41 protein-coding genes and 1 tRNA gene (2 of these 42 cut by a window edge) are annotated in these 57,671 nt (G+C 40.8%); 19 read left to right on the top strand and 23 right to left on the bottom strand.

Annotated elements, in window-relative coordinates; translation table 11 throughout:
* The 4 genes in view from CL667_04400 to CL667_04385 are tightly spaced (at most 25 nt apart) and all read left to right on the top strand, a layout consistent with a single transcriptional unit that may run on beyond the window.
* Positions 1-1,700 carry the 3' portion of a hypothetical protein gene (locus CL667_04400; protein ID MAL16933.1) on the top strand. It extends 1,387 nt beyond the left edge of the window, so the window shows 1,700 of its 3,087 coding nt (coding positions 1,388-3,087); the start codon falls outside the window, past its left edge; it ends in the stop codon at positions 1,698-1,700.
* 3 nt (positions 1,701-1,703) lie between these two features.
* Complete coding sequence (locus CL667_04395; protein MAL16932.1) at positions 1,704-5,720, top strand: hypothetical protein; 4,017 nt, start codon at positions 1,704-1,706, stop codon at positions 5,718-5,720.
* 19 nt (positions 5,721-5,739) lie between these two features.
* Positions 5,740-6,123, top strand: coding sequence for a response regulator (locus CL667_04390; protein MAL16931.1), 384 nt, complete (start codon positions 5,740-5,742; stop codon positions 6,121-6,123).
* A 25-nt stretch (positions 6,124-6,148) separates the two neighbouring features.
* Complete coding sequence (locus CL667_04385) at positions 6,149-7,315, top strand: fused response regulator/phosphatase (protein ID MAL16930.1); 1,167 nt, start codon at positions 6,149-6,151, stop codon at positions 7,313-7,315.
* 86 nt (positions 7,316-7,401) lie between these two features.
* Here the strand turns inward: CL667_04385 and CL667_04380 are convergent, their stop codons facing one another.
* Positions 7,402-10,005: a hypothetical protein gene (locus tag CL667_04380; protein MAL16929.1), complete on the bottom strand. Its 2,604-nt coding sequence runs from the start codon at positions 10,003-10,005 to the stop codon at positions 7,402-7,404.
* Between the two features lie 248 nt (positions 10,006-10,253).
* Between CL667_04380 and CL667_04375 the strand changes: the two genes are divergently transcribed.
* The 6 genes from CL667_04375 to CL667_04350 all read left to right on the top strand — a co-directional run bounded on the left by CL667_04375 (position 10,254) and on the right by CL667_04350 (position 19,551).
* Positions 10,254-11,435: a hypothetical protein gene (locus CL667_04375; GenBank protein MAL16928.1), complete on the top strand. Its 1,182-nt coding sequence runs from the start codon at positions 10,254-10,256 to the stop codon at positions 11,433-11,435.
* A 407-nt stretch (positions 11,436-11,842) separates the two neighbouring features.
* A tRNA-Arg gene (locus CL667_04370) sits at positions 11,843-11,916 on the top strand.
* Positions 11,917-12,388: 472 nt separating this feature from the next.
* The gene (locus tag CL667_04365) at positions 12,389-14,767 is read left to right on the top strand and encodes a hypothetical protein (protein MAL16927.1); all 2,379 of its coding nucleotides are present in this window, start codon (positions 12,389-12,391) and stop codon (positions 14,765-14,767) included.
* Positions 14,760-15,413: a DNA-binding response regulator gene (locus tag CL667_04360; GenBank protein MAL16926.1), complete on the top strand. Its 654-nt coding sequence runs from the start codon at positions 14,760-14,762 to the stop codon at positions 15,411-15,413. The genes CL667_04365 and CL667_04360 overlap by 8 nt, the downstream gene beginning before the upstream one ends.
* Before the next feature lie 188 nt (positions 15,414-15,601).
* Positions 15,602-15,979, top strand: a complete 378-nt coding sequence (locus CL667_04355) for a hypothetical protein (protein MAL16925.1) — start codon at positions 15,602-15,604, stop codon at positions 15,977-15,979.
* A gap of 188 nt (positions 15,980-16,167) precedes the next feature.
* The gene (locus tag CL667_04350) at positions 16,168-19,551 is read left to right on the top strand and encodes a hypothetical protein (GenBank protein ID MAL16924.1); all 3,384 of its coding nucleotides are present in this window, start codon (positions 16,168-16,170) and stop codon (positions 19,549-19,551) included.
* 213 nt (positions 19,552-19,764) lie between these two features.
* Here the strand turns inward: CL667_04350 and CL667_04345 are convergent, their stop codons facing one another.
* Both CL667_04345 and CL667_04340 read right to left on the bottom strand, forming a co-directional pair.
* A complete protein-coding gene (locus tag CL667_04345) occupies positions 19,765-20,973 on the bottom strand; it encodes a hypothetical protein (protein ID MAL16923.1) in 1,209 nt (402 codons plus the stop codon).
* Between the two features lie 70 nt (positions 20,974-21,043).
* The gene (locus CL667_04340) at positions 21,044-21,379 is read right to left on the bottom strand and encodes a hypothetical protein (GenBank protein MAL16922.1); all 336 of its coding nucleotides are present in this window, start codon (positions 21,377-21,379) and stop codon (positions 21,044-21,046) included.
* A gap of 90 nt (positions 21,380-21,469) precedes the next feature.
* Between CL667_04340 and CL667_04335 the strand changes: the two genes are divergently transcribed.
* Positions 21,470-22,087 carry a transcriptional regulator gene (locus CL667_04335; protein ID MAL16921.1) on the top strand — a complete coding sequence of 206 codons (618 nt, stop codon included), beginning with the start codon at positions 21,470-21,472 and terminating at the stop codon, positions 22,085-22,087.
* Positions 22,088-22,126: 39 nt separating this feature from the next.
* On the opposite strand, the gene CL667_04330 is transcribed toward CL667_04335, so the two are convergent.
* From CL667_04330 to CL667_04320, 3 genes are all read right to left on the bottom strand, one after another.
* The gene (locus CL667_04330; protein MAL16920.1) at positions 22,127-23,965 is read right to left on the bottom strand and encodes a hybrid sensor histidine kinase/response regulator; all 1,839 of its coding nucleotides are present in this window, start codon (positions 23,963-23,965) and stop codon (positions 22,127-22,129) included.
* A gap of 56 nt (positions 23,966-24,021) precedes the next feature.
* On the bottom strand, positions 24,022-24,450 hold the full coding sequence (locus CL667_04325) for a Fe-S metabolism protein SufE (protein MAL16919.1): 429 nt from the start codon (positions 24,448-24,450) through the stop codon (positions 24,022-24,024).
* Between the two features lie 90 nt (positions 24,451-24,540).
* On the bottom strand, positions 24,541-25,806 hold the full coding sequence (locus CL667_04320) for a PAS domain S-box protein (GenBank protein ID MAL16918.1): 1,266 nt from the start codon (positions 25,804-25,806) through the stop codon (positions 24,541-24,543).
* 120 nt (positions 25,807-25,926) lie between these two features.
* On the opposite strand from CL667_04320, the gene CL667_04315 reads away from it, so the two are divergent.
* Positions 25,927-26,736: a hypothetical protein gene (locus CL667_04315; protein ID MAL16917.1), complete on the top strand. Its 810-nt coding sequence runs from the start codon at positions 25,927-25,929 to the stop codon at positions 26,734-26,736.
* A 37-nt stretch (positions 26,737-26,773) separates the two neighbouring features.
* On the opposite strand, the gene CL667_04310 is transcribed toward CL667_04315, so the two are convergent.
* The gene (locus tag CL667_04310; GenBank protein ID MAL16916.1) at positions 26,774-27,937 is read right to left on the bottom strand and encodes an acyl-CoA dehydrogenase; all 1,164 of its coding nucleotides are present in this window, start codon (positions 27,935-27,937) and stop codon (positions 26,774-26,776) included.
* Between the two features lie 159 nt (positions 27,938-28,096).
* Here CL667_04310 and CL667_04305 point away from each other — a divergent pair, with 159 nt between their 5' ends.
* The 5 genes from CL667_04305 (at position 28,097) to CL667_04285 (ending at position 34,498) form a co-directional block, all read left to right on the top strand.
* Positions 28,097-29,512: a hypothetical protein gene (locus CL667_04305; GenBank protein MAL16915.1), complete on the top strand. Its 1,416-nt coding sequence runs from the start codon at positions 28,097-28,099 to the stop codon at positions 29,510-29,512.
* Positions 29,512-31,650, top strand: coding sequence for a methylmalonyl-CoA mutase (locus CL667_04300; GenBank protein MAL16914.1), 2,139 nt, complete (start codon positions 29,512-29,514; stop codon positions 31,648-31,650). The genes CL667_04305 and CL667_04300 overlap by 1 nt, the downstream gene beginning before the upstream one ends.
* The gene (locus tag CL667_04295) at positions 31,643-32,635 is read left to right on the top strand and encodes a methylmalonyl Co-A mutase-associated GTPase MeaB (protein ID MAL16913.1); all 993 of its coding nucleotides are present in this window, start codon (positions 31,643-31,645) and stop codon (positions 32,633-32,635) included. The genes CL667_04300 and CL667_04295 overlap by 8 nt, the downstream gene beginning before the upstream one ends.
* A gap of 149 nt (positions 32,636-32,784) precedes the next feature.
* The gene (locus CL667_04290; protein MAL16912.1) at positions 32,785-33,333 is read left to right on the top strand and encodes a transposase; all 549 of its coding nucleotides are present in this window, start codon (positions 32,785-32,787) and stop codon (positions 33,331-33,333) included.
* 178 nt (positions 33,334-33,511) lie between these two features.
* Positions 33,512-34,498, top strand: a complete 987-nt coding sequence (locus tag CL667_04285; GenBank protein MAL16911.1) for an aldo/keto reductase — start codon at positions 33,512-33,514, stop codon at positions 34,496-34,498.
* 91 nt (positions 34,499-34,589) lie between these two features.
* On the opposite strand, the gene CL667_04280 is transcribed toward CL667_04285, so the two are convergent.
* The 14 genes from CL667_04280 to CL667_04215 all read right to left on the bottom strand — a co-directional run bounded on the left by CL667_04280 (position 34,590) and on the right by CL667_04215 (position 53,263).
* Complete coding sequence (locus CL667_04280; GenBank protein MAL16910.1) at positions 34,590-35,405, bottom strand: TIGR00159 family protein; 816 nt, start codon at positions 35,403-35,405, stop codon at positions 34,590-34,592.
* Positions 35,406-35,420: 15 nt separating this feature from the next.
* A complete protein-coding gene (gene folP, locus CL667_04275; protein ID MAL16909.1) occupies positions 35,421-36,203 on the bottom strand; it encodes a dihydropteroate synthase in 783 nt (260 codons plus the stop codon).
* A gap of 113 nt (positions 36,204-36,316) precedes the next feature.
* Positions 36,317-36,652 carry a ferredoxin gene (locus tag CL667_04270; GenBank protein MAL16908.1) on the bottom strand — a complete coding sequence of 112 codons (336 nt, stop codon included), beginning with the start codon at positions 36,650-36,652 and terminating at the stop codon, positions 36,317-36,319.
* A 122-nt stretch (positions 36,653-36,774) separates the two neighbouring features.
* Entirely contained in the window at positions 36,775-38,010 is a 1,236-nt protein-coding gene (locus CL667_04265) for an alkaline phosphatase family protein (GenBank protein MAL16907.1), read from the bottom strand.
* A 12-nt stretch (positions 38,011-38,022) separates the two neighbouring features.
* Positions 38,023-39,318: a hypothetical protein gene (locus CL667_04260; protein MAL16906.1), complete on the bottom strand. Its 1,296-nt coding sequence runs from the start codon at positions 39,316-39,318 to the stop codon at positions 38,023-38,025.
* Positions 39,315-40,286: a hypothetical protein gene (locus tag CL667_04255; GenBank protein ID MAL16905.1), complete on the bottom strand. Its 972-nt coding sequence runs from the start codon at positions 40,284-40,286 to the stop codon at positions 39,315-39,317. Before CL667_04255 ends, CL667_04260 begins: the two co-directional genes overlap by 4 nt.
* Positions 40,287-40,324: 38 nt before the next feature.
* Positions 40,325-43,279, bottom strand: a complete 2,955-nt coding sequence (locus tag CL667_04250) for a TonB-dependent receptor (GenBank protein ID MAL16904.1) — start codon at positions 43,277-43,279, stop codon at positions 40,325-40,327.
* 7 nt (positions 43,280-43,286) lie between these two features.
* On the bottom strand, positions 43,287-44,807 hold the full coding sequence (locus CL667_04245) for a hypothetical protein (protein ID MAL16903.1): 1,521 nt from the start codon (positions 44,805-44,807) through the stop codon (positions 43,287-43,289).
* 70 nt (positions 44,808-44,877) lie between these two features.
* Positions 44,878-48,099: a hypothetical protein gene (locus tag CL667_04240; GenBank protein MAL16902.1), complete on the bottom strand. Its 3,222-nt coding sequence runs from the start codon at positions 48,097-48,099 to the stop codon at positions 44,878-44,880.
* Between the two features lie 21 nt (positions 48,100-48,120).
* Entirely contained in the window at positions 48,121-50,256 is a 2,136-nt protein-coding gene (locus CL667_04235; GenBank protein ID MAL16901.1) for a hypothetical protein, read from the bottom strand.
* 89 nt (positions 50,257-50,345) lie between these two features.
* Entirely contained in the window at positions 50,346-51,047 is a 702-nt protein-coding gene (locus CL667_04230; GenBank protein ID MAL16900.1) for a hypothetical protein, read from the bottom strand.
* A gap of 75 nt (positions 51,048-51,122) precedes the next feature.
* Positions 51,123-51,725 carry a glycosyltransferase gene (locus CL667_04225; protein ID MAL16899.1) on the bottom strand — a complete coding sequence of 201 codons (603 nt, stop codon included), beginning with the start codon at positions 51,723-51,725 and terminating at the stop codon, positions 51,123-51,125.
* A gap of 73 nt (positions 51,726-51,798) precedes the next feature.
* A complete protein-coding gene (locus CL667_04220) occupies positions 51,799-52,845 on the bottom strand; it encodes a radical SAM protein (GenBank protein ID MAL16898.1) in 1,047 nt (348 codons plus the stop codon).
* Between the two features lie 82 nt (positions 52,846-52,927).
* Positions 52,928-53,263, bottom strand: a complete 336-nt coding sequence (locus tag CL667_04215) for a 4-carboxymuconolactone decarboxylase (protein MAL16897.1) — start codon at positions 53,261-53,263, stop codon at positions 52,928-52,930.
* A 185-nt stretch (positions 53,264-53,448) separates the two neighbouring features.
* Between CL667_04215 and CL667_04210 the strand changes: the two genes are divergently transcribed.
* Positions 53,449-53,928 carry a hypothetical protein gene (locus CL667_04210; GenBank protein MAL16896.1) on the top strand — a complete coding sequence of 160 codons (480 nt, stop codon included), beginning with the start codon at positions 53,449-53,451 and terminating at the stop codon, positions 53,926-53,928.
* Positions 53,929-53,934: 6 nt separating this feature from the next.
* Here the strand turns inward: CL667_04210 and CL667_04205 are convergent, their stop codons facing one another.
* Both CL667_04205 and CL667_04200 read right to left on the bottom strand, forming a co-directional pair.
* Complete coding sequence (locus CL667_04205) at positions 53,935-54,753, bottom strand: MBL fold metallo-hydrolase (protein ID MAL16895.1); 819 nt, start codon at positions 54,751-54,753, stop codon at positions 53,935-53,937.
* A gap of 256 nt (positions 54,754-55,009) precedes the next feature.
* Entirely contained in the window at positions 55,010-57,082 is a 2,073-nt protein-coding gene (locus CL667_04200) for a hypothetical protein (GenBank protein ID MAL16894.1), read from the bottom strand.
* Positions 57,083-57,372: 290 nt separating this feature from the next.
* Here CL667_04200 and CL667_04195 point away from each other — a divergent pair, with 290 nt between their 5' ends.
* On the top strand, positions 57,373-57,671 hold the 5' portion of the coding sequence (locus CL667_04195) for a four helix bundle protein (protein MAL16893.1). The gene runs 61 nt beyond the window's last position; 299 of the gene's 360 nt are visible here — the first part of the coding sequence; its start codon is at positions 57,373-57,375; its stop codon lies beyond the right edge, outside the window.

The following is a 57,671-nucleotide window of genomic DNA, read 5'->3' as shown; positions in this document are numbered from 1 at the left end:
ATTACGAGTACATGATGACACTCCCTGAGGTCAGGCCGTTTTTCCAGAAGATCCTGGATGAAGGACTCTCTTTTCCGGAATGGCAGCAGTGGAATGCCGCCTATTTTACACACGGCTACCTGTTAATTATTACGCTCGAACCGTATTCGGATCAGGAGATCCTTAAACGATTTGCCAGAGTCTTTGATCAGACCTACACACGCTTTTTGGATCTGCAAAAGGCTGAGGCACAGGCGAGAGAAGCCCAGATTGAACTATCAATGGAGCGCATTAGGGCACAAGTTACATCTATGCAGGAATCTTCCGACTTGCTGGATATTGTGGTGACTATGCGGACTGAATTTGTGAATTTGGGCCACGAGGCTCACTATTTCTGGCATATGCGATGGCTGACGGATCACTATAAAAAAGCGATGACTTCGGGTGACGGTACAAAAATTGGAATGGTGATGACTCTTCCCCGCCACATTCACGGTGACATTGAGCCTGTTGCAAAATGGGAGAAAAGCGATGAATCCACTTATGTTTTAGCCATGGAGGTAGATGAGGCTGTCGATTATATAGATAAGATGATCACATTGGGGGACTTTGAAAAGGTAGATCCGCAAGCGCCCACGCTGGATGATATCCGGCACATCGGCGGACTCACATTCATCATGGCCCGTACTACGCACGGTGAAATCGGCTACAGTTTACCCGGTGTGGTTCCAAAGCCTCCAACAGACGCCCTGGATACATTAGTAAGCTTCGCTGGTGTTTTTGATCTCGCTTACAAACGTTTTGAGGATTTGAAAGCTGCCGAACAACAGGCCCTTCTGATCCGTGAAGAACGCGATCGTCTGGAGATTGCACTGAAGGAATTACATGCCACTCAGGATCAGCTTATTCAGCAGGAAAAATTAGCCTCACTTGGACAACTCACGGCCGGTATCGCCCATGAGATAAAAAACCCGCTGAACTTCGTAAATAATTTCTCGGATTTGAGTGTGGAGCTGATTGAGCAAACGAAAGAAGAGCTTTCAGCTCTTAGCGATCAGCTCTCAGCGGAGGACCGGGAGAAGGTGGATGAAGTTCTTGAAATCCTCAGTGATATTGACTCAAATCTTCGCAAAATCCACCAGCATGGCACGCGCGCTGATTCTATTGTGAAATCCATGTTAGAACACAGTCGTGGTGGTTCAGGCAAAGTAGAGGCTACTGACCTTAATTCTTTATTAAAAGAGTTTGTGACCCTGAGTTTCCATGGTATGCGGGCGGGTAAAGATCCTATCAATGTAGATCTTAAATTTGATCTCGATGAATCTATTACAGAAGTCCCACTTATCGCGGAAGATTTTAGCCGGGTGATTATCAACCTGAGTAATAATGCTTTTGATGCGATGAGGGAGAAGCTGTCAGCTGACGGTGGACAGCTTTCAGAAAATCTGGGGCAAAAATATAAGCCTAAACTGACCATCCGCACTATCAAAGAGAATCAAGCAACTTTCATAGAAATTCAGGATAATGGATTCGGAATCTCTGAAGATATAAAGGACAAGATTCTACAGCCTTTCTTCACTACCAAAAAGGGGACCGAAGGAACGGGGTTAGGACTTAGCATTACCAATGATATTATAAAAGCGCACGGTGGAAGTTTAGAGGTTACCACCAAACAAAATGAGGGTACAACCTTTACTATTAAACTGCCCACAGGTGGGTAAAAGATGACATTTCGTATTAACCATTTCCTGATAACAGGACTACTGTATCTGTTCTTCTCGTCTTCAGTTTTTGGGCAAGCTGAGCAGGAAGAAAAGCCTACCATTTTGAGCAGTGAGGCTCCTACCCTTCGTTTTGAACATATAGGGTTGCAAGAAGGCATGAATCAAGCCAGTGCAAATACCATTATGCAAGACAGCAAGGGCTTCCTTTGGATAGCTACTCAGGGTGGCTTGCATAGGTATGATGGCCATGAATTTAAAGTATATAAACAAACTCCTTTCGATACTGCTTCCATTTCCGAAAGCTGGGTATGGGGGATGGCTGAAGCATCCAATGGCGATATTTGGGTTGCTACCGAAGCGGCCGGCCTTAATCGTTTAGATCAAGCAACCGGGAAATTCACTAAGTATTTTCATGATCCCGAGGACTCTACTTCTATCTCCAGCAACAGTGCTTTTATGCCTTTTGAAGACAGCCGCGGCAACCTTTGGGTAGGCACCTTTGGCAGTGGCCTAAATAAAATGCCTGCCGGTAAAGATGGTACATTTATTCGATACGCTCATGATCATGATGACCCCACCACAATAGCAAGCAGTACCGTTTTTTGGATTAGTGAAGACCAAGAGGGTTTTATTTGGGCTGGAGGCACCAACGGTATTTCAAGAATTAATATTGATACGGAGGAAATCACCCGGTTTTTACATAATCCGGATGGTAGAGAGTTTTATGGGGCTCCGCACAACATTCTCGGTCAATATATTTCTCCTACAAAACCCGGTGCCCTTTGGCTGGCTACCGGAAATGGTTTAGTCTATCTGGATAGTAAGACCGGTGATTTTGAGCGATATCTTATTGAGCCAAATGATGGTGAAAATATAAACCCACTTAACTTCATACACGAAATTGTTCCTGATCCAGACAACCCCAATATATTATGGGTAGGTGGCCCCGGTACAGGAATTGCAAGATTTGATCGGCTTACTCAAGAATTCACCTCCTACCGCAATAACCCAAGAGATCCCAATAGCCTCAGCGATAATTTCGTTTCTTCCCTGTTTGCTGATCGCTCAGGGACTATTTGGGCAGGAACAGCTACTAAGGGACTTCAAGCATTCAACCCCGGCGCAGTTAATTTCACTCATCTAAAAAATGATCCTGATGACGACCAAACTATATCCCCGGGTATTGTTTGGGGGGTTTATGAAGACAAAAAAGGAACTCTATGGGCAGGTACTGATATCGGTGCTAGTGGGGATATTCTGACGGAATTTGATATTAATTCCGGAAATACCTCTCGCTATACATTTGACCCTGATGATTCTACTTCTATTATATTCGGATCTATAAGAGTTTTTCATGAAGGTAATAATGGGAATTTTTGGATAGGTACCAGTGGTGGGCTGAATTTGTTTAACCGAACCACTAAGAAATCTACCCGATTTCGACATCCCCCAGTTGATGGAAATCAAGGGCGAAATAGTCTTTTTGCGATCTTACCTACAGCGGCTGATCAAGATATGCTTTGGATTGGCAGTATTGGCGGCCTCGATCGTTTTAACTCAAAAACGGGAGAGTTTGAGCACATCAAACTTCCGAAAGAAGAATTAAATACAGAATTCGGTCCTGCTGTACTGAGTTTGCATCAAGACCAGGACAGCATTCTTTGGGCAGGAACCACATTGGGCTTATTACGAATAACCCCGGATGGGAATGCCACCATTGCCTCCACCTATAACCCAACCGATACTTCTACCATCAATCACAACCAGATAGCAAGTATTACCCAATTAGAGAATGAACCGGATATTCTTTGGTTAGCAACATCAGCCGGCGGATTAAATCGCTTCGACATCAACACAAAAACAGCCAAGCATTACACAGAAAAAGATGGTCTTCCCAATAACGCTCTTTATGGTTTATTGGTTGATAGTAAAAACACCCTTTGGATGAGCTCCAACAATGGCATTTCAAATTTTGATCCTGCTACCGAAACGTTCAGAAATTATGGGCTTGATGATGGACTTATGGCACTTGAATATAGCCAGAACGGCTACTTTAAGGGGAGTAATGGGGTTATGTATTTTGGGAGTGGTGAAGGCATCACGGCATTTGTACCTGAGCAACTCCATGTAAATGAAATACCGCCACAGGTAGTATTATCGGATTTTAAAATTTTCAACGAGTCTGTTATTCCCGGTCCTAATTCTCCACTTAAAAAATCGCTTAGCGAGACTAAAAAGATCACCCTACCCTACAGTCAAAATGAAGTGACTTTTGATTATGTAGCTCTCCATTTTGCCAATCCTGCCGGTAACACTTATTCCTATCAGCTGATAAATTTTGACGAAAGCTGGGTTGATGCCGGAAATAAACGATCCGCAACCTATACCAACCTGCCGGAAGGAACTTATACCTTTCATGTAAAAGCGGCGAATGCAGATGGTATCTGGAACAACGAAGGGGCTTCTATTGATCTCACCATTCTTCCACCTTGGTATCGCACCTGGTGGGCTTATGGTTTGGGATTAGGTATGTTAGGGTTTATGGCTTTCGGGGTAGACCGTCTTCAGCGAAGCCGAATTTCAAAAAAAGAACTGGAAAGGCAAACGTTACGCGAAGCTGAACTTCGTGCTGAAGCAGAAAACAAACGCCGCTCAGATACCGAACAACTAAGCCAGATTGGGCAAGCCATTACCTCTACCCTTTCTGTAGAGAAAATTATTGAGACTGTTTATGAAAATGTGAATTCCATAATGGACGCTTCCATTTTTGGCGTTGGGATTTATAATAAAGAACGAAATCGACTTGAGTTCCCGGCTACTAAAGAGAAAGGAAAAATGCTCTCACCATTCGTCAATAATCTTGATGAAGAACGGTTGGCCGTATATTGCTTCAAAAATAAAGAAGACATCATTATTGGCGACTATACGCAGGAGTATAAAAAGTATGTTAAGTCATACACCTCTCCGATTGAAGGAGAAGAATCTCTGTCTATCATTTATTTGCCGTTAATTCAGCAGGGGCGTATAATTGGCGTAATCACAACTCAAAGTTTTAACAAAGATGCCTACACCCCATATCATGTAAACTTGCTGAAAAATCTCGCCACCTATGCAGCCATCGCGTTGGATAATGCCTCTGCTTATCGAAGGCTGAATTCAACCTTGAGTGAACTTCAGTCCATGCAGCAACAGTTGGTACAGCAAGAAAAACTGGCTTCCCTGGGGCAGCTAACCGCCGGTATTGCTCATGAAATTAAGAATCCGCTTAACTTCGTGAATAATTTTTCAGAGCTAAGTGTGGAGTTGATTGAGGAAGTTAGACATGAAATTAAAGATTTAAGACCCAAGGGTAAGTCCCCCTTAGAAGGGGGAGGTTCTTCATCTGAAGATGAAGAACAGGGGGATGTAAGTAAGGTGAACGAAGCACTGGAAATCCTCAACAACATCGAAACCAACCTCAAAAAAATCCATGAACATGGTTCCCGCGCTGACAATATCGTAAAATCAATGTTAGAACACTCACGGGGCGGTTCAGGCAAAAAAGTTCCTACCAACCTTTCAGATCTTGTTAAAGAATTTGCCAACCTCTCTTTTCATGGAATGCGAGCAGGCAAAAACCCCATTAATGTAGATCTGGAATTTGATCTCGACGACGCTGTTGGTGACATCCCTCTAATCGCTGAAGACTTCAGCAGGGTAATCGTAAACTTATGCAACAATGCCTTTGATGCCATGAGGGATAAAACGAAAAGCGATGCTGATTACAAGCCGAAAATCATCTTCCGAACTAGAAAGAAGGACGGAAAAACTATGCTCGAAATTGAAGACAACGGCTCGGGAATGAGTCAGGAAGTGAAAGACAAGATTCTGCAGCCTTTCTTTACCACTAAAAAAGGAACGGAAGGTACAGGGCTGGGGCTGTCTATCACCAACGATATTATCAAAGCTCACGGTGGCACATTAGAAATCGAAACAAAAGAAGAACAGTTTACTCGCTTTAGAGTATATTTAACTTAATTAGGGAAGGGTACGAAATATGAAATTTTTAGTAGTTGATGATGAACGGGATGTAGAGATGCTATTCCGGCAGAAATTCCGCAAAGAGGTCAGACAAGGATTAATTGAATTGGAATTTGCCTTCTCCGGCAGCGAAGCTCTCGAACTTCTTGAGAGCAAACAACCCCCTGATGTAGTCTATATCTTCTCTGATATTAACATGCCGGGTATGACCGGCTTTGAGCTTCTTGAAGCCGTTAAGTCACAGTTTCCACAAATAAAGGTCAGCATGATTTCTGCCTATGGGGATGATGAAAATTATGAGAAAGCCATCAACTCTGGGGCAAAAGAGTTTTTCACTAAACCCATCAATTTTGATTCTTTAAAACAGGAGCTTCACCAACTTCTGGACGAAAATAAATAATATTAACAGTTAGGGCTACAATTCTATGCGACAGCACAAAATAATGGTGGTTGATGACGAGCCGGATCTGCAAATGCTTATTTTGCAGCGCTTCAGAAAACAAATCAAAGAAGATGTATATGATTTTTGTTTTGCTGAAAACGGGGAAGAAGCACTGGATATGCTGCAGGAGTCAAATGATATAACGCTTGTTCTGTCTGATATAAATATGCCTAAAATGGACGGGCTTACCTTTTTAGCTGAAGCTCAGAAATTGAATAACCCCGTTCTTAAAACGGTGATTGTATCTGCTTACGGCGATATGGAAAATATCCGTACCGCTATGAATAGAGGCGCTTTTGATTTTGTTACCAAACCCATCGACTTCAAAGATCTTGAGTTAACGATCAAAAAAGGACTTTCTGAGATCAAATATCTCCTTGAAGCAGGAGAACAAATGAAGACGCTTGAATCCGTACAAACGGACCTTGAGACAGCCGCTCGAATTCAGCAAAAAATGTTGCCCCAGGTATTCCCTCCCTTCCCCGATCGCAAAGAGTTTAGTATTTATGCTGAAATGCATACCGCTAAACAAGTAGGTGGAGATTTTTATGACTTTTTTATGCTGGATGAACATCGGCTTGGCTTTCTCATTGCGGATGTTTCCGGCAAAGGCGTACCTGCTTCTATTTACATGGCCGTCTCCAGAACAATGATTCGATCTCTAGCCACTCAGATTGACGACCCGGCACAATGCCTATCCACCGTAAATACCATCCTTATTCCGGAAAGTGATCTTACGACTTTTGTTACCGTATTTTATGGAGTGATGGATACCCGAACCGGAACTGTGAAATACTGCAATGGCGGGCATAATCTTCCCTACATCGTCCGAAAAGATGGAACCATAGAGGAAATCGAAAATACATCCGGACTCTTACTTGGAAAAATTGAGCCTATTGAGTTTGAAACCAAAGAGCTGACTCTTCAACCCGGAGAGAAAATCCTCATGTTTACGGATGGCGTTACCGAAGCTATGGCAGAAAATGAAGATATGTATGAAGAACCTCGCCTTGAAGCCTTCCTGAAAAAACATAGTGAAGACGATTTAAATAAACTTGTGCGCAGCCTTATTGTGGATGTACTTAAGTTTATGGGTAAAGCTGATCAATCGGATGATATCACTGTTCTATCCGTTGGGTATAACGGCTAAGAATCAGCCCATAAATATTCTATAAAAAAGAAAACCCCTTCTGTTTTAGCAGAAGGGGTTTTTAATATCAAGGATATTAATATGAATTAGTTCTGAATCATTAATCCTGCATCCAGACCTTTGTCAATCATAGCTTTTACTTCGCGAAGGTGTGCTTCGGTATAAGCATCAAAGCTATAAGGCGGGGTTAAGCGACGTGTAATACGATCGCCCAAATCCCTTAACTGAGCTCTTGCTACAGAACGTGCATCAGCAGGCATGTTTGATGGTGCATCTGTCACTATTTCTATCATTGATTCCAGGTAGGCTCGCTGTAAATCACGGCGGTTGCTGGTAATGTTTTCACCCGGAGCCGTCCACACTTCACTCCAAACTGCATTTGTAATCTGACTCATCAGTTCAGGGATAGTAATAGTGTTTTCTTCACCAAACTTAACTTCAGTATCGCGGATACGAGCTAAGCGAGTTCCGTTTAATAAAGCCTCAAGTAAACCGGACTGAACCCCTACTAAATATTGGTGAAGCGGATAATCTATTCTACCACCATAGGTGTTTGAATTACCCCAATGGCTCCATCGATCTGCTCCAAACTGTTGGTAAACTTCCTGCGGAAGATTAAACGCATCAGCTGCAAAAGCATATTCAGTAATCATATCCAAAGCTTCTTGTTGCTTAGCTTTTGGAATCGCTACAAATGGCATACGGGCATCAGGATCACCCACATGATCACGGTACTGATACTGACCACCGATGTATTTCACTGTTGGACCAAGAGCACGTACGTACTGGAAGAAGTAGGTGTTAAATAGATCGGTTGCTTCGTAATAAGGCATGTTATCACCGAGAGCAATTTCAGGTACTTCAGGAATCAGGTCTCTGAGTATTGCGGCACGACCTTTACCCCAAGCAAGCGGATCTTCACCTAAGTCATACACATTAACGAGAGGGTCAACAGCACCGGAACCACGGGCATCTTCATCTGTCCCGTAAGCATGTCCCGGCTGAGCTGCCATTCGGGCAATATCTGCTGCGTCATCATCATCCGGGGTGTAGCCATAACTGATTACCCATCGGTCATAAGAACCAACGCTTGTGTTATAGTAATGTCCATCGTTGCTTTCACCTTCAGGAGATAAGTTAACCGTTGGATAGTCCATTGCTGAGCTAAATACACCGTTTTCTGCAGTGAAGTCGGTATCATAAAGTTTATCAAGTGGAGTGTCCACAGATGAACGGAAGTTATGTCTCAGACCTAGTGTATGCCCAACTTCATGCATAGTTACCCATCTAAGTGCCTGATCGGTGAATTCTTTAGGAACGGGTTCTCCGGGTTTAAGCTGGCCGCGTGCCATTAAAATTCCTTTTACCATATCGAGCTGCATACCCATTTCTGTATAGAAAGAAGCCAGTTCATGTCTGCTGCTCATGGCTACTTCTTCTGCGCTCACGTTATATATTTCATCAATTGCAGTTCGCGGCTCAACCATTTCGCGGTATTCTTCTTTGTCGCCTAAAATCATATTAGCTTCGAAAAGAATATCAGCATCCATAATTTCTCCTGTTCTTGGATCTACTACAGAAGGACCAATTGCTCCGTATCCTGGCTGATCAGAAACATTCCAGCGTAAAGTTGCATATCGAATGTCTTCCGGCTCCATACCTTCAGGAAGCATTTCTGCCCGAATAGCATTTCTAAAACCCGCAGCTTCAAAAGCACCGGCCCATTCTTCAACCCCTTCCATCATCACTTCGCGGTATCGCTCGGGTACAGTGTGATCGATATAGTAGGTAATAGGTTTGATCGGATCACAAAGACCATCTGATCCAGCCGGGCCATCACACTCAAGTCTCCATTTGTTTACATACTTCTTAAAGAATGTGTCATCGTCATCATCAGTAAAGTCTTTATGAACCGTCATGAAATAACCGGTTCTATCATCTGCCATTCTCGGGCTCATTGGCGTTTCGGGTAAAGCCGCCATAGTATAATGGATAGATATCGGGATATAACGACTGTCGGCTACCGTTCTCGGTCCGCCAGTTTCGCTGTTATTAAAAGTAAGCTGAGCTGTTACATTTGTATTCATTGGATAGGACTTTACCGCTTTCAGGTAGCTTCTAGACTTATCAAGTGAAGCTCTCCCGGGTTGTCCCGGACGGGATGAAACAGCGAATTGTACACGCTGACCTATATTTGAAAGATCTCCTACAAACCAGTCGTATGCGTTAATTAACATGACGCCATCATCATTGGTTGTTTCCACTTTGGCAGTTTCGAGGATCGAATCACCATAGCCTAATTCTACTGAAGCAGCTTCAGGAGTACCTTCTTCCGCTACATAGCGATGAGGTTTCTGAATCAGCATGATCTTGCCTTCCTTTTTCTCAAGGCGAACCAGCAGTCCTTCAAATACGCTCAGCATGGAACCGCCGTATAATCCTGAAGCTCCAATTCCTTGTTCAATTTCAAAATTCATCAAGAAATCTTTATTAAGATCTTCTTCTGTTACGGCTAGATAGAGTCCGTCTTCCGTTTTATACAAATCAAAAAAGCCTTCAATAAGCTCAGCATCTTTTGTGAGCTCAGTAAATTTGTCCTCTTTTTCACTTTCTTTTTTATCCCCTTTCTGAGCCGTTGCCAAGGCCGGAACGAGAATAATTAAACTTAATAGCAGTAGTATTTTCTTCATAGTGTAACTTCCAGTTTGTTAAAATTGACGCCGATAGTTCAGCTAATTTACATATTTAGTTGTACCCATCAACGATCCTATATCAGAGACGAAAAGCAGTATCAATAGTTTCTACCCCAGAGGTAAATATTTTTGAAAATTAGGGAGTTTTGCTTTTCTACAATACATTGTAAATTATTTATCAAAATAACAACGGGTACATACACTTATTTTACTATTTAGGTACATCAGCAATAAAAGGGGTTATAATGAAAAAAACGTTTGCAATAGCATTATCCATTCTTTTCTTAGGCAGTACATTTATCTTTGCTCAGGATGATTCAGACATCACCTGGGAAGAATATATTCAGCAGCGGCAGCAACAATTAGCGCAAACTCAAGCCGAACAAGATTCCGCTCTCTATGCCAGTATTGCCGAGTATGAAGCATACGTTTTTCAGCAAGAACTTGAGTTCTCTCAGTTTCGGGAAGAAATGGAGCGCCAATGGGGAGACTTCAAAGAGCGAACCAAGTCCAACTGGGTTGAATATAAAAATGGTGGAAATGTTCGTTGGGATGTCGATTTCGAAGAAGGTGAAGGCACCATTGAAGTACTCGCCGATGAAAATGATACCGAAGACAGTTTAATGGCTGACATTGAGCAAAGTATCCTCGAACTCATGAGCAGCAAAGGGACCGAAACCGGAATGCCTGATGATACTACCTCAGAAGTACTCCCTGAACCTGTCCTTGCGGGACAACTTGAGGTTCCTGAAGATATGGACTCTCTTCAATATGCAGAAGAACTAGCTGAGGAAGTAGAAATTAAAGAGATACAAGGTGAAGACGGAGAAATAAGAAAAGTTGCTGTACTTAATCTTGAGCTTGTCCCCGATCACCTTAGAAAACGCGCTGAGAAATTCCGCAACGAAGTAGATACCTATGCCAAGCAGTACGAACTGGATCCAACGCTGATCCTTGCAATTATTCACACCGAATCTTTTTTCAACCCTATGGCTAAGTCTCACGCCAATGCACTTGGGTTGATGCAAATTGTACCCAGAACTGCCGGCCGGGATGTTTACAGAGTATTGAATGGTAAAGATGCCGTTCCCTCTGCTGACTACCTATTCCAGCCTGCACAGAATGTACTCTTCGGCTCTACCTACATCGATATTTTAATGAACCGCTACATGCGCGGTATTGAGGATAAAACCGTACACGAGTATTTAGTGATTTGCGCTTACAACACCGGTGCCGGGAATGTAGCCCGGGCTTATATCAACTCGACCAACTTTAATAATGCCAGGGATACCATCAACAGCATGACCGCTCAGGAAAATTACGATTACCTGTTGGAGAATCTGCCCTGGGATGAAACAAAGGGATACCTCAAAAAAGTAACCGAGCGACGAGCTCAATATCAGTCTTGGATGTCAGGCACGGAATGACCTTTGAGTTCTTCCAACCGGAATTAATTTCCGGTTAAATACTATTCATTGCAAAGGAATGTCTTTCTGAGGATGTAGCTCTTCAAAGCAAATCTCAGAATTCAGAAGATCTGCGATCAGAGAGCGCATACGTTCCTGAATATAGAATTCGGCTTCCGGATACTCTCTGAGTATTATTTCTAGCTGAATCATAATATGTCTGGATGCATTATTCATGATATTACTCCTTTTTATATGTTTGGCATTAATACTTTCATGAAATAATTAGTCCAATAATCATACCAAACCTGTTTTAAAGGGTTTTTAGCACAAACGGTATCCAAAAAACAAATTCTTTTTTCTAAGCAGTAAAAATAATTGCCCTCCAGTTTTGATCTTCTTATCTTTAGTGCTCTTGAAAATTTTATGCGCACGTAGCTCAGCTGGATAGAGCGTTTGGCTACGGACCAGAAGGTCAGGGGTTCGAATCCTCTCGTGCGTACACTAAAGCCTCACAAGTCTTTGATTTGTGAGGCTTTTTTGTTTTAGGGTGTAATTTAGGTTAAACAAATCTTCGCTCTCACTGCTTTTCAACCTTATTCAGGGGTGTTATAGTCACCAGAAGTCAACGCGCCAAAAAAAATCAAAAAACTTTGTAAGGAATTGCTTTGGGATCGCTCTAACTAAGTGGTTAAGAGAGCCAAATTGGGTTAAATCGTGGGTACAAACACAACCACCCTTGTCTTATTTAAGGCGAGGGTGGTTTTTTTATAGCACAAGTTTACAGAACCAATTCATGTAACCATCTATAAATACTCTCGCTAATCTAATCTGGCTTCTCTTATTGTATAAATTGACCCGAGTCCGGAAATACTTGAAAAGTTGTTATTTATTAGAGCCAAACCCCTTGTACTTTTGAGAAGAAAACTGTTAGTTTTTCCTGAACATGGTAACCTATACTTGCGTGATATAGAATGAGTAGATATAGAAAAATATTCCAACTTAACTCGGTTACCATTACCGTGATCTATCTCGTTTTTGCGGCACTCTGGATTTTGTTTTCAGATCAACTTCTTCTTCTCTTTGTAAAAGACGTAGACACCCTCACCAGATATTCCACCCTCAAGGGTCTGCTATTCGTATTTACAACTTCCTTGATGCTGTATTTTCTGGTTCAGTTTAGCAACAATAATATAAAAGACGCTCAAGAAGTTGTTGATAAAGCTCTGGACTCTGTAAAAATTGCAACCTGGAGTATTAATTTAAAAACCAACGAGAATTCTACTTCACCCCACCACTATAAACTCTTTGGTTTAAAAGAAAGGCCCCAAAAGTGGGACCTAAATGACTTTTATCGCATGGTTCATCCTGATGATGTAAGTGATGTGAAGAAGGCTTTCATTGAAGCAATTGAAACCAGGACTCCCTATTTAGCTGAATTTCGTATCACTTGGCCGGATGAAAGTATCCATTGGATGAAAAGTCAGGGTACTGTTCACGAAAATGAACAGGGAGAAGCAACTCATATCACAGGTGTTATTGAAGATATCACCGAAACAAAAATGCTTGAACAAGAATATGACAGGGAGAAAGAACTTTTCGAACGCATTTTTGAGCAGATTCCTGTAATGGTGGATATTTATGATCCTGAAATTAATTCCATCCGGGTTAATGAAGCCTTTGTAAATACGTTAGGCTGGTCAAATAAAGAAATTCAAGAAATTGACCTTCTTGGAGCTTGCTATCCTGATGCAAAAATGAGAGAAAAAGCTCAACAAGTTATGTCTGAAGCAGATGGGAGCTGGTATAAATTTGAAGTACAGGATAAGTTTGGCAACATGCACATACAGGAATGGTCTAATATTCAGTTATCTGATAACAGTATTATTGGTATCGGGCTTGATGTTACGGAGAGAACTGAATACCAAAAGCAGTTAAAAGAACGAAACGACTTTATTGAAACAACACTTGAAAATTTACCCATCGGTGTTGCAGTTAATTCTATTGATGCGGGTGAAACCACACTTATCAACAAGCGTTTTTCGGAAATTTATGGCTGGCCTAAGGAAACTCTTACAGATGTGAATAGCTTTTTCGAACACGTGTATCCGGATGAGAAGTACCGAAAAAATATGATTGAAATGGTTACAGCTGATCTTTCCTCAAAAAATCCGGAACGCATGAATTGGGAAGGCGTCAAGATCACTACAAAGACGGGAGAGAAAAAGATTATTAATGCAAAAAACATCCCCGTATACGACCAAAACCTCATGATTTCAACAGTGGTTGATGTTACAGAACGGGTGCACGCTGAAACACGATTAGCAGAATCTGAGCATAATTACCGCCTTCTCTTCCAGAAGAGCCCACAGCCCATGTGGATTTATAACCCTGAAAACTTTAGAATTATTGAGGTAAATAACGCAGCTGTTAAGCATTATGGCTATTCTCGAAAAGAGTTTTATGGAATGAATTTAATGGACATCAGACCTGAGGAAGATCGTGATCACGATAAAATCATTATCGATAGAGACAAGGCTAAACCTCTTTCAGAAACCGGGGAATTCAGACATCTAAAAAAATCCGGGGAAATAATCCATGTACGGGTATCAGGTGCATCCATTAATTATTTTGGAAAGAGTTACAGGTTTATATTAGTAAATGATATCACAGAACAGAAGAAAGCAGAGGAAATGGTTCTGGCCTCTATTGTTGAGGGTGAGAATAAAGAAAGAGCCCGTATAGCCCAGGAACTCCATGATGGATTAGGCCAATATCTTGCTGCGGCTAACATGAATTTTGATTCAGTAAAAAGCAGTATTGAAAATCTAACTGAGAAGAAACAGAATCAGTTTAAAACTGGCTTAAACCTTTTAAAAAATGCCATAGCTGAAACCGGGCAGATATCGAGAAATCTTATGCCTCGCGTAGTAGATGATTACGGACTTGCTCTGGCTATAGAGTCATTAGTGGATAGTTACCAAAATAGCTCTTCCATCTCTCTAGACTATTTCCACAATATTGAGGGATTAGATCTGCCCAGAGAAGTTCAATTCAACTTATACCGAATTGCACAAGAGGGACTTTCAAATGCTATTAAGTATGCGGATGCTACAAAAATAAACGTGCAACTTATAAAAGATGAGCTTGATTTGATCCTAACGATTGATGATAATGGGATAGGCTTTGACGTAAACGATGAAGACTTTAAAGTCGGTCTGGGCTTTCAAACAATAAAAACCAGAACAGGGGCATTAGGCGGGAATTTTGAACTTGATTCCAAACCAAATCGGGGAACTTTTCTAAATGTTGTAGTTCCAATCAACAACAATACAAGTAATTCAGATGGCTAATATTAAAATAGCAATAGTGGATGATCATCAGATCGTTAGAGACGGTATTAAAATACTGCTGGAAGATGAACCGGGGTTTGATATTGTCTTTGAAGCGGAGTCGGGAGATAAAGCCGTGGAACTATCAGAAGAACATGAGCCGGATTTAATAATCATGGACATCACCATGCCTATCATGAACGGGATTGAAGCCACTCAGGCCATTAAAGAAAAGTCCCCCGATATCAAGGTCCTGGCTCTTACTATGCTGACAGAAGACCAGCACATCCGGAAAATGATAAAAGCCGGTGCTTCAGGCTATATTCTAAAAAGCTCAGGCAAAGAAGAACTAATTAAGGCCATAAACTCAATTATAAATGGGAAACACTACTTCAGTGATGATGCCACACAGACTATTCTCCATCAATTAGTTGAACCTACAGTATCTAAATCTACCGAACCAAAAGATGCAAATATCACAGATCGGGAACTGGAAGTTTTAAAGCTCATCGTAAATGAGTTTACAAACCAGGAAATAGCGGATCAACTATTCGTAAGTGTAAGAACTGTTGATTCTCACCGAAGAAACCTTCTTCAAAAAACCGGAGCTAAAAATACAGCCGGATTGGTAAAGTATGCTCTGAACAATAATCTCTTTGAAAGTTAGCATCGCTAATCTCTTTTTGGTTTTCCCTTTTTATACGATCTATATCCACACTCCTTTCTTTTTACAAGCTGATCTCAGGGTAATCACCTACGTATAAACACCTATATGCAAATAGGCTATTATGCTGATTCCAAAGGCTAATCTTTCACTTACATTTGCAATAGACTCCCATAATAAGTTGAGTAGATATGCTGCAAATAGCATTCATCGGAAGGACCAATAAGACGAACGCCATCATTTCCGATTCTATATTATCAAATTTTGATGCTGAAATTCAGTTTATCAGACCTGAATTTGTTTTCTCTGAATTTCCAGAGGAAGAGCTAAAAAATAGAAATATGGTTATTGTTGATCTTAATACGTCTTCCGGCACTGGAAATGCCCCAAAAAATATCAGCCTTCTCTACCAAATAACTCAGGATATCCCCATCTTGGTCCTGGACTATAATGAGGATAGAAAATTTGTACAGCCTCTTATTGATGCCGGAGCCTCAGGCATCATCTCTACTACTCCTACTGAAATAGAAGTGATAAGCGCCATTAATGAATTACTACCAAAAAAATAATCATTTGGCCTTAGTTAAAAAATCACGGTAGGTGTTTTCACCTAGGTAGTAAATCTAGCTCCTCCGCTTTTAAACCTAATTATAGAAATACGCTTTTCACGTGATTCGCTTTGCCCAAATGATGCATAAATTCTGTTCAAGTTGGGGTCAATGGCAAAGAGAAGAGAAATTAAGTTTAGTTAAAAGAGATGAATGATAACCAAATTTTCAAAACTGTAGAATTGGACAATATCAGTTCTGCGATTCTAAATTCCTTGAATGCACAGATTGCTATTCTGGATTCAGAAGGGATAGTAGTGGCCCACAACTTGCAGTGGAAGATCTTCAGTGATGAGAATAAAGAACATTGGAACCATCCAAAACTGGATGAAAATATCCTGTCATTTCTCCAGAGACCTCTTGCCGAAGGAAATGATTTCGCATTGCGCCTTTTGCTTGGTATTAAAGAAGTACTGAATGGTGAAAAAAAGACATTTGAAACTAAATATCAGCCTTTTCTGCATAACCAAACAGCTCACTTTAATGTAAAAATTAATTCTCTGGGTTCTGATGAAGGTGCTGTTATTATTTACGAAGATATCAGTGCTGAAGTACTTAACAGAGAGTATCTTAAAGAGACAAAAGAAAAGCTTAATAAGCATTTTCAAAATAGCTTGTATGGAATTTTAACGGTCAATGAAAAAAATCAAATCATTGAAGCAAATGAAACTGCTTGTAATATTCTTGAAGCAAGTAATGAAGCTCTCCTTTTTTCTGATGTTTCATCCTACCTTTCTATAGGCTTAAGCCATGCAGAAATTCAAAAAAGAATTAACCGGCATGGAAACTCTTTAGGTGAGTTTGAAATAAAAACGGCCAACAATAAGACAGTGCCTATTGAACTAAGTGTAAGCTTATTTCGAAATATTAATGGAGAAACTGTTACCAGTTGGGCATTTAAAAACATCACAGAGCGAAAAGAAACTCAAGAAGCTTTAAAAGCCTCTGAGCAGCAATACAAGCTACAGTTCAACAACACCCTGGAAGGAACAATCATAGGCAGACCCGATGGCCAAATATTAAAGGTTAATCCGGCAGTGTGTGATATACTTGGTTATAAAGCTGAGGAGTTGGAAGGTCAACACCGAGACCTCGTATTTGACCTTAGCAACCCAATGAATGCTGAAGCTATTTCTAAAAGATCCGATAGCGGATCTTTTATCGGTGAGGTTGAATTCACACATAAAGATGGTCATAAAATACCGGTTGAAGTAAGCTCCGTAATTTTTGAGGCTGAAGATGAAACTCAAAAAACGATCATTAATATTCGGGATATATCTTCTCAAAAAGCAATTCAGCAACAATTGGTTGATGAAAAAGAATTTACCGAATCAGCCATATCAAGTTTACCCACTGCTTTTTTTGTTTTTAACCTGAAGGGTGAAATGATTCGCTGGAATCAGATGCTTGAAGAAGACTTAGGATATTCCCGGGAAGAGATAGAGCAAACTAATGTAATTGAGCTTGTATATCCCGATGATCGTCCCATTCTTCAGAATATAATGTCTGGAGAACTAGTCGGGAATAAATTGAGTGTAGAAGCCCGGTGTATTACAAAAGACGGCGGCATCGTACACTACCTTCTAAAAGGAACCAGTTTTGAGCAAAACAACGAACGCTATATTGTTGGGGGCGGGCTTAACCGCAGTGATTTCAAAGAAATTGAAAAAGAGAAATTACTAGTCTCAAGAGAACTCCAGCGAACTCAGACCTTTAATGAACTTGCTGTTAATAGCGCCAACATAGGTTTGTGGGAAGTTGATATGCAAACCGGAGAAGCTTACTACAATGACCGTTGGTATAAAATGTTAGGGTATAAAGAAGAAGAAATAGAGTTTAACAGAGCTTTCTTCTTAAGCCTTCTCCATCCAGATGACAAAGACATTCCTGATGAAGAGCTTAAGCGATACCGTAGTGCCAATGATAAATACGAGGCAGAATTTCGGGTTAAAGCTAAAAATGGAGAATATCGCTGGATAATGGCTGTTGCAGAATTTGCCAGTTTTGACGACGGTAAAGATAACTCAACCAAATTAGCCGGTTCCCATACCGACATCACAGAAAGGAAAAAAGCTGAAATTGAAGTTAAGAGAAATCAGCAACTTCTAAATCAACTGTTCTTTAATTCACCCATTGGTATTGTTTTGGTTGATGCTGACGGAAGCATCCAAAATACTAATCATAGCTTCAATAGCATTTTCGGCTATTCCAATGGAGAGTTGACAGGTAAGAGCCTGGACGACACTATCGTCCCAAAGAAAATGAACGAACAGGGTGAAAAGCTTTCCCGACTCAGTTTTACCGGCGATAGTTTCCAGACTGAAACAACCCGCATCAATAAAAATGGAGAAGAAGTTCCCGTTCTAGTTGGAGGCGTACCTGTTGAGTTTGACGGTGAAGTCATCGCAATCTATGGAATGTACGTTGACATAACTAAACGCAAAGAGCTTGAAAACAAGATTGTACATCTTCTGGAAATGGAAAAGAGAGAACGTATTCAAATGCAGGATATGTTTGAAGGATCTCCGTCAGCCATAGCCATGCTAGAGGGTAAAGATCATACTTACACTTTTGTGAACAATAAGTATAAAGAGCTGGTAAGTAGAGACGAACTCATTGGGCTTCCGGTTCTTGAAGCGATACCTGAATTAGCGAACCAAGGTTTCATTGAGCTTTTAGACAATAGCTATGAGTCAGACCAAACTCTCTATTTTAACGAAAGGGAAGTATACTTTAACAAGGGTGAAAACGGAGATTCAAAAAAACATTATCTCAATTTTGTATATAAGCCCATACATAATGATCAAGGAGAAACTTATGGGATTTTTGTTGAAGCCATTGATGTAACAGAACAAGTTGAAGCCAGAAACATCATTGAAAAGTCACTTCAAGAAAAAGACACTCTGCTAAATGAAGTACACCATCGGGTGAAAAATAACCTGGCTATTGTTTCAGGACTGGTTGATCTGGAAATCATCGAAAATTCAGATCCTAAATTTGCCAAGCATTTAAACTCTACCAGGTCTCGTATCACTGCAATAGCAAAGATTCATGAACTGCTTTACCAAAATGAAAGCCTCTCGCACGTAAGCTTTAAGAAATACATACAAAGTGTTATTGGTGAAGTAAGTAGTTTATTCAAGGAACGAGCATTTACACTAGCTGCAGACTTAGGTCTGGATGAAGTTGAGCTGAATGTAAATCAAGCTATTCCAGCGGGTATGTTGTTAAACGAGATTTTAGACTACCTAGACTACATATGCGAGAACAATTCGGGTGATGATAAAAGTGAGCTGCTTATCTCCATGACTAATAATGTTGAGTGTGTGAAAATTGAACTCAAAAATCCAGACAACAACCTGCTACCACTATATAATAGTGATGAAGACCCTAATACCGACCTTCGTAAAGAGCTTATTAAAGTACTTTTAAAACAAATACATGGAGAGGTTAAACTTAGCTCTGATCCGGAAAGCACCCTGTCAATACATTTTGCAAAAAGTGAATTAAAGGGACCTCATAGCGGACTCTAAAAATATCCAGATTACTAAATGTCAGGCAAGTTAAGCCGATAAGAATGATGCACTGAATTTTATTTGTACCCCGAAAACCCAAGGGTCGACTTCTGACAGGAGTCGGCCCTTTTTTATTTAAATATACTTCCTAAAGCCTCTCCAATCTATGATTAATGGATTCGGATTGGAGTTCAATAAAAGGCTAACAAATCTCAACTTTTGGAGCCGTCTTTAATTTTTAGAAAAGCTTTTGCGATCACACTCTGCTGCCTTTTTCAAAAGGTATTCGATATCAGGTTTTGAATTTGCCTGATCGGAAGCTACCAGATAATAGGACTTAGCTAATCCAAAATTCTCAAGACGTGCATTCATTTCGGCAATGGCAGCGGATAGTAAATACTTCTTCTCTTTAGCCAGCGAATATTCAATCTTGTCAAGATTACGCAGTCCTACTTCAGGTCCTTCCCAATAGCTTACAGCAGTTGCATAGTTTATTTGAATAATTGGTGAGCTCTTTATTTCCAGCAACATTTTATAATATCGTGAAATTAGCTGCCAGTCGGTTTCTTCAAAATTTTGAGCGGAGCAATGCACTGATGCAATTGAGGATTCTAAATGATAGTGGGATAGTCTAAAGCTTGATCTGGATTTTTCAAGATGATGAAATCCTTTACTTATCAGTCCTGCATCCCATTTGTTTCTATCCTGAGTCTTAAGGTCTACCATTTCCGAGCCCTCCTTCCGGGCTTCAAACCGAGCAATATTAAAGTATATAAGCGAGAGTAGTGCATGAACCTCTCCAGCATTAATGCCCTTAAGGTTAAGCATTAAATGAGCCAGCCTGAGTGCGGTTAAACATAGCTCATCGTTTACAATAGTATCCGAAAAACTAGTTCGATAGCCTTCATTAAAAATCAGATAAATAGCCGTCAGTACAACCTCATACTTTTCACTGATATCTTGCTTTGTAATTACAGGCAACTTTTGGTGGCGTTTTCTGACTTTATTTTTTGCCCGGAAAATTGCCTTTTTGACGGCTTCAGGAGTCAATAATAAAGCGCTCCCAATCTCAGCTGTATTCAACCCTCCCAGAATATTCAAGATTAACATAACCTGTTCCCTCGGTTTAATCTCTTGATAGCAACAGGTGAACAACATTCTAAGCTGGCTGTCAGTTATTTCATGATCCAAAAAAATCCGGTCAACTTCTTCGGCTGATGGATACGGTTCAATATCAGATTCTTTCGACTGAATCAACTGATCTCTTTTCAATACATTTATAGCCTTATTCTTGGCTACCTGCATCAACCATGCTGAAGGGTTCTCTGGCTTTCCTTTCAACGGCCAGTTTTTCATGGCGGAGATAAAAGTTTCCTGAACGATATCCTCAGCGAGTTCAGCCTTATTAAATCCAAATAGGCGAATTAATATAGCCGTCATCTTTCCCGCTTCGTTTCGAAAAAGATGATCGACTATACCTTTGGTTTTATGTGATGTTGGTTCACTCACCCTACATTTCCATGACCTCTCGAACTTCTACGCTGCCACCTAATTCTAAGGTCGGGCAATTTTTGGCCAACTCAGCTGCTTCTTCTAAACTATCAGCTTTGATGATGTAAAAGCCCCCCATCAATTCTTTTGATTCTATGTAAGGACCGTCAGTAACAATTTTACTTTTCCCTTTTATTGTTTTTGCATTCTGGAGTAAAGCCTCTCCCGAATCGTAATGATCCCCAAGCTTCTCAATCCACTTCATATGTTCACCAATTTCATTTTGCATATCTTCTGGCGACATTTCGTTGAATGAATCTTCTCGATCATACAGCAATAGCATATATTTGTTCATGATAATCTTAATTTTAAACGTTAATATTCATCAGTATGACAAATAGGATTCCCGGTTCGGGACAATTTCTTATAAAAACTTTCTCAATTAATGTACACCCCTAATTCATTTAAAGAAACAGATCCTGATATCCTCTATCCGTTTGTTAGGGAACATAATTTTGGAACGGTATTTAGCCAAACTAAGAACGGTCCGGTGGCATCCCACTTGCCGTTCTTTGTTAAAAGAGAAGAAGATATTTTAATTGCCCATTTTGCCCGTGCAAATAAGCACTGGCAACACATTACTCAGGCGGAAGAGCTACTCATTGTTTTCCAGGGAACCCACGGATATATATCACCAAGCTGGTACAAAGAAAAGAATACGGTACCTACATGGAATTACGCTGCGGTTCACATCTATGGAACTCCGGTTATAACTCACGATTTAGATGAATTACGAACCATGGTCGATTCTTTAACTCATCACCATGAACAAAGCATAGATTCTGACTGGGATTATGAGGCTGCCCATGAAAAGAGAGATCAGCTGCTAAAAGGTATAGTTGGGTTGAGTGTACATGTTAACAGGATGGAAGGTCAGTTCAAATTCAACCAGAACCGAAGTCAGAAAGACAGGGAAGGGGTTATAAAAGCTCTAGAAGAATCTGATTCAGAAAGTGATCGCAGCATGGCTGAGATCATGAAGAAAAATGAGGCTAAAAGCTGATAGTCCCAGCAGTTTACTATTCCTAAATATCTTAGAAAATTACTTCTCGATAAACTGGAAAAGCTTTTGTTCAAGATCAGCAGGGTTGAAAGGTTTGGTCACAAAGTCATTCATTCCTGACGCATATACCTTCTCACGCACTTCTTTAAGAGCAGCAGCAGTTAGCGCAATAATTGGTGTTTTTCGCTTATATGGATCATCCAGTTTACGGATGTTTTCTGAAGCTTCATATCCATCCATTTTCGGCATTTGAAGATCCATAAGAACAACGTCGTAGTTATTTTCCTTAATGGCTTCTACTGCCTCAAAGCCATTGTCTACCACTTTCATTTCTACATTCCAGCGCTCAAGGAAACGAAGCATTACTTTCTGGTTAACCAAGTTGTCTTCTGCTAGCAATACTTTTAAGCCACTTAAGCTTTTTGCAGAATCAAAATTCTCGGTAATAGCTTTTGCTTCTTCTTCCGAAGATCCTTTTTCAAAAGTAAGCTCTACATAAAACGTACTTCCTTCTCCCTCTTCACTTTCAACAGAAATTGAGCCGCCCTGTAAGTCGGTGAGTTGCTTGCTAATGGTAAGGCCTAACCCTGTTCCGCCAAATAATCTCTTTGTATTTTGACTGGCCTGAGTAAAACTCTCAAATATCGTATCCACCCGGTTTTTCTCAATGCCAATACCTGTATCTGAAATTGCAAACTGCAGCCGTACAGAATCATCAAAATCCTCAATAACATTTACCGATAACAGAACCTCTCCTTCTTCAGTAAATTTCAGAGCATTACTGTATAGGTTGTTTAATATCTGAGTTAACCGCGCGGGATCTCCAACTAAATAATTTGGAATACCATCACCAATATCTGTTTTCAGTTCAATGGACTTATTCTTAGCCGTAACCCTGAAACTCTCAACAATTACATTTACCAACTTATTGAGCTCAAACTCAATGTTCTCAAATTCTATTTTTCCTGCTTCAATTTTTGAGAAATCAAGCACATCATCGATAAGAGAAAGAAGCGTTTTTCCTGAAAAATCAAGAATGTTAATCGGCTCAATCTGATCTTTACGCGGGCTGTCTTGTTTTAAGAGGTGAGTCATCCCCAAAATCGCATTCATTGGAGTTCTGATCTCATGACTCATGGTAGCAAGAAACTCTGACTTGGCTTTTGTACTTTTTGCAAGTTCTTCTGTAGCCACTTCAAGCTGACCAATATAATTTTCCAGCTTTTCCTGTTTCAAACTCAGTTCTTGGTTCAGCTCCTGCTCTTTTTGGAGCAGCTCCAGGGTTTGATATTCTGCATCTTCTTTAAACTGAGAAAAGGTATTAAAAATGAGCCAGGTGGTAACGAAGGAGCCCGTCAAAACGCTCCAGCGAACCAAAGAGAAGCTACTTTCGGAAATGCTAATCCGCTCAAAAATGATATAATCTAAAATGAAGTAGGATAGTATGGAGAGTAAAATCCCCATATTGCGAAGGTGAACCTGTGTATTATCAAATAAAAGGATTGAAAGCCCCATAGCCGGGATAAAGAAAGCCTGAATCATTGCATCCCCGCCAAAAACGGAGCTCAATATTATAATACCTATGTCAGCGTAGGCTATAAGCAATATTTTAGCTGCTTTTTCAAACCCTTGACGTGCTAACAAAGGAATTAAAAGAAATGCGAGTGCTTCAGATAAAAAGAACCACGTTAGAGAAACAGATTCATTAATCTGAAAAGCGACTAAAAACAAAACAGACACGCCTGCGAGGAAGAACGAGACCGAGTTCAAAACAGTCATTCCGGCCTTCTTGCCAATAATTTTATCCTTAGACCTAAGGTCTTTGCCCAATGCTATATCGGAAATGCCAGTTAGAGAAAATTTTGAGCTCATATCCATGGTTGTCCCCTTTAAGGGACGAAATTAAAACAATTATATTAAGCCTTACAATTAGATTACGATAACGTTTTCTTTGCCTTAAAAGCCATGGCATAAATTTTCATTTGTTTTACCATAGACGCCAAACCATTGGCACGGGTCGGGGACAAGTGCTGAGACATCCCAATTTTATCAATGAATTCCGGCTTTTTATCGATAATCACATCGGGCTCTCTTCCTGAATAAAAACGAACCATTAATGACACAAGTCCTTTAGTAATAGCTGCATCACTATCGGCTTTAAAGATAATCTTGTCATCATCCATACTTGCTGTCAGCCAAACCTGGCTCTGGCAACCTTTAACCAGGTTATCTTCAACTCTTGCTTCTTCTGGCAGCGGATCTAATTTGTCACCAAGCTTTATGATGTACTTATACCTTTCCGGCCAATCTTGAAGTAGCTCAAATTCTTTAACAATTCTTTCTTCTGTAACCTGAATATCCATTTTTATTTTAAATATACGGTTAAACCTACTCTGCATAAAGAAAAAGCCCGCATATAGCGGGCTTTTTTAAAAATATAACTTAGTAGAAATTTAATTCTCTACTTCAAGTTCAATCATAGCAACGCTTTTAACGCTATCCACTACTTTATCATTTTTGCCGTAGCTTGGCTTAAATGACTGAATTACTGAAACGTAATTTCCATCTGCAGTTTCGTATTTGCATGAGATACTTGTTTTTTCACCATTGAATGCACCTTCTAGTGCGCGCTCAACAGCTTTAATGTCATCATCGTGAATTACACTTTTCAGGCCTTCTCCAAGAACATCATCTGGTTTGCGGCCGGTAATAGATGTGAAATTATCAGAAACGAATTTACAGCCTGTGTTGCCTTCCGAATCAACTACAAAGCGCAGGGTAAATTCATCTTTTTTACCTACGATATCCTGCAGGCTATTTTTCTTTTTCTTAAGTGTTTCGATAATTCGGTCTCGCATTGAGATATTATCAAAGTGTACCCGAATAATTGTCTCGTCGTTACTTACAAAGTAATTTATGCTGCCTTCAAGCTTAACAGTATCTCCGTTCTTTTGCACAAATTCCCACGGGTAGGTTTTATCCTCAATATTTTTTGCTTCAAAATCTGCAAATAAGGATTTCATCTCTTCTTTATCATTTTCTACTACAAGATCCCAAACCTTTACTGTTTTCAATTCGTCGGCATCGTGGCCCATTAAGTTTTTAAAGGAATTATTGGATGAAATGATATTGCCTTGAACATCCAGATCGATAAATGTCTTTTTCGATTCTTCAGCAAGGTTGTCAAAGTCTAGATTGGCATCAAACACCAACTTACTTGACTCTTTACGCTCCGTGATATCACGCTGATAAGATACCCAATGTGTGATTTCACCTTTGCTGTTAGTCAGAGGGTGAATATCCCACTGATTAATAAATTCTGTTCCATCTTTTCGGTAGTTAACCGTATGCCCAAAAAATGCCTGTCCTTCAATTAGCCGTTCTTTCAAGCGGTCCAATACATGGCGGTCCGTTTTTTCGCCCTGTAAAATCCTTGGTGTTTTACCTATCGCCTCTTCTTTAGAATACCCCGTCATTCGTGTAAATCCATCATTCACATAAACAATTTTCGGCCCCGGCTTTTCTAAATTCAATTCCGTGATTACAATCGAATCATAATCATGCTTTATTGCTTGCTCAAGTAAAGAGAGCTGCTTTTTTGCTTGCTGAAAGTGTTGAAAAAGTTCCCCAAACAGCTCCTCGAGCTTAGAGGAGGATGCTTCATCTTTGCAACATTGCTTAATCTGTTCTAAAACTTCAGAGTCTAACTTCTGATCCATCTTACTATATCATTTAATTGGGTAGGATTATACCTGATCATTCCCAAACTGAACTACATGAACAACAACATCATTCCAATTAGAGGTGAATTTATTTTAAATATATACTACCTTTTTAGTATGCGCTTAAAAATGCCTTTTATTATCGTTTTTGGTTTTATTTTATTTCTTGCCTCAGGGTGTACACTTTTCAAAAATACCCCGAAAATCTCTAAACCTGAGATGATTAAAGTAAATGGGGGTGCGTTTTTTATGGGTGATATAATCGATAGCGTAAACACTGATGCTCTTCCTATTCATGAGGTCAAAATCGACGATTATTACATCGGCAAGTATGAAGTAACCTTTGCAGAATACGACGCTTTTGCCAAAGCTACAGGCAGAGAGCTACCCGAGGATGATAACTATGGACGTGGTGACCGAGCCGTTGTACGAGTTGACTGGTATGATGCAGATGCCTATTGCAATTACTTTGGCTGGCGACTCCCCACTGAAAATGAGTGGGAATATGCAGCCCGTTCAGGTGGAAAAGAGTTTCTCTACTCAGGCACCAATAACCCAGACTCATTACAAAACTATGCGATTACATCGGAATCTAATGTCTCTTTTTCGTTTAAAGTAGGTACAAAGAAACCCAACGAGCTCGGTATTTATGATATGAGTGGAAATGTACAGGAATGGATTGGGCAATATTATCAGTTTTATGAAAAACCCAAAGAGCTACATGATCTTGAAGGTAATATGATCAGGATTTTGCGAGGTGGGAGCTTTAATTCTTGGGTAACCACATCGAAAGTATATTGGCGAGTTGGTGTTTTGAGTGATGCTAAATTTTATGAAGTAGGATTCCGGTGCGCTGTTTCACAAGAAGAGCTAAATAAACAGCGGTTCCTCAATGGCTTATTCCATTTTAAACCTGCAGAGCCTTAAAATAAAAAGGGGGCCGAAGCCCCCTTTTCTCACTCACTCATCGAAGTAGCAACTTAGCAATGGTGCTGAGCTGCATGTTCGTTGTACCCTCGTAGATTTTACCGATCTTAGAGTCACGGTAATATTTTTCTACGGGATATTCTTTCACATATCCATATCCTCCAAATAAATCCACAGCCTGAGAACTTACTCGTTCGGCCACTTCTGAGGAATAAAATTTAGCCATTGCGGCTTCTTTCAAGAAATTCTGTCCATTCATTTTCATACGTGCTGCATTGTAAACCAATAGTCGAGCGGTCTCAATATCTGTTGCCATTCGTGACAATTGAAACTGAACACCCTGAAAATCTGAAATGGCTTTACCAAACTGCTTTCGTTCTTGGACATAAGCCAGAGCTGCATCAAAAGCTCCCTGGGCAATTCCAATCATTTGAGCGCCGATACCGATTCTTCCCTCATTAAGGGTTTCGATAGCTACTTTATAGCCTTTACCTACTTCACCAACTACATTCTCTTTAGGAACGCGACAGTCTTCTAATAAAATTTCACACGTTGAGCTAGCGCGAATTCCAAGCTTATTTTCTTTTTTGGAAATTGAAAAGCCTTCCATTCCACGTTCTACAACAAATGCTGTTATCCCTTTATATCCTGCTTCTGGATTGATGTTTGCCATCACTAAAAAAATGTCTGCTTCGTTCGCATTTGTAATCCAAAGCTTAGAGCCATTCAATACGTAATGATCGCCATCTTCCTTAGCAGTCGTTTTTAAAGCAAAAGCATCACTTCCTGATCCGGCTTCAGATAAACAGTAGGCTCCCACTTTCTCGGTAGCCAGCAAGGGCAAATATTTGTCCTTCATCTCGTCAGAGCCGAAGTTGATAAATGCATTATTAACCAGAGTATTCTGGACATCCATAAATACACCGGCTGAAGCATCTACTCTGGAAATTTGCTCAATGGCTACAATGGACATCATAAATGTCCCTCCTCCACCAGCATACTTCTCAGGGATATCAATCCCCATCAATCCCATTTCAAAAAATTCCTTTACCAGACCGGGATCGAGCTTGGCGTTTTCGTCCATTTCCTCGACTAGAGGTTTGATTGATGCTTCAGCAAAATCAGCTGCGGCTTCTTTCAACATTTGCTCGTCTTCGGTGAGCTGTGTTAAAGGTGGAATGAGTTGCTCAGTTTGTTCCATCTATAAAACTTTTTGTATTAATTTATGAGTGAATGTGAACCTGAATATACAAATTGTAAGCGCTTTTTTACTAATTAAAACCGTATTTTTTATGTCGGGTTAGCAAAGAACTGCTGACCTCTTTATTTTCGTTTAAATTACTAAAACTAACAAACTGTACTGCAGATTTTGAAAAAATCAGATTTCGAAGATACCCTCGATTTTAGTGAATTTCCTCCCATCAGTACCGAAAAGTGGGAAACCGTAATTGAAGGCGATTTAAAAGGAAAGAATTATAAAGAGATCCTCCGCTGGAATTCGGGCGAAGGCATAAGCCCGCTTCCTTTTTATCGGGAAGAGAATCTGAAAAGTTTAAGCCATTCCGGGGTCGCTGTTCAAGACAATGGTAACTGGTGTATAATCGAACCCATTGAGAGCTTAGAGGTAACATCGGCTAATAAAGAAGCACTAGAGGCTCTTGAGAACGGAGCTTTGGGGTTGTCTTTTTCACCAACAGAAAATTATCTGCAATCAAAAGAAGACCTCAAGTCTTTATTAGAAGGTATTCAGATTGAACTTATCACCCTTCAATTCCAAAGTGTTCTTTCAACAAACAAAGTTGCGGAGTGGTTAACAGAACTTTGTAAAGAACGCGGGCTAGAGCCAGATGAACTTAATGTGTTCTTCAATCAAGCTCCGCTTTCTGCTGCAGTTTTGACCGGCAAGCTGGCCTCTGCTTCAAGTATTAGAGAACACTTGCTGAATTTTGGGGCTGATTTCAGCTCATGCACGATTAATGCTTCCATTTATGGAAATGCCGGAGCAACAATAATACAACAGCTGGGTTTTGCCCTAGCGGAAGGAAATGAATATTTGGGGCTTGAGCACAATTTAGCAGACAGAATTAGCTTTAACTTTTCTGTTGGCTCAAACTATTTTCTCGAAATTGCCAAGTTCAGAGCTTTTAGAATAGTATGGTCTCAGGTTTTGGATGAGTATAATCTAAAAGAGAGTAAGTCATATATCTCTGCCGAAACCTGTTTGTGGAATAAATCAAAAACCGACGCCCATAATAATATGCTTCGCGCCACTACGGAAGCAATGTCAGCGGCCTTAGGCGGGGCTGACTCAATAACCATACACCGTTACGATCAGCACTTTTCTGAAAGCTCAGATTTTGCTTCCCGCATTGCCCGAAATACGCAAATCATATTACAGGAAGAGACCTATCTCGATAAAGTCGCTGATCCCGGATCAGGCTCTTATTACATTGAGGTTTTAACAGAGAACATTGCCAAAAAAGCCTGGGAATTATTTCAGGAAATTGAAGGTAAAGGCCGTTTTCATGAATGCCTTAAAAAAGGATTTATCCAGAATTTGATTTCTACATCCAAAGCAGAGAAAGTGAAAGCTTATAAAGAAAAAAGTAAAGTCTTGGTTGGGGTAAATAAATACCAGCCTGAAGGAGATCATCAAAATGCAGACTTCATGATTCAAGGTTTTGAGAATCCTGATTTCAAATCAGCGGAAAAAACAGACATTAAGAAAGTTACTTTTCTGAATATCGAAGCTGAACTTCAAAACGGAGAAGGATAATGAAGAAAGACTTTTCAAAGATCGATTTCAATCCATCCGCAGCTACAAAAAAAGAAACCCAAAATGAACAAGTTTGGGAAACACCTGAGAAGATTTCAGTGAAGCAGCAGTTTTCCAAAGATGACATTCAGGAACTAGAGCACCTGAATTACGCAGCCGGAATTCCTCCTTATCTCCGGGGACCCTACTCGACCATGTATGCTGTTCGGCCATGGACTATTCGCCAATACGCAGGTTTTTCTACAGCGGAAGAATCAAATGCTTTTTACAGAAAAAACTTAGAGGCTGGGCAGAAAGGTCTTTCTGTAGCTTTTGACTTGGCCACCCACCGAGGATATGATTCTGACCATCCCAGAGTTTCAGGTGATGTAGGCAAAGCCGGTGTTGCTATCGATTCGGTTGAGGATATGAAAATCCTTTTCGACCAAATTCCTTTAGATAAAATGTCGGTTTCCATGACCATGAATGGAGCTGTAATTCCCGTCATGGCTTTCTACATTGTAGCTGCTGAAGAGCAGGGCGTAAAACCGGAACAGCTTGCGGGAACCATCCAAAATGATATCCTCAAAGAGTTCATGGTTCGGAATACCTACATCTATCCACCGAAGCCATCTATGAAAATTATAGGGGATATTTTTGAATACACCTCACAGAATATGCCCCGTTTCAATTCCATTTCCGTGAGTGGCTACCATATGCAGGAAGCGGGTGCTACTTGTGATATTGAACTTGCTTACACCTTAGCCGATGGACTCGAGTATCTGCGGACCGGGATTGAAGCCGGAATGGATATTGACGAATTCGCTCCGCGTATCTCATTCTTCTGGGGAATTGGGATGAACCATTTTATGGAGATCGCCAAGATGAGGGCCGCGCGTATGTTGTGGGCTAAAATTGTGAAGTCTTTCAACCCAAAGAATACAAAATCACTTTCGCTTCGAACACATTCTCAAACTTCAGGATGGAGTCTAACCGAACAAGATCCCTTCAATAATGTAGCCCGTACGACTATTGAAGCAATGGCTGCTGCGTTGGGGCATACTCAGTCTCTACATACCAACGCCTTAGATGAGGCCATTGCGCTGCCTACAGATTTCTCAGCCCGTATTGCTCGAAATACTCAGCTTTATCTTCAGGAAGAAACCGGAATAACTAAAGCCGTGGACCCGTGGGCCGGCTCTTATTATGTTGAGTATCTGACCGATAAGATTGCCCGACGTGCCTGGTCGCTTATTGGTGAAGTAGAAGAATTAGGCGGCATGGCCAAAGCGATTGAGACTGGAATTCCCAAAATGAGAATTGAAGAAGCTGCTGCCAGAAAACAAGCACGAATCGATTCCGGGAAAGACACCATTGTAGGAGTGAACAAATTCCAAACGGATGAAAAATCAGAAATTGATGTACGGGATGTAGATAATGTGAAAGTTCGGAAGTCTCAAATCGAACGCATCAACAAAATGAAGGAAGACCGTGATGATGATGCCGTCAAAACAGCTCTCAATAAACTAACACAAGGTGCTGAATCAGGTGATGGAAATTTATTAGCTTTAGCCATTGATGCTGCCCGAGAAAGAGCTACACTTGGCGAGATTTCAGACGCCATGGAAGAAGCTTTTGGGCGATATAAAGCAACCATAAAATCAATTTCCGGCGTGTATTCTTCTGAACTCAAAAATAACGATCAGTTTAAAGCAGCTCTCGAAGCAGCAGACCAATTTGCTGAGTTGGATGGTCGCCGCCCAAGAATCATGGTTGCCAAAATGGGTCAGGATGGGCATGACCGTGGCGCGAAGGTTATTTCTACCAGCTTTGCTGATTTAGGTTTTGATGTAGATATCGGCCCGCTCTTTCAAACCCCTGAAGAAGCTGCCCGGCAAGCTGTTGAAAATGACGTGCATATTTTGGGTGTTTCTAGTCTTGCAGGCGGACATAAAACCTTAGTCCCGGAAGTTATTTCAGAACTCAAGAAACAAGACCGAGAAGATATCATAGTAATTGCCGGCGGAGTGATCCCTCAACAAGATTACGATTTCTTATATGATGCAGGAGTTACAGCTGTATTTGGTCCCGGAACGGTAATTCCCAAAGCAGCAAAACAAATTCTGGATGTGTTGATTGAAAACTATTCCAATGCCTAAAAAAGAACTTTCAGCTCAGGAATTTATAGATGGCATTGTTTCCGGAAACCGCATGCTTCTTAGCCGGGCCATCACTCTTATAGAAAGTACTAAGCAAGAACATCTGGATTTAGCTCAGGAAATTATTGAAGGCTGCCTGCCTCATTCCGGAAATTCCATTCGCATTGGCATTACCGGAGTCCCCGGCGTGGGAAAGAGTACCTTTATAGAGGCGTTCGGAAACTATATCATTGATGAACAAGATCGCTCATTAGCCGTTCTTGCAGTTGACCCCAGCAGCTCAAAAACCCGGGGAAGCATTCTTGGCGACAAAACGCGCATGGAGACGCTATCTCACCACCCCAAGGCTTACATCCGGCCTACCCCCACTTCGGGCTCTCTGGGTGGCGTAGCAAGGAGCACGCGTGAAACCATAACCCTTTGCGAAGCGGCAGGTTTTGATACTATTCTCATTGAAACCGTTGGCGTTGGTCAGTCAGAAACGGCCGTACATTCAATGGTTGATTTCTTTTTACTGTTGATGCTGGCCGGGGCCGGAGATGAGCTTCAGGGTATTAAAAGGGGCATCATGGAAATGGCCGACTCTATTGTCATCAACAAAGCTGATTCAGGAAACGAAGATGCTGCAAAGCGAGCAATGGCAGAGTATAAAAATGCGTTGCACCTTTTCCCTCCCACTGATTCCGGCTGGATTCCTAAAGTTACCACCTGTTCTGCTTTTCACAACAAAGGAATTCCTGATGTTTGGGAAATTGTGGATGAATTTGTTCGCCACACAAAAACCAAAGGTTACTTTGAACAGCAGCGCAAAGAACAAGCAAACTACTGGCTCAACGAAAGCATCAATCAGGAACTCCATCATGCCTTTTATGGAGATCCTAAATTGAAGTCCCGATTGGAATCTTATCGAAAGCAGGTACAGGAAGGTGAAATTTCTTCGTATAAGGCTGCCCGGGATTTGATGAAAGAGTTTTTGGGTAGTTAATTATTCTTCTATCTCAGTTATTGGAAGCATCAAATGATACTTCTAGCGCAAGCGTCCGCTTGTGCAATTTCCCACTTACAGTATAATTTTTGTAAGGAATCATATTAATACGGCTCTTACATAGTAAGTATCAAAAACAAAATCTTACAATGAGCCGAAAATATAAGTTCCATAATCAGTCCAGCCCTTACTTTGTGACTTTTTCTGTGATAAACTGGATTGACGTTTTCATAAGACCAAACTATCAAGAAATCTTACTTAGTAGCTTTAGGTTTTGCCAAAACAAAAAAGGTCTAATTCTTTATGCATGGTGTATAATGCCGAGTCATGTTCATTTAATCATAGGGACAAAAAAGCAACCCATGCAAAATATTCTGCGAGATTTTAAAAGTTTCACCTCAAGAAAGCTTAAAGAAGAGATTGCATCTTATCCGAAAGAAAGTCGGAAAGAATGGATGACTTGGATGATGAAAAGAGCCGGACTAAAAAATGGGAATAACCATAACTGGCAATTTTGGCAACAACATAATCACCCTATAGAATTAACTTCAGGCAATATGATTCATCAAAAATTGGAGTATTTGCATTTCAACCCTGTGAAAGCTGGTTTTGTTAAGCATCCCAAACATTGGAAGTATAGTAGCGCCGATGACTATTATGGTGGCAAAGGAATACTGGATATTGAAATTATTTACTAGTTATTGATGGGTACTATTCCGTCCAAGCGGACGCTTGAACTAGTCTTGCTAATAATTTTTCATCGCCACTTCTAGCGCAAGCGTCCGCTTGTGCGAAGTTAATATCTAAAGCATCAAATGCTTTAGCCAATTGATATGTTTACCTTTCTGAAAATCATACACAAAACTGTTTAGATAAATGAATTATAGAACGTTAGGCAAAACCGGATTCAAAATTTCTGAAGTATCGCTTGGAACATGGCAGCTTGGAGGAAAATGGGGAACCGAATTTGATCATAATGTAGCCCAAAAGACTCTGGAAGAAGCTATAGCTCATGGCTGTAATTTCATTGATACCGCAGATGTGTATAAGGCAACCGACAGTGAAGTTGCGGTAGGTAAAGCCATCAAAAATGCTGACAAACGAATTTATGTTGCCACTAAATGCGGACGGCAGATTAATCCTCACACTAACGAAAATTATACAGCTGAAAAGCTTCGGAGTTATGTAGAGGACTCTCTCCAACGGTTAGATGTTGAAACCATCGACCTTATTCAACTTCACTGCCCGCCAACAGAAGTTTATTATCGGCCTGAGATTTTTGGTGAATTTGAGAAACTTAAAGAGGAAGGCAAAATCCAAAATCTCGGTGTTAGCATCGAGAAGGTTGAAGAAGGTTTAAAAGCTCTGGAATATGATAACGTGACGAGCATTCAGGTAATTTATAATATGTTTCGTCAGCGACCGCATGAGCTCCTTTTTCCTAAAGCAAAAGAAAAGAATATAGGTATCATCGTCAGAGTACCTTTGGCTAGTGGATTGCTGACGGGTAAGTTTTCTAAAGACACGACTTTTGGAGAGAATGATCACCGTAATTTCAATCGTGATGGAAGTGCTTTTGATGTTGGGGAGACCTTTTCCGGTATTCCTTACGAAACCGGTATTGAAGCTGTAGAAAAATTGAAAGACCACCTTCCTGACAACCAGGATTTGGTACAACTTGCACTGAAATGGGTGCTAATGAGAGATGAAGTCAGCTGTGTGATACCGGGTGCATCATCTGTTAAACACGTTGCTGATAACCTTGCAGCTTCTGATGCTGATCCCATTTCTGATAATATCATGAATGAAATTGAAAAGATTTATGAAGATGATATCAAGCCCTTAGTTCATCAGCGGTGGTAGTTAAGGGCAACACAAGCGGACGCTTGCGCTATTTTTGGGAATCTTGATTAGGTGATTGGTGACATGCTTAACCAATAAAAATCAATGAACCCTAGTTCAGGTTCATATCGGTTTGGGCTGAACTGAAAGCTACGTCTTCATCGAACTTCTGGGTTCCAAAGCTTTCTTCCATTTCTGCACGCAGTTTCTGGATGGTAAGTCCACTGGTAAGCGCTCCGTTTCTGGCGATAGATATACGCCCAGTCTCTTCTGAAACCACAATCACGAATACGTTATTGGATTCGCTAATACCTACGGCAGCTCTGTGACGTGTTCCAAATGAAGATGAAATATTTGGGTTTTGTGAGATGGGCAAATAACAACTTGCAGCAACAATTCTATTTCCGCGGATTACGACAGCCCCATCATGTAGCGGTGTTTCTTTTTGAAAAATCGTGTTGATGAGCTCACTGCGTATTTCAGCATCAATATTTACCCCGGCATCTACTAAATCCTGCAGTGACGATGTTCGTGCAAATACAATAAGTGCACCTGTTTTATTCTTCGACATTTCTTTCACCGCATCAATGATCTCATCAATAGTCCGGTCAGAATTCGAGGTCGAGAAAAAGCGATCGAGACTGGTATTGGTTCCAAGCCTGTATAAAAGTTTCCGTATCTCTGGCTGAAATAGGATAATTAAAGCGATCACCCCAACATCTAAAATCTGACTGAGTATCGAATTAATGGTGGTAAAGCCGAGCAAACCAATTATCACGTTGATAATCACTACAAACAATATTCCCAACGCAGCCTGAATGGCAAACGTACCCTTCACCCACCGGTATAAATATACCAGTACAAGTGCTATGACAAGCGTTTCGGCAAAATCTTTTAAGCCGAACTCAAGGAAACCAATGGGAAACAAGGCCGCCGGGTTAGGTTATTGTTGGGTTTGAACTGCGTTGAATATACGAATTGAATCGGAAGCTTCCTTCACATCATGAACACGCAATATATTTGCACCTTTCATAAGCGCATGATAGTGAAGAGCAACGGTTCCAATCATTCTTTCGTCTGTAGGCCGGTTATCTAAAATACTACCGATCATGGATTTGCGCGAAGCTCCAACTAATATAGGAAAACCAAATTTTTTAAACTTGTCAAGATGAGCAACCAGTTTAAGATTGTGCTCCAGCGTTTTTCCAAAGCCAATGCCGGGATCAAGTACAATATGATGAACCCCTCTTTTTTTAGCTTCCTTAGCTTGCCGTTCAAAGAAAGACATCACATCATTGACCACATCGTCATATTCAGGGTTATTCTGCATCGTTTTAGAATCCCCCTGTGAATGCATCAGAATATAAGTAGCACCAAATTCAGCACACAGATCTGCAAGGCGGGGTTCTTTTTGAAGGCCGCTTACATCGTTAACGATTTTAACACCCGCTTCCAATGCTTTCTTTGCAACCTCAAACTTCGTGGTGTCTATAGAAAAGATGGCATTGCTAAAAGTGGGGATAGCTTTTTCGAGTAACGGTATAACCCGTGCTATTTCATCATCCACAGTAACAAGATCAGCTCCCGGCCGCGTTGATTCACCTCCCACATCAATAATATCAGCCCCATTTTGAAGCATAATGTGAATGCGGTCCATTGCCCTGCTGTGATCCTCATATTGCCCGCCATCGCTAAATGAGTCAGGCGTAGCGTTGATAATCCCCATTATTTTTGGAGATGAAGACGCGCTTAATAAGTAAGTAAGTTTTTGCAAGAATAGGTTCTCTAAGATAGATCAATTCTATCCGGCTTTCGCCAATTAACCTTCTAATGAACTAACTACCAGGTTTCTACCAGCTGATCTTTTTTGTCTTCTTTTTCTGCCCATTCGTCGGCGTCAGGTAAAGCATCCTGAGTTTCGTTGATGATACGATCTTCCCAATTTTCAGCAAGCCTTTCATTGAGATCAATATAGTCTTCCCATTTCTCGGGCACTTCATCATCAGGATAAATAGCTTCTACAGGGCATTCTGAAACGCAAGCATCGCAGTCGATACATTCCATTGGATCAATTACGAGGAAGTTAGGTCCTTCCCGAAATGCATCTACCGGACATACGGCAGCGCAGTTAGTATATTTACATTGGATGCAGGGTTCGGTAACAATGTATGGCATGTTTTTAAGCTATTTAATTTTAAAAGACTGAAATAGTTAGCAAGCGGAATATCCCCTCACTTTTAGACATATGCAATCTTAATAAGGTGTTTGGAAGCGATTTTCTAAAGAAAAAGTTTCTCTTATTGCTTCAACATCACAGAAACGGTGTTTAAATTCCCATCGGTTTGAGCCGGTTCAACCTCTAAAAGGTGCGCCATCAATGCGTATAAATGCACGTTTTGAAATGCTTGCATCCTGTATCCGCTTTTGAAATCAGGTCCGTTTGCTACAAAAATCGCGTGCATTTCCGTCTCCATATTATCAAAACCATGAACTCCACCTGAAGGATAATTATCTCGAGATTCAAAATAATCTCTGGAATTAATAGTGTATCCAAGGTCAGCCACCATTAGCAACTCTGGTATTCTGGGGTGATTTTTAAGATGATATCGATCCGGAATATCTTCCTTCTTATAGACTTTGAAATTCTCTTCGTTTGCTTTCAGGGCATTATAAACTTCATCTAATTTTCCGTCTTTCACATTAGCCATTAACGAAGGACTGTACTCAACAAGCTCAAGATCGTCTGGATCTATCATATCGTCCAAAACAACTTTTCGATCCGGGGATACTTCAGCCATGCCGTGATCAGAAACAATCATAAGGTTGGTGTATTCTTTGAGTCTGGACTGGTTCATCTTTTCAATCAGGTATCCCACTAAGTCATCGGCTCGCCTGATAGCTTCCACCACTTCCGGAGAATCAGGTCCATACCTGTGACCCCTGCTATCCACAAAACTAAAATAAACCGTCGCGAAATCTACTTCCAATTCGTTTCCATACGAAAGCCATTTAACAACGCTATCGATACGAGCAGAATCAGGCATGCTTCCATCGTAACTCTTCCAGTGAGTTGGGCGCATATCCTGTATGGGTGTTTCCGAGCCAACCCAAAACATCGTGCCGGCCTGTTTGCCGTTCTTTTCCACCGTATTCCAGATGGGCTCGCCTTGGTACCAATCTGGGTTCTCGACTGCATCTCTGTTCCCCATCGAAAACCGAGCATCCATTTCAGGATCATACATGCTGTTTCCTACAAAGCCATTATTCTCAGGATACAACCCCGTGGCAATAGCATAATAGTTTGGAAATGTTTTAGACGGAAAGATAGGAATCAAGCCATCACTTATAACTCCACCTTCAACCAAATGATCGAAATTGGGAGTTTCGGCTTTGGATAAATAGTCATATCTAAATCCGTCAAAAGATAGGAGGAGAAGTTTTTCTCCTTTAGGAGTATGGCTTGTCTCTTGCTGACATCCGAAAGCAAAAAGACATGAAATCACTATTAGCGGAAGGAATACATGCCTTTTCATCTGTCTTATATTTTACTCGAAGTCGGTGGTTAGTTTATAGCGGGCAATACGGTTGTTGCCAGTATCTGCTACATATACTACCTGATTATAGTAAGCTACTCCGCTTGGTGATTTGAATTGCTTTGGTCCCGCTCCAAATTCCCCAAAAGAAACTAATACTTGTTTGGTCTGATTTTCAGCTCCGGGAGGTGGAGGTACGCCTTCTTGTCCATTAGACTGAAACTGATATAGTTTATGCTGAGCTGCATCAACTACAAAGATAAAGCTGTCATCATCGCCACCAAAAGCAACGTCTGTTGGTTGTTGAAATTTATCCGGCTCGTACAAGAACCCGTCCGCTTGTGTTGTATCCTGTGCCAGGAGCTGTGAGTTTTGTTCGAAGATTAATCCATCGGGAGTTTCCACAGCATTTATCCAAAGTACTCTGAAAGAAATGTCTCGTGTTTGGTCAGCTTGGGCAACAATGAAGCTTCTGTCTTCGGTAAATGTATCTCGCTGAGGTGGTGATACAAAAGTCACAATTGAGCTTAGCCCAACTCCACTTCTGAGTGAAGGAGTTGTAGGATTCAAAGTTCGAATTTGACGAATATTCTCCATTTTGTCGGTCAGCTCACCATCAACTCGTACTCTTCGAAACTCTAAAACAGTGTTATCAGGAGCAGCTACCTGAGTAGTTGAATTGGATGGGCCCCGACGTGTCACATATAAACTGTTATCAGCTAATGTAGCAAGACCTGTAATTTCGACCCGCTCATAATTATTTGCAGAATTACGATTCAACCGCGCATTTTGAGCGGCGGAGGTACTTAAACTTGCATCATCGAATGGAAAGATCAGTGTATCTACTACAGTGAGAGGTCCAGTACCATTAAGATTCTTAATTTTAAAAACCGCCGGGAGATTCCAGGTTATGTTTGGGTCTACCGATTCGATAACCGTATCAATTCTTGCTGAGACATAAACGTTTAGCAAGCGATCCTGAGTTACGGAATTTGCGCCATTTAATTCTACTGTAATTCGGGGATTTAAGTCTGCCCTGTCTGTTAAATGTAATCCTTCGCTGTCGGTCACATACACAAAGCGGTCAAAACCAACGTAAACATCAGTAGGGGCGTCAAAGTTACCCCAGAAAGGAAGAACAGGAGCATAACCTTCTACCGTTTCAAGTGTTGGATCGATACTACCTTCTTCAAAAATCTCGTCAGTAGTATCATTGTCTTTGGCTCCAAAAATATTATCGCAACCATACAAGAACCCTGCTGACAGTACTACTAAACCTATAAATAATCTATTCACTACTTTTTTCATAAAGCTACACTTAAACCAATTCTATGAATTCCACCTAAACGTTCAAATACTGTGTACCCGTAATCTGCTTTCAAGCTTTTACCGGCAAATGGAACTTTTACACCGGCTCCAAAACTTGGCCATTCTCTTTCTTCTACCCCAAATTCATACCCTGTTCTTACAAAAAACTGATCCATGAACCCATACTCACCACCAATATTTAACTGTTCAGAGTTATCACTTGGGTTTGTGATCTGTGCGGTGAACAGTAACGCGTGATTTTCAGTATCAATAATATCGTAAGCCGCAGCAATATTGAATCTGGTCGGTAATGATAAATTACTCTCCGGTTCTTCTTGTACTACTTCACCACCAGTAAGAGTTCGTTCAACGGTACCACTAGGAGCCGCTTCCAGACCAAAGTTGTTGAGACTTACTCCAAACCGTAATCCGGTATCGCCCACGTAGTATAGAAACCCAAAATCGATAGCGCCTGTCTGGTAACTCACATCAATATATTTTTCGGCTAGATACCGAAAAGTAATTCCATAGCTGAAAAGCTCTGTAATCTGGTGTGATCCGGTAAGTCCGGCTGAAACATGATGAGTACTAAATGACAGACCTGTACCAAGTGGCTGGGTTTCGGTAGTTTCCATTATCTCACCTGAATTCAGGTATTGGATGCTACCGCCAACAGCAAATTTTCCAAATTTATGGATATAACTCAGGTACTCAAGATTAATGTCAGCCACATATTGGGTGTGGTTAACCATCACATTCGAGCTTCCTAAAACGGATGCGTTTGCTGGGTTCCAGTACAAACTAGAGCCGTCAATAGCATCTGCCATATTTGAATTACCCATTGCAGCACTTCGGGCATCTATTGAAATTTTTGCAAATTGAAATCCTTCCGTTCCTGCTCTGTCTTCTCCATAGCTTGTTTGTGCGGAAATATCCTGTGCAAGGAACAACGCTCCGATAAGTATCAACCAACTACTTTTTGTCAATGATTTAATGAGTTTCATAATTAAAAGTTTATAGATACTCCGAATACGATGTGACGCTGCTCCAGATAATTGGCCGGGTTTTCGTAGGCCGGCAAGTTATTATCAGTTGGATCTAGGTAACGAGGATCTCTTACATTGCTTGGCACATCATAGCTTCTGTTATCTCTCAATGCAGTCAATGATGACTGATTAGCAGGGTATTGTTTATATCCTTTTCCAGTTACCGGATTAATAATAACCGAACTCTGATTATTCAAAATATTTGTGATCTCAAGGAAGGCCGCAATTCGTGTTCCATTTACATCAAACCACTTTCGGACATTAAAATCCATATAGAACCAAGCGGGCCCCACTTCACTGTATCTATCTGCAGGGTCAGTTAATCGCTCATAAATTGGTCTCCAGTCACGAACACCAGTCACCGGGTTTCGCTCAAAACCAATAAACTCATACGGCGTATATCTTTGTCCACTTCGCCATACTGCAGATAAAAACATCTGGAACTGGTTTAATGGACCTAAATCGAAAAGAGGATCTTCCCTGTCATAGGTAAAACGTATGTTCCCTTTGATGTCAAAAGGGCGATCCCAGGCTAGTGGGGTTTCTACATTATTTCCCACATTTTGGCTGGCATTAATTGCATTGAGGTTATCATCGTTTGTTGAGCTAAGTCCTTCAGCTCGTGAATAGGTGAATGAAACCTGACCTTGCAATAGATCTTTATACCGCTTGATGTAGCTTACTTCCACACCTCGGGATCGTGCATAATCACCGTTAATTCTGAATGCTTTCGTTGTCGGCCTTCCATCAATATCGGAAACCGTTATTAGCTCAGAAGTTACAAAGTCATACTTATCACGCCAGAATGCTGAGACGTTCAAGGCATCGTTTGCCGTAATCTGATTACGTAGTCCAATTTCGTATGAAATATCAATTTCGCGATTCAGATTTGGATTACCCAAGTTAGGCAAGTCTGACTGATCCTGATAAAATGGGTCAAGCCCGGCATACACAAATCTCGGGTGAGGAATACGGGCTGAGTGTCCATAATTAAAGAACAGCACCTGATTCTCTCTTACCGGAAAAGACACATTCACCTTAGGTAAAAAGATGAATTTGAACCTGTTTCCAAATATTTCTGTGGTTTCGTCCAAATAATCCTGGGCAATGAATTCTGGTATTGTAGAGTAGGTATTTGGATCTAAAGCTTCTGCCACCCGGTCATCTATGTAAGAACCTGGTGACCAATATTCGAAACGCCCACCAATATTAGCGATCAATCCGTTATAACGAATTTTGTCAGTTAGGAAAATAGCTCCTCGCATTGGCTGTACGTTCCATGCGTCAAAACTTTCACCAACTCGAAACGTTTCAGAAACAGTATTATCATCAATTCGGATAGGTGCTCCAATCCATGGACGAGTTATATCAATCCACTGGTAGTCATTAAATTTCATCTCAAAGCCGACAACCAACTGATTATTTCGCTCATTGAAATATTTGGTGAGGCTTGATTTCAGCGTTACTTCTTCCGCAAAGTGATCGTGCCAAAGTGTAGCAATACCGCCGTTATTTATATAACCCGGACCGGATAAGACGTAGGTAAAGTCATCTGTTCCTTCAAACTCTTCTCCCGGGTAGGTATTGATACTTCCCGGATCAAATTCACCATCCACATTCTCAGGTCTCCAGTCGCGGCCGTTAGCATCTGCTCGTAATCGAGTAAATAGTCGGCTTACCTGAACTTCATAAAAAGCCGTTTGGGTTACCGTGTGTGTCCACTTCAAGTAAGACAGGTTACTATCGTGCGTGTAGGTATTTGCATTATCAAGGAAACCGTTAGAGAAAGCAAACTGAAACCCTGGCTGAATCTGCGTATCCGCTCCGGTAATTTGAAGCATTCGGGTGTTCTGGTTAATAGTAAGCGACCTCTGATAAGCTCCCTGCAGTCTCATTCCCGGCTTGATATTATACGTCAACTTAAACATCCCGTTCCAGCGATTACCCTGGCGTGGTGACCAAAAATCGGTGTCTACAATTGAAGACTGAATTTGGTCTGCTGATAACTTCGTGTATCCATCTGCTAAGCCAACCTGACCCGTTGCATAAAAATAGATATCCCCCGGTATGTTGATATTTGCCAGAGGTAGTAGCTTTTTGGTGATAGGTTCAGGCCCACCGAGCGTAAGTTCATAAACATCTTCATAGAAATTGGCCTGATTCGACATCACGTTAGAACCAAAATTATCTCTCTTATGAGAGAAGCTTCCTTCGTAACTATCTCCGCCATCCCGAGTTTGAACAGCAACAACCCCAGATGTTACATCTCCATATTCAGCTCCAACTCCACCGGTAATAACTTCAACATTGCTGAATGAGTTTGAACCTAAATCTAATCCAAACCCTGTTCCAGCCAATGGATCCTGTGCGGAGACACCGTCTACAACATAGCCGGTTTCGTAAGCACGACCACCTTTGATATATAATCCTGTTGGGTCTTTAACAACTCCAGATTGCAGTGCAACTGCATCTTCTACTCGTTGAATTGGAGCTGCTTCAATATCAGTCCTTGAAATGGTTGCTGAGGTAGTTGATTTTTCTACATCAAAAATTGGAGCTGCACCTATTACGACTACCTCTTCTTCTGCACTCAGTACCTGCTCCCGAAGAGCATAGTCCAGCTCGGTAGTTTCACCAGCTGTAACTCTGATACCAGTCAGCAACACTGTTTCAAAACCTATATACGTGATTTCAATATTATATTCTCCCGGACGAATATTGTTGATAGTATATTCTCCATCAATGTTTGTTGCGGAACCGAAAGATGTCCCAACAATCCTGACGTTCACTCCAATGAGTCTTTCCTCGCTTGGGTCAGCTGTGATGGTTCCTTCAATTGAACCTGTATTCTGCCCGAAAGCTAGAGTTGTTGTCAGTATCGTAGTGAGTAATAAAAGCAGATTAATTTTTTTCATCATAATCTCAGTTGCTAAAGCCTAACCTTTGGATACACATTTCTCTGATAAAATCAGCCACATTATTATTCCCATTTAAAAGGGTGAGGTCTAGGCCAAAATAAATTAGGTCCCCTTCTTCGTTTTCTACAGAAACATTTTCAAAGCCTGTATAATCTTGAGTAGACCCCAATACTGTAGTCGCTCTAAAATTAGTATCATATAAAGCAGTTGCTGCTGGTATTGGCTTGAGTGGGTAAACACCAACTTGCCGTCCTTCCGTTTTAAGAACTATATCGGTTATACCATTTACAGGATTTATATCCACTCCTGAATTTATAACCAACCCTGTCTGTTGACCAGTAAGGTTTCCAACAGAGTCAACAGGAATAAAATTAAATACCTCATCTTCTTCCCTTAGGTCTTTCATAGGAATGTTTACGAACATTGTACCACCTGCTTCAAAAAATTCACCGGTGATATTTAGAGCGTGAACTATATTCCGATCAAGGTCATCTGACAACCAGTAAATGTGATCCCATTTTGCTAATGTTTTACTAAGAGTTGGATCTATCACCGTAGGAAATTGATCTGATAGTTCAATAGTCCCAAGAGATGGTTGTCCTGTATTGATAAACCAGACATCTGGAGTTATGCCATTTTCACTTAAATAAGACAAGTGTTGATTCTGAACTTCAACATAGTTTGAGGCGCCAAAATCGTTTAAGAATAGTACTTTTGATTGCTGTTCTTTAATATACCAACTCAAAGTATCAACGCTACTTACTGCCCCTGCTTGATCAATAGATCTGATATATGCTGTATTTTTAGCTCCAACTTCTACACCGGGAAGTTGAATCGGGTCGCCTGACTCATAAACCCCTGTTCTGTAAGCACGGCCAAGAAATACATTAGCAGTTTTTACTCCACTTGTACTATTATCTACCTCAAGAGAAATAAATAAACGCCCTTCATTTTCTTCAGAAAGAGGGATATCCACCCAGCCATTTACTGTATCATTGATGGCAATTTCCGTTGACCTGATATTTCCTAAGCCATCCGGATCAAAGACCCTCCATCCAAAACTACTAATAGAGAATAAAGTATCTGGCGGAGTTTCATTGGCATTGAACGATACTGTTGGGTTTGAGTTAACAATAGGGTAAACCAGACGGGCACCATCTGGATCTCTTTCACCATCGTCATCCACAGCGCGTACTTTGAATAATACATCATCTGTTTCCTGACCTTCTGTAATTGGCAGAATAAAGGTGCTGTCAGATCGCTCTGTAAAAGTCCATGCACCCTCGCTTGTATCATTTATGGCGTACTCATATCCCACCACATATCCATCAGGGTCATTGCCCCACCAAGAGATATTAATCTGACTGGATAGCCTGAAATCATCTCCCCTGTTTATTCTCTCAACCGTTAGGTTTGTTGATGGTGCCTGATTTTCAGAAGATGTTCCTGATAACCCAGTATCACATCCTGAGATAAATATGCTTGCACATACTACAGCTAAAACTAAAATGCGGGATTTATACATCTGAACTTTTTAATTGTAAAAAAATAGGAATGAGGAGTATTCCATCCTCATTCCAGGAATATCTAATTAATTACTTAATCAGCATCATTTTTTTGATGCTTGTGAATGATCCGGCTTCGATGCGGTAAATATACATACCACTTGCCAGGCTGGATGCATTGAAATCCATGGTGTGAGTACCTGCTGTCATTCGCTCACTTACTAGTGTAGCAACTTTTCTACCCAGCATGTCAAACACAACTAACTCAACACTTGCTGCTTGTGGCAGGTCAAATGCAATTTTTGTAGTTGGGTTGAATGGGTTAGGATAGTTTTGCTTCAGGTCAAACTTCTCAGGAAGATCTGAAACTGCTTCGTTAGAAGTACCCATTGCTCTTTCTAAAGTAAGACTGTAGTACAGAGGCTCAAATGTGTTTGAAGCAACATCATAGCCACTTGCAACAGCAACTGTGTCTAAACCATCACTTACTCGAACATTCCATACAAAATCTGCGCTTTCGCCATTCTCAAGTCCGGCAGACTCAAGAAGTGCATCTACAGTAGCATATGGAAGAGTCACTTCAGAAGCGCTTGATTCATCACCTGATGGTACAGTTACAACAACAGTGGATGAGTCGGCAGAATAAAGTACCCACTCGTAAGTAACATCATTACCGTCAAAGTCAGTTGTTGACTCCCAGGTAACAGTTACATCGCCACTTACAGTAACACTTGCTTCATCAGCAGGTGATTCAAGGCCGAACCCTGTATCTGGAATACTCCAGTTGTCACCAACTACATCATCAACTGTTCTCAAAATCATTTTGGGATTACCAAATGAATAGTGAAGAACACCTGTGAATGAATCGATCATGGCGCCAACTCTAACGTGGTCGTTAAGGTCTGATCCATAGGTTGTTGAACCAAAGTTGACGTTATCATCAACACGTAGTCCGTCTCCGGCTTCTAGTGTATCAGCAGCTCCGCCACCTTGTGTAGAACCAATTTCCCACTCACCAAAGTCGCTTGAACCGTCAGCTTGATTCGTTGTTACTTTTACATCAGCAAAAGTAAGGAATACGCCTTCGTACTTCTCATACTCACCGGTGCCGTTTGTTACGTCCTGAGTAAGGATAGAAACAGCTAATGTATCCACCTGAGTGTTAGGTGATGCGAGTACATCAAACTCATTAAGAGTTACGCTTGTTACATCAAACGTTTCGTTAACAACAAGTTCAGAAATACTGATCTGATCACCAATGCTTAGTGTTTCTGTATTGTCTTCAATCTCAACATATACACCAGACCAAGCTGCTGCACGATCCTGAATCACGATAAAGCCGCTTTCACCAGCACTTGCTACTACAGTTGCAGTGATATCAACAGGAAGGGCTCCAGTACCTAATAATGGGCTATCACCTGCTTTGCCGTCTGCTGTTTCCTGAAGCAGAGCAATAGAAGCAATTGCTTCGTCGGTAACAAAAAAGTTGTATGCACCTGAAAGAGGAGCACGTCCTGTTAGCCCTTCTGAATCTTCCGCTTCAATAAAGAATGAAACTGGAGTAAAATTTTCAAAAGTAGGAAGTGTCGCTTCATATTCATTGCCTGTAGTTGCAGACATGGCAATAGTAATTGATGTGTCAGGAGTACTATATGTTAAATTTACACCTGTTATAGTAGCACCGTCTACTCCCTCGGCTTCAGCAGTTACTGTAACTGCATCTGTAGATGCTACAGAAGAATCAGATAGAGCAACATTTGATACTACTGGAGGTAATCCATTAACAACTAAGTCAGTTGGCCAAACAAAACCATCTTCACCATTTACATTTCTGTTGCCGTTAACCCACACAACACCGTCTTCAAATGGATTTATGCTTAATGCTCCGTTTCCAGAGGGAACCAAAGCATCAGGGTCATCGCCTACATAGTTAACATAACCACGGATATCCACATTAGAACCAGGTAGAGGAGCCACAAATGGTCCATCTTCACCGTTCAAACGACGCGCATTATAGCTTTCAAGATATCCATCTGCGCCAATTGCATGATCATTTCTGTATCTAAGGGAAGTATCATAAACATATACTCGTGATCCATCCTTATTGATAGCCCAGTCAACTCGACCAGCTCCTTCAGCCACATTACTCACGGTAGCTGACAATACTTCAACATAAGCACCATTATACTTTTGATATCCAGATAACTGCATAGCAAGCTCACTACCGTCAAAAGAATTAATGTCAGAAACACTTACCTGCCAAGGATCAATTAGAGGTGCATACTCAGCAAGTTCAGGGGATTCGCTATCATTAACATTTCCAACAAGGTCGATTGATTCAACATCAAATTGGGCTGTTCCACCGAAAAAACCTAAGCTACCTGTAATAGTAACAACGTCGCCACGAGTACGGTCTTCAAGTAACGTGTAGTCAGTCTCTACAAGCTGCATAGACATACCTTCGCGCCCCATTGAATTGGCAGTAGTATCTGTTACAAAAACATGAATACGACTGATCCCAGTCACTTCGCCACTACCTTCATCCACTACAGGGTTAGATAGCCCTGAACTCTTAGGATAAGAAGTAATTACAGCAGTAAATGTTACTGATTCACCTGCTAAAGGATGGCTTTCGATAGCAGCTTCAGAAAACTCAGTAAGTTCACGATATCTATTAAGTTTTCTCAAATTAAATGGAATACCTGCTTCGTGAGAACCAATATTTGAAAAATCGTTTTGAGCTGTTACAATCCATTCAGATGTAAAATCTTCCGTTCCAAATGATGCTAATGGCACTGGATTACCAGACTCAAATTCAGCCTTTCTTACTAAGGTGTGTTCACCAGTTCCGCCAGAAGTACTACCTACTGCCCATGCAGACCCTGGATCTTCGCCAAGTTCTCCAAACATGTCAATGAGAGTGGTATCTGTACCTGTTATTTTGAATAAACCGATGGCATCATCTCCATTATAAAAAGTCATAGAGTGTGTGGTATCAGCCACATCAAGAATAGTTTGGTCAGCTGATGGGTTAGCGATCACATATACATCGCCAGTTGTAAGAGTACCTGTAAACCTTAATGTATCAGAAACCCATGTTTCAGCGCCGTTGTTTGCGCGAAGCATAATATAACTTGATAGGTCAACATCTTCAGAAGCACCATTGTAAAGTTCTATTGCTTTGTTATTGCTAGAACCTTCGATGTACTCTGATATAAATACGTCTTGTGCATTTGCAGCACCGTAACTAAAGAGCAAAACGAGGACAAACAAAAAAGCCCCTCTTCCTCTTTTAATAGTAGCATTAATCATAATTGATCCTTGTCTTTATTGTTATTTGATGATAAGTAACTTACCTGTTTGTACTTCTCCTGATTCCAAATCTTTGACGGTATACAGGTATAAACCTGTCGATAAGATTTGGTTTGCATTGGACTGTAAATCCCACGCATGTTCTCCGCCGGCCATAACTCTTGGGTCGTCACTAAAGTTATTGAACCAAGCAATGTCCCCATTGTAAGTATTAGAATCGTGCTCTAACTCAGCTACGATGTCTCCGGCTACTGTATAAACTCGCACCTCTGCTTTTGCTGGTAAATTGTAGAAATATAACTTCCTGTTGTCTTCATTTTGTCCATCCCATGCCGCATTAATTCTATAGGGATTTGGATAGACACCTACTTTAAATTCACTACTGTTACTCCCAAAATTATCATTCACTGGCGTTCCAGGAAAAATGCGGACTGAGTTCGTGTTGGTACTACTTTCTAGGCTTCCAATTTCAAAAGTATCACTTCCACCATCAAAAGCGGTTACTGACACCTCATATTGCCAGCCACTCAAGAGTCCGTTTAGCTCATATTTATACCAATATTCACTGGTATCACCATCAAAAGTCACCGCTTCATCTAATTCAACCTCTTCAAAACCGGTGTCAAAAGCTATCTGATTATCAGGCATGTCGAACTCACGAATCAACCTTGGCTCCACTCCTTGGTCATCCCCTAGCTGGGAACTGTAAATACGGTACCCTTCAAAGTCCATTTCTCCGGTAACACGATCTCTGGAAAATTCTGCCGTACGATCCCAGTAGATAGAAGCTTTACCCTCTTCTAATTCTATTCTGATTTTAGGATTATCCGGAGGGGTTGGGAATAAATATCGGGTTAACTCACCGTCACCGTCCGTGTCTTCGCCCGGATCTAAGATTCCGTTATCATTAGTGTCTTCACCCTGAAAAACACGGTTTATAGATGAAATGGTTTGTGTAAGATTAGCTCGGGAATCTTCGGTATCAATTTCTTTAATACTAGGACTGGCTCCCTGGAATTCTTCAGGTTTTAAAGCCGCCGAGTAAGCAAAATAAACAGTGATCGTTTCTCCAGGTTCAACTTCAGGAAAAGGCCCCATTGAAATAAAGGAGATATAATTTCCAGCACCGTCTTGCCCATCCGTTCTTAACGCTTCACGGTAAGTTTCGCCACTAGCTGCAGTAGAGTCGATAGGGAACTGTTCTGCCATTCTTGTATATCGGTCAATATCATTAGAAGGCCCCCTAAACACTCCCGTTCCTGATGAAAACAGCCAATAGCTCGGGCCAACATTTGGAGCATTCAATCCCTGATCTTCTAAATAGTCTTTATTTTTGGGATGGAAGAAATTGCCTCGATACTCAGCTCCAATTAATGAAATAGCCCCATACGTGTTGATCATTGGGTTATCAGGAGAGCCGGCATCAAAAGCATAAGTAGTATACAGAGAATCCAGATAGCCAATTCCGTTCTTATTAAAGAAATCGCCCCCGGTTTCGGTAGCTGTATTTACATTCCTAACTACTAAATCAGCATACGTACCTACAAAAACACTATCCCAGGTAGCAGCGCCGGCATACTGATCACTATTATTGGTGATCTCGTATTTAATGATTGAAAAGTTCTCGGTGAATGGGAAACCCCAGTTGTAGCTCTCTAACCGAACATCTGCGTATAAAGGAGTGTCATGGCCACTTATTGGCGTTCCGTTAATATCACGACGGCGATCCGAGAATTCAGCAATAATATCCTGCTCACCCACCGATTGCGCTGAAAAGAATTCGTCTCCGGGATTACTACTTCTTCTCAACAAAATATTATCAGCAGTAAATTCAAAACCCGCGCCACCTCTTGCATAACCGCCTGAGGTTGTGATAGAAGATGTAGAAACTCTGAGTTGAGAGTTATTGTAGAGCGCACCAATCCAGATGCCGGCTTCGAACAAATGCTCAGTCCCAGTAGCACTTGGGTAGCGCATACTAAATCCACTTTCAGGATTATTTCTCACATCAGGCTTACCAATAGTTCCGAAGTTCGTGATAGATAAGCCTATGGTACCTACACTCGTTTCTTCTCTTTCAAATGAAGCCTGCGCAATAAGACTTGCAGAACATGTAAACAAAAGTATTACAGACAATCCGAATTGGACAATTCTCATATAGATTACTAACGGGGTTTTAATGGGGCTGACTAAGATAGCAATAAAGGAGACCAACCTCTCTGAGTTGACTGCCTTTTAACAGTATCTTAATATGCCGAGCCCGACATATACGTTTTATAAAAGTGTGCTATTACCTCTTGGCTGATCTCTAAATAAAAGAGGACTACAATAATACTGAAAATGCATTGCAATCTGAAAACCCCAAATTGCTGATATTTCCTAGCCGAGGTAGTTACTGACTTTTTTATTATCCCAAATTGAGCGTGATTTTTAAGCCGGGTAACAATTTCCTGATCTTCCATAACCAAGAGCTTTTCATCAAATCCGCCTATCTTATAGAAAAGCGCTTTTTCAACGAAAAGACTTTGATCTCCAAACCTAAACACGTCCACATCGAAACGGGTGAACCACGCATAATATTTTAGCAAGGGATGAGAATAATCAAACTCTAACCGGAAGCATCCACACTTAAAACCTGCTTCAGTTTTTTTGTCTATTTCTAAAAGAAAACCAACGGGCGGCTTTGTGTCTGCATGCAAAAAATAAAACCACTCTCCTTCAGCTTTTGAAGCCCCATAATTCATTTGAAAAGCGCGCCCTTTCTTTGGCGATTTATAAACTTTTGCCCCCTCTCTTTTGGCAATAGCTGCCGTTTGGTCGGCACTGCCTCCATCAACAATAATAATTTCTACGGATTTCAAGCTACTCGTTGCTTGGTTCTTCAGATACTTGACTAGCTTTCCTATTGTATCTTCTTCGTTAAAAGCAGGGATTATAATGCTGATCATCTTTAACTCTATAACAGACTAATATTTTGGACCGTTAAGTTACTGAATGAACAACAACTAAAAATAGATCAAATATTACAACCGGTCTTTGACCTGATTCCAATCGTCAATATTGTCAACGTCATTGAGTGTTTGCAGCAGGGCAAGGTTTAAATCTAATGCCTCTATTTTTTTCACTGTTTGATCAAAAACAGACTCAGTACTCCACTCAATTCCTTCAAAAACATCCGGATAGAATTGGCTCATCCCCAACAAGTAGTACCCACCATCCTCCGCCGGTCCAACTACAAAATCGTGATCCTTCAGCTTCGAATAGGCTTCTTCAATGATTTCCGTTTTCAGCTCTGCACAATCACTCCCAATCACAACCACGCTTTGAACCTTCTCCTTTTTAAAAGAATGCTCAAAAGCATTAGACATACGCTTTCCAAGATCTTCCCCAGACTGCACTTTTTTGTTGAAATCACCTGAGGCCCAAATATCATCTTCAGCTTTATATCTTGAATACCATACTTCTTTATGGGCATTTACATTTTTTGCCTGACTGAAGGTATAGGTCAGCAACCTCCTGTATGCCTCCAAAGCTTCTTCATCCCCAATGGTTGCAGCTAATCTTGTTTTGGTTTTGCCGGCTTCTTCGTTTTTTACAAAAATGATGAGCTTATTTCTTTGGTTCATTCTCATTACTTAACCGCTCCGACGCAGAGCGTCAGGAGCGAGACTATGTTCGGATTACACTTTGTATTTGATTTTAAGTAGTTGCCCCGCCACAACTACTTCCTGCACCGGCCGTGCAGCCAAAGCAATGTTGGTTAATCATGATTTCCCTGTTATTCAACGAATCCAGATCAAAATCTTTGATGTGCTGCACGGTATCTTTGTGAGTTTCCATCTCCAGCATTTGATTGAAGTCACAATCGAAAAGACGACCATCCCACCCGATTGAAATCGTATTCCGGCACATCACTCCTTCTGCAGCTGCAGGGTTGAAAGATTCGATCAGCTTCTCCATATAGTCCTCCAAATTCCCTGACATTAATAAGAAATTCAAAAATCGACTGATAGGCAGATTCGTGATAGTAAAAAGATCGTTGAACTCAATATCGTGCTTTCGCTTCAGCTCTTTTTTAAACTCTTGCCTGATTTCCGCTTGATCTCCCGGCAAAAAAGCACCAACAGGATTATAAACCAGATTCAACATTAGGCCGGTGCCTTCTTTTCCGTACCCAATTTCATTCAATCTCTTGAGAGCCGTTATTGATTTGTCATACGTGCCTTCCCCACGCTGCCGGTCTGTTCTGGACTTACTGTAGAAGGGCAGCGAGCAGGTAACCTCTACATTGTGCTTCTTAAAGAATTCGGGTAGATCACTAAATTTATTGGTCGTCAGAATAGTCAGATTTGAACGGACGATAACCTGCTTACCCAGCTTCGAAACCTCTTCCACAAACCACCTAAAATGAGGATTCATCTCCGGAGCTCCACCAGTCAAATCTACCGTTTGGATATCAGTATTTTTGAGAGCATCCAGACAGTATTCAAAAGTCTCTTTCGTCATAATTTCCTGCCGGTCAGGCCCTGCATCAACATGACAGTGTTTGCAGGTCATGTTACACATGTAGCCCACATTCATTTGAAAGATCTCTATTCCGGTAGGTTTAAGTGGGAACAGTCCAATATCATTGATCTTTTCTTCAAACTTAGGAAGGGATTCAATCTTTTGGTTATGTGAATTTATGATTTCAAGCTGTACACTCGGCTTTGACAGAGAGTGTGATTCCGCTAATAAACTTTTCATGACTTTCTTTAACTAAATAATTTATGACCCGACCAAGCCGGTATGCCAGATCGGTCTTTCCTGTTTATAACAACTTCAGGTTTTACATTGACAGATCTTTCACTTTGTTCATCATCTGTACGCCATGAACTAAGGATGAGCCACCTCTTATAGCCGCTGCAACGTGCACCGCTTCCATCATTTGTTCTTCACTGGCACCTTTTTCGAGGCTGTCGCTGGTATATGCATCAATACAATATGGACACTGCACCGTGTGAGCTACAGCCAGAGCAATAAGTGCTTTTTCTCGTTTGGTAAGCGCCCCTTCCTCAAAGACCTCTCCATAGTATTCAAAAAATTTATTACCGAGATTTTCCTGGAATTCAGTAATATTTCCAAACTTCTTTAAGTCTTCTGCTTTGTAATAAGTATTGTCCATGTCGTATATGATTTGGTTAATAATATTAATGAGGCTCTGTGTTACTTCATTCTTACGAAGAAAGCCTTTATTCAGATTGAAATAATAAAATTCTGCCCCAATAAATCACTTATTATGACAAAATTGAAACATTTTCTCCCTTACTTTCCTTTAATAGTGTAACAATCACTAATAAAAAAATAACTATGAAATTAGCGAAACTACTATCAGCAATAACTTTAATTTGTGGATTATTTCTAATCTACCCCTCTGATTCAGCACAGGCTCAAGCACGTGGCGAAGGCGGAAACTTTGGCCTGGGTGTTATGTTAGGTGAACCTACAGGCATATCTGCAAAAGTTTGGAATAGCGATAAATCAGCTTTTGGCTTTGGTGCAGCTTGGTCCTTTGGACGATATGATGCTGTACATCTCCATGCAGATTATCTTCGTCACTCTTGGATACAAGGCGTTGAGAAAGGCGACTTAGCGTTTTACTACGGTATTGGTGGGCGAATTGTGCTTGCTGACGATCCTGGAATCGGAGTTCGCATTCCTTTAGGCTTGAATTACGTTGTTCCCGACGCACCTATTGATATCTTTGTGGAAGCCGTCCCTATTCTTGATTTAGCACCAAGTACTGACTTTGACGGAAACGGAGCGTTAGGTATCCGGTTCTACTTCTGATTTTAGCTAATCAGCAATAATTTTGGCTGTATTGAGGGGCAGCTTTATTTCCTGTCCTTCTTTCGCCAAACTTATTTCAGTGAAATCAGAACCATGCTTTTCTATTACTTTCTTATCTACTTCAGCTAATACATCATCACTTTTATCCGGGTCATGATGAGTTAAGTACAGCATTTTTACTTTAGCTTCAGCTGCTATCTCGGCCACATCTTCCCAGGCTGAATGTCCCCACCCTTTTCGTTCTTGGTAAGAAACCCTGTTGTACTGGGCATCATGAATCAACACATCACTGCCCTTAATGAAATCTTTAAACTCTTCTTTGAATTTAATGACTTCATCGCTGTCCTCTGCTGCCAGTTCATTATCCGGACAAAATACAATTACTTTATCTTTAACTGTAAGTTTGTAGATAGCTGTAGGCACAGTATGAGTTGCCCACATGTACTCAACAGTGTAATTATCGAAAGACCTTTTTCCGGGTTGAAATGTCTCGCATTGCAAATCTGCTTCCAGCATATCTATAGATACCGGGAAAAAAGTGCTGGACATATGGCCTTGAAGAATTTCTTCACATCCCATATCACCTTGTGGAGGTAAGTAAATACGGAACCAGTTATCCCCGTTATAAAAAGGTTTGAAAAAAGGAAAGCCTTGCAAGTGATCCCAGTGGGGATGCGATATAAAAACTCGGCCTTTTAGCGGTGAGCCATTGCTTTGTAATTCATTGCCGAGGTTTCTGAATCCGGTTCCTGCATCAAAAATAAGGAGCTCTTCAATGCCTTCAATCTGAACCTGAACACAGGTGGTATTACCACCATAGGTCATATTCTCAATGTTAGCACAAGGGGTAGACCCTCGAACACCCCAGAATTTTATGTTAATCGAACCTTTCAAATTTTTCCTTACATAACCTCTATGTATACAAAACTATGTTGTTACAGATTTATACCCCAAGTATAAAAATACAGATCGGAAATTCCTTTTCTTAAACTAAATATGTGAAATGTTAAAACCTAAATATTCCGTCTGAGCAAATTTGACCAACAGTGTAAAAAAATATCAAGTAAACAGAAAGAGCGACTTACTCTTCCTCGTCTCCAGTCCTTTTTAGCTGGTCAATCTGCTTTTTAACTTCCTTAAGGCGTTCTTTCTTATCATCAATCGCCTTTTCAGCTTTATCAATTTTTGCCTGAAGTTCGTCTTTCAGCGCGTTGCCTCTGTTCGTCGGCTTAAAATAAGTCTTGGCTTCCTGATACTGAATCATTTCACTTTCGAGACTTGAGACTTCTTTTTTAAGCTTGTCTCTTTCTTTCTGAAGTTTAATAATATCTTTCCGCGTATCAGGATCAATACCCTGATTAGCGAGTTCTTTCTCCATCCCGAGATCATTACCCAAAGCTCTGTAACGGTCATAAATCACATCACAAGCTTCCCGATACTGCTTCCAGATTTTATTCTTCATCTTGATAGGAACGTAGCCGGCATCCTTAAACTCCTGCTGAAGCTCTTTGGCTTCCTGAACCGCCAGCGCCGGATCTTCATGCTTGCCTAACTCTCTGAGCTTCTCAAGAATCTCTTCCTTCTTCGCAAGATTCTCTTTTTGATCTTTACGCTGACCTTTGAAAGCTTCTCGACGGCGATCATAAAATACGTCCATCGCGCCTTTAAACTTTTTCCAGATCTTCGAGGATTGTTTTCTGGGAACCGGACCAATCTGTTTCCATTGGTTCATCAAGTCCTGCATAATCTGGTGGCCGGCATCAAAGTCTTCCGTATCTTTTGATTCTTCAGCCTTTTTAATCAGATCATACTTCTTCTCAAGGTTCGCCTCTTCTTGTTCCCGAAGCTTGTCGATGTTATCCGACTTCATGTCGTTAAACTTATCGGTAGCCGCCTTGAAGAGATCCCACATATCATTCTCATCTTTCTGTGGGAGGTTTCCGGCATTTTTCCACGCCTTGTGAAGCTTATTCACCTTACGGGCAGCTTTGGCAATATTCTCCTGATCAACCAGTGCTTCGGCTTCTTTAACTAGTTTCTTTTTCTTCGACAGGGCCTTCTCTACCACCTTGCGGTATTCTTTATCGAACTTAAAGCGCATTTCATTGAACGTATCCTGCACTTTGTTAAACCGATCCCAAAGGGATTGATTTTTTTCTGAAGGCACACGCCCCACTTTTCGCCATTGAGAGATAAGCTTGTTAAACTCATCTTCAAGTTCGTTAAAGTCAGGGCTCTCATTTTCAAGATTCTTGACCAGCACATCCATTTTATCCAGAAGAAGAAGCTTAAGCTCTAAGTTTTCTTCTTCCTTCTGAAGTTTTTTAACGAGCCGATCTACTTTATGATCTTCAAACTCATCCATCAGCTCTTTATAGCGAGCATCCAAGGCTTCTGCTTCACCCTGAGGTAATAACTTGATGGATTCCCACTGTCCCTTAATCTTGCCTACTTGTTTGGTGGCTGACCAATCTTCTTCACTTATTATATTAGAAAGGGATTTGAGAAGGTCTTTTTTCTTAGCCAGATTTTCTTCCTTCCTACGATTTTGCTCTTCGTAATACTCATTTTTCTTCTGCTCAAAACTTTCTCTGAGCTCCTGAAATTCTTCAATCAGTTGTTTGGCTTTGTCATCATCTGACTCAGGCCCTTCCGTAATTGAATGCGCAAGGTTAGATAGCTCAGTAGTTACAAAAGCCCAATCGGTTTGCTCTACCAATTCTTTAGCGCGGACTACAATATCCGAGTAATAGCTCTCGGCGTCCTCTTCTGATTCCGCATTTTCTTCATCAGTCTCTGAAGACTCAGGCTCAGCAGCATCGGAATCTTCTTCTTCCGGGTCTGGGTCTGGTTCTGCCTCTCCTTCTTTTTCATCAGCTGAGTCTTCCTCTGATGTTGACTCTTCAGCCGCTTCAGTCTCAGCTTTTTCGGCAGTGTCTTCCTCTTCACTATCTGAGTCTTCTTCAGATGCTGACTCTTCAACCACCTCAGCTTCGGCGGTATCAGCATTATCAACATCAGAAACAGTTTCTAATTCTTCTTCAGCAGAACTTTCTACTTCTTCAGAAGTTGTTTCTTCAGATATATTTTTGAGTTCACTTTTGTTAGTCTCTTCGCTTTCAGCGTCCTTTTTGTTTTGCTCCAGGTTCTCCACAGTAACCTTCCTTTCCTCGTAGGTCTTTTAATTAACGGCTCGAAGCCTTCTTCATTAGTTCATTAAGATAATATATCTACCCAATCTTTGGCAATCTAAAGCAAAAGTTTGGGAAAGTGGTTCTTAATCAATTTATAAGGGTTTAAAAACTGTTTCCTTACTTCATAAATGGCTGTTTGATTTTCGAATGATCGACAGACCGAACTGTGATTGCAGTTCTTTTTAAATTAATTCTGTAAGGAATACGCACTTTATAGCTCTAACTCTGAAAACAAATAATCCATTTAATCATGAAAAGAGCAGAATTAGAGAATCGCTTGATCGATTTTTCGGTCACTATTATAAAGCTAACAAAAGGATTGCCATTATCTCAGATCAATAAACATTTATCCGGTCAATTAATACGATCCGGAACTTCTCCCGCGCTTAATTATGGAGAAGCTCAAAGTGCAGAATCTTTAAAAGATTTCATACACAAGCTACAAATTGTACTAAAAGAGCTTAGAGAGTCATTCGTTATTTTGAAAATAATAGATCGGGCTAATTTATATAACGACAAACCGGAACTAGACTCAGCATTAAACGAGTG

The organism is Balneola sp. (assembly GCA_002694685.1).
Classification (GTDB): domain Bacteria; phylum Bacteroidota; class Rhodothermia; order Balneolales; family Balneolaceae; genus Gracilimonas.
This window is presented reverse-complemented; position numbering and strand designations above follow the sequence as displayed.

Bases quoted from the DNA above. Each gene is read 5' to 3' on its own strand.
- CL667_04345 (MAL16923.1), bottom strand. From the start codon at position 20,973: ATGACGGCTATATTAATTCGCCTATTTGGATTTAATAAGGCTGAACTC.
- CL667_04355 (MAL16925.1), top strand. From the start codon at position 15,602: ATGCTGCAAATAGCATTCATCGGAAGGACCAATAAGACGAACGCCATC.
- CL667_04295 (MAL16913.1), top strand. From the start codon at position 31,643: ATGCCTAAAAAAGAACTTTCAGCTCAGGAATTTATAGATGGCATTGTT.
- CL667_04310 (MAL16916.1), bottom strand. From the start codon at position 27,937: ATGGAACAAACTGAGCAACTCATTCCACCTTTAACACAGCTCACCGAA.
- CL667_04210 (MAL16896.1), top strand. From the start codon at position 53,449: ATGAAATTAGCGAAACTACTATCAGCAATAACTTTAATTTGTGGATTA.
- CL667_04285 (MAL16911.1), top strand. From the start codon at position 33,512: ATGAATTATAGAACGTTAGGCAAAACCGGATTCAAAATTTCTGAAGTA.
- CL667_04265 (MAL16907.1), bottom strand. From the start codon at position 38,010: ATGAAAAGGCATGTATTCCTTCCGCTAATAGTGATTTCATGTCTTTTT.
- folP (MAL16909.1), bottom strand. From the start codon at position 36,203: ATGGGGATTATCAACGCTACGCCTGACTCATTTAGCGATGGCGGGCAA.
- CL667_04360 (MAL16926.1), top strand. From the start codon at position 14,760: ATGGCTAATATTAAAATAGCAATAGTGGATGATCATCAGATCGTTAGA.
- CL667_04340 (MAL16922.1), bottom strand. From the start codon at position 21,379: ATGAACAAATATATGCTATTGCTGTATGATCGAGAAGATTCATTCAAC.
- CL667_04325 (MAL16919.1), bottom strand. From the start codon at position 24,450: ATGGATATTCAGGTTACAGAAGAAAGAATTGTTAAAGAATTTGAGCTA.
- CL667_04240 (MAL16902.1), bottom strand. From the start codon at position 48,099: ATGATTAATGCTACTATTAAAAGAGGAAGAGGGGCTTTTTTGTTTGTC.
- CL667_04330 (MAL16920.1), bottom strand. From the start codon at position 23,965: ATGGATATGAGCTCAAAATTTTCTCTAACTGGCATTTCCGATATAGCA.
- CL667_04235 (MAL16901.1), bottom strand. From the start codon at position 50,256: ATGAGAATTGTCCAATTCGGATTGTCTGTAATACTTTTGTTTACATGT.
- CL667_04215 (MAL16897.1), bottom strand. From the start codon at position 53,263: ATGGACAATACTTATTACAAAGCAGAAGACTTAAAGAAGTTTGGAAAT.
- CL667_04260 (MAL16906.1), bottom strand. From the start codon at position 39,318: ATGAAAAAAGTAGTGAATAGATTATTTATAGGTTTAGTAGTACTGTCA.
- CL667_04335 (MAL16921.1), top strand. From the start codon at position 21,470: ATGTACACCCCTAATTCATTTAAAGAAACAGATCCTGATATCCTCTAT.
- CL667_04380 (MAL16929.1), bottom strand. From the start codon at position 10,005: ATGAAGAAAATACTACTGCTATTAAGTTTAATTATTCTCGTTCCGGCC.
- CL667_04205 (MAL16895.1), bottom strand. From the start codon at position 54,753: ATGACCTATGGTGGTAATACCACCTGTGTTCAGGTTCAGATTGAAGGC.
- CL667_04350 (MAL16924.1), top strand. From the start codon at position 16,168: ATGAATGATAACCAAATTTTCAAAACTGTAGAATTGGACAATATCAGT.
- CL667_04245 (MAL16903.1), bottom strand. From the start codon at position 44,807: ATGTATAAATCCCGCATTTTAGTTTTAGCTGTAGTATGTGCAAGCATA.
- CL667_04230 (MAL16900.1), bottom strand. From the start codon at position 51,047: ATGATCAGCATTATAATCCCTGCTTTTAACGAAGAAGATACAATAGGA.
- CL667_04220 (MAL16898.1), bottom strand. From the start codon at position 52,845: ATGAAAAGTTTATTAGCGGAATCACACTCTCTGTCAAAGCCGAGTGTA.
- CL667_04290 (MAL16912.1), top strand. From the start codon at position 32,785: ATGAGCCGAAAATATAAGTTCCATAATCAGTCCAGCCCTTACTTTGTG.
- CL667_04385 (MAL16930.1), top strand. From the start codon at position 6,149: ATGCGACAGCACAAAATAATGGTGGTTGATGACGAGCCGGATCTGCAA.
- CL667_04315 (MAL16917.1), top strand. From the start codon at position 25,927: ATGCGCTTAAAAATGCCTTTTATTATCGTTTTTGGTTTTATTTTATTT.
- CL667_04270 (MAL16908.1), bottom strand. From the start codon at position 36,652: ATGCCATACATTGTTACCGAACCCTGCATCCAATGTAAATATACTAAC.
- CL667_04300 (MAL16914.1), top strand. From the start codon at position 29,512: ATGAAGAAAGACTTTTCAAAGATCGATTTCAATCCATCCGCAGCTACA.
- CL667_04320 (MAL16918.1), bottom strand. From the start codon at position 25,806: ATGGATCAGAAGTTAGACTCTGAAGTTTTAGAACAGATTAAGCAATGT.
- CL667_04375 (MAL16928.1), top strand. From the start codon at position 10,254: ATGAAAAAAACGTTTGCAATAGCATTATCCATTCTTTTCTTAGGCAGT.
- CL667_04395 (MAL16932.1), top strand. From the start codon at position 1,704: ATGACATTTCGTATTAACCATTTCCTGATAACAGGACTACTGTATCTG.
- CL667_04390 (MAL16931.1), top strand. From the start codon at position 5,740: ATGAAATTTTTAGTAGTTGATGATGAACGGGATGTAGAGATGCTATTC.
- CL667_04250 (MAL16904.1), bottom strand. From the start codon at position 43,279: ATGAAAAAAATTAATCTGCTTTTATTACTCACTACGATACTGACAACA.
- CL667_04365 (MAL16927.1), top strand. From the start codon at position 12,389: ATGAGTAGATATAGAAAAATATTCCAACTTAACTCGGTTACCATTACC.
- CL667_04225 (MAL16899.1), bottom strand. From the start codon at position 51,725: ATGAACCAAAGAAATAAGCTCATCATTTTTGTAAAAAACGAAGAAGCC.